The 57,118-nt window shown below is 71.8% G+C and carries 45 protein-coding genes and 7 pseudogenes (2 of these 52 running past the window's edge); 27 read left to right on the top strand and 25 right to left on the bottom strand.

Annotated elements, in window-relative coordinates; translation table 11 throughout:
- Positions 1-318: the 5' portion of a ThuA domain-containing protein gene (locus ACQEV8_RS04930; RefSeq protein WP_432957641.1), read on the bottom strand. Its footprint begins 393 nt before the window's first position; only the first 318 of its 711 coding nucleotides appear in the window; its start codon is at positions 316-318; the stop codon falls past the left edge of the window.
- 51 nt (positions 319-369) lie between these two features.
- On the bottom strand, positions 370-1,230 hold the full coding sequence (locus ACQEV8_RS04925; protein ID WP_432957638.1) for a class I SAM-dependent methyltransferase: 861 nt from the start codon (positions 1,228-1,230) through the stop codon (positions 370-372).
- Positions 1,231-1,333: 103 nt separating this feature from the next.
- On the opposite strand from ACQEV8_RS04925, the gene ACQEV8_RS04920 reads away from it, so the two are divergent.
- Positions 1,334-1,768 (top strand): helix-turn-helix domain-containing protein, encoded by a 435-nt coding sequence (locus ACQEV8_RS04920; RefSeq protein ID WP_432957636.1) that lies wholly within the window; start codon positions 1,334-1,336, stop codon positions 1,766-1,768.
- A gap of 76 nt (positions 1,769-1,844) precedes the next feature.
- Here ACQEV8_RS04920 and ACQEV8_RS04915 read toward each other — a convergent pair whose 3' ends face one another.
- The 3 genes from ACQEV8_RS04915 to ACQEV8_RS04905 form a co-directional block, all read right to left on the bottom strand.
- Positions 1,845-2,663: a DeoR/GlpR family DNA-binding transcription regulator gene (locus ACQEV8_RS04915; protein ID WP_432957634.1), complete on the bottom strand. Its 819-nt coding sequence runs from the start codon at positions 2,661-2,663 to the stop codon at positions 1,845-1,847.
- A gap of 67 nt (positions 2,664-2,730) precedes the next feature.
- The gene (gene pdxA / locus ACQEV8_RS04910) at positions 2,731-3,786 is read right to left on the bottom strand and encodes a 4-hydroxythreonine-4-phosphate dehydrogenase PdxA (protein ID WP_432957632.1); all 1,056 of its coding nucleotides are present in this window, start codon (positions 3,784-3,786) and stop codon (positions 2,731-2,733) included.
- Positions 3,783-5,030 carry a four-carbon acid sugar kinase family protein gene (locus ACQEV8_RS04905; protein ID WP_432957631.1) on the bottom strand — a complete coding sequence of 416 codons (1,248 nt, stop codon included), beginning with the start codon at positions 5,028-5,030 and terminating at the stop codon, positions 3,783-3,785. Before ACQEV8_RS04905 ends, pdxA begins: the two co-directional genes overlap by 4 nt.
- 220 nt (positions 5,031-5,250) lie before the next feature.
- Between ACQEV8_RS04905 and ACQEV8_RS04900 the strand changes: the two genes are divergently transcribed.
- The 11 genes from ACQEV8_RS04900 to ACQEV8_RS04850 all read left to right on the top strand — a co-directional run bounded on the left by ACQEV8_RS04900 (position 5,251) and on the right by ACQEV8_RS04850 (position 15,413).
- On the top strand, positions 5,251-5,439 hold the full coding sequence (locus tag ACQEV8_RS04900) for a hypothetical protein (protein WP_432957628.1): 189 nt from the start codon (positions 5,251-5,253) through the stop codon (positions 5,437-5,439).
- 11 nt (positions 5,440-5,450) lie between these two features.
- Positions 5,451-6,863, top strand: a complete 1,413-nt coding sequence (locus ACQEV8_RS04895; protein ID WP_432957627.1) for an ABC transporter substrate-binding protein — start codon at positions 5,451-5,453, stop codon at positions 6,861-6,863.
- 3 nt (positions 6,864-6,866) lie between these two features.
- On the top strand, positions 6,867-7,796 hold the full coding sequence (locus ACQEV8_RS04890; RefSeq protein WP_432957625.1) for an ABC transporter permease: 930 nt from the start codon (positions 6,867-6,869) through the stop codon (positions 7,794-7,796).
- Positions 7,797-7,798: 2 nt separating this feature from the next.
- Positions 7,799-8,713, top strand: coding sequence for an ABC transporter permease (locus tag ACQEV8_RS04885; protein WP_432957622.1), 915 nt, complete (start codon positions 7,799-7,801; stop codon positions 8,711-8,713).
- Positions 8,710-9,543 (top strand): ABC transporter ATP-binding protein, encoded by an 834-nt coding sequence (locus tag ACQEV8_RS04880; protein WP_432957621.1) that lies wholly within the window; start codon positions 8,710-8,712, stop codon positions 9,541-9,543. The genes ACQEV8_RS04885 and ACQEV8_RS04880 overlap by 4 nt, the downstream gene beginning before the upstream one ends.
- A complete protein-coding gene (locus ACQEV8_RS04875; RefSeq protein ID WP_432957618.1) occupies positions 9,540-10,352 on the top strand; it encodes an ATP-binding cassette domain-containing protein in 813 nt (270 codons plus the stop codon). The genes ACQEV8_RS04880 and ACQEV8_RS04875 overlap by 4 nt, the downstream gene beginning before the upstream one ends.
- The gene (locus ACQEV8_RS04870) at positions 10,349-11,329 is read left to right on the top strand and encodes an aldo/keto reductase (RefSeq protein ID WP_432957615.1); all 981 of its coding nucleotides are present in this window, start codon (positions 10,349-10,351) and stop codon (positions 11,327-11,329) included. Before ACQEV8_RS04875 ends, ACQEV8_RS04870 begins: the two co-directional genes overlap by 4 nt.
- Positions 11,330-11,363: 34 nt before the next feature.
- The gene (locus tag ACQEV8_RS04865) at positions 11,364-12,155 is read left to right on the top strand and encodes an HpcH/HpaI aldolase family protein (RefSeq protein WP_432957613.1); all 792 of its coding nucleotides are present in this window, start codon (positions 11,364-11,366) and stop codon (positions 12,153-12,155) included.
- Positions 12,152-13,330, top strand: a complete 1,179-nt coding sequence (locus ACQEV8_RS04860) for a sialidase family protein (RefSeq protein ID WP_432957610.1) — start codon at positions 12,152-12,154, stop codon at positions 13,328-13,330. Before ACQEV8_RS04865 ends, ACQEV8_RS04860 begins: the two co-directional genes overlap by 4 nt.
- Positions 13,331-13,480: 150 nt before the next feature.
- Complete coding sequence (locus ACQEV8_RS04855; protein ID WP_432957608.1) at positions 13,481-14,254, top strand: carbonic anhydrase; 774 nt, start codon at positions 13,481-13,483, stop codon at positions 14,252-14,254.
- A gap of 139 nt (positions 14,255-14,393) precedes the next feature.
- Positions 14,394-15,413, top strand: coding sequence for a LacI family DNA-binding transcriptional regulator (locus ACQEV8_RS04850; protein WP_432957605.1), 1,020 nt, complete (start codon positions 14,394-14,396; stop codon positions 15,411-15,413).
- On the opposite strand, the gene ACQEV8_RS04845 is transcribed toward ACQEV8_RS04850, so the two are convergent.
- Positions 15,410-19,381, bottom strand: a complete 3,972-nt coding sequence (locus ACQEV8_RS04845) for a glycosyl hydrolase (RefSeq protein WP_432972437.1) — start codon at positions 19,379-19,381, stop codon at positions 15,410-15,412. The genes ACQEV8_RS04850 and ACQEV8_RS04845 overlap by 4 nt on opposite strands.
- Before the next feature lie 207 nt (positions 19,382-19,588).
- Here ACQEV8_RS04845 and ACQEV8_RS04840 point away from each other — a divergent pair, with 207 nt between their 5' ends.
- The 3 genes from ACQEV8_RS04840 (at position 19,589) to ACQEV8_RS04830 (ending at position 23,852) form a co-directional block, all read left to right on the top strand.
- Positions 19,589-20,845, top strand: coding sequence for an MFS transporter (locus ACQEV8_RS04840; RefSeq protein ID WP_432957603.1), 1,257 nt, complete (start codon positions 19,589-19,591; stop codon positions 20,843-20,845).
- Positions 20,846-20,877: 32 nt separating this feature from the next.
- Positions 20,878-22,335, top strand: coding sequence for an arabinose isomerase (locus ACQEV8_RS04835; RefSeq protein WP_432957601.1), 1,458 nt, complete (start codon positions 20,878-20,880; stop codon positions 22,333-22,335).
- A 245-nt stretch (positions 22,336-22,580) separates the two neighbouring features.
- The gene (locus ACQEV8_RS04830) at positions 22,581-23,852 is read left to right on the top strand and encodes a cation:proton antiporter (RefSeq protein WP_432957598.1); all 1,272 of its coding nucleotides are present in this window, start codon (positions 22,581-22,583) and stop codon (positions 23,850-23,852) included.
- A gap of 154 nt (positions 23,853-24,006) precedes the next feature.
- Here the strand turns inward: ACQEV8_RS04830 and ACQEV8_RS04825 are convergent, their stop codons facing one another.
- Together ACQEV8_RS04825 and ACQEV8_RS04820 are read right to left on the bottom strand one after the other, a co-directional pair.
- Positions 24,007-24,663, bottom strand: a complete 657-nt coding sequence (locus ACQEV8_RS04825) for a response regulator (RefSeq protein ID WP_432957595.1) — start codon at positions 24,661-24,663, stop codon at positions 24,007-24,009.
- Entirely contained in the window at positions 24,660-25,625 is a 966-nt protein-coding gene (locus tag ACQEV8_RS04820; RefSeq protein WP_432957594.1) for a HAMP domain-containing sensor histidine kinase, read from the bottom strand. The genes ACQEV8_RS04825 and ACQEV8_RS04820 overlap by 4 nt, the downstream gene beginning before the upstream one ends.
- Positions 25,626-25,960: 335 nt before the next feature.
- On the opposite strand from ACQEV8_RS04820, the gene ACQEV8_RS04815 reads away from it, so the two are divergent.
- From ACQEV8_RS04815 to ACQEV8_RS04805, 3 genes are all read left to right on the top strand, one after another.
- A complete protein-coding gene (locus ACQEV8_RS04815) occupies positions 25,961-26,248 on the top strand; it encodes a DUF3040 domain-containing protein (RefSeq protein WP_432957591.1) in 288 nt (95 codons plus the stop codon).
- Between the two features lie 267 nt (positions 26,249-26,515).
- Positions 26,516-27,061, top strand: a complete 546-nt coding sequence (locus ACQEV8_RS04810; RefSeq protein ID WP_432957590.1) for a hypothetical protein — start codon at positions 26,516-26,518, stop codon at positions 27,059-27,061.
- 134 nt (positions 27,062-27,195) lie between these two features.
- Positions 27,196-27,897 (top strand): class F sortase, encoded by a 702-nt coding sequence (locus tag ACQEV8_RS04805; RefSeq protein WP_432957588.1) that lies wholly within the window; start codon positions 27,196-27,198, stop codon positions 27,895-27,897.
- A 105-nt stretch (positions 27,898-28,002) separates the two neighbouring features.
- Here ACQEV8_RS04805 and ACQEV8_RS04800 read toward each other — a convergent pair.
- Positions 28,003-28,217, bottom strand: a pseudogene (locus ACQEV8_RS04800) (transposase).
- Positions 28,218-28,298: 81 nt separating this feature from the next.
- On the opposite strand from ACQEV8_RS04800, the pseudogene ACQEV8_RS04795 reads away from it, so the two are divergent.
- Both ACQEV8_RS04795 and htpG read left to right on the top strand, forming a co-directional pair.
- Positions 28,299-29,328 (top strand): annotated as a pseudogene (locus tag ACQEV8_RS04795) (RNA-guided endonuclease InsQ/TnpB family protein).
- Between the two features lie 69 nt (positions 29,329-29,397).
- Positions 29,398-31,296 carry a molecular chaperone HtpG gene (gene htpG / locus ACQEV8_RS04790; RefSeq protein ID WP_432957586.1) on the top strand — a complete coding sequence of 633 codons (1,899 nt, stop codon included), beginning with the start codon at positions 29,398-29,400 and terminating at the stop codon, positions 31,294-31,296.
- Positions 31,297-31,308: 12 nt separating this feature from the next.
- On the opposite strand, the gene ACQEV8_RS04785 is transcribed toward htpG, so the two are convergent.
- The 3 genes from ACQEV8_RS04785 to ACQEV8_RS04775 all read right to left on the bottom strand — a co-directional run bounded on the left by ACQEV8_RS04785 (position 31,309) and on the right by ACQEV8_RS04775 (position 32,865).
- Positions 31,309-31,560 (bottom strand): twin-arginine translocase TatA/TatE family subunit, encoded by a 252-nt coding sequence (locus ACQEV8_RS04785; RefSeq protein WP_432957584.1) that lies wholly within the window; start codon positions 31,558-31,560, stop codon positions 31,309-31,311.
- A complete protein-coding gene (locus ACQEV8_RS04780) occupies positions 31,548-32,210 on the bottom strand; it encodes a hypothetical protein (protein WP_432957582.1) in 663 nt (220 codons plus the stop codon). Before ACQEV8_RS04780 ends, ACQEV8_RS04785 begins: the two co-directional genes overlap by 13 nt.
- Before the next feature lie 79 nt (positions 32,211-32,289).
- On the bottom strand, positions 32,290-32,865 hold the full coding sequence (locus ACQEV8_RS04775; RefSeq protein WP_432957580.1) for a TerD family protein: 576 nt from the start codon (positions 32,863-32,865) through the stop codon (positions 32,290-32,292).
- A 166-nt stretch (positions 32,866-33,031) separates the two neighbouring features.
- Between ACQEV8_RS04775 and ACQEV8_RS04770 the strand changes: the two genes are divergently transcribed.
- Together ACQEV8_RS04770 and ACQEV8_RS04765 are read left to right on the top strand one after the other, a co-directional pair.
- Positions 33,032-33,418, top strand: coding sequence for a BlaI/MecI/CopY family transcriptional regulator (locus ACQEV8_RS04770; protein ID WP_432957578.1), 387 nt, complete (start codon positions 33,032-33,034; stop codon positions 33,416-33,418).
- Between the two features lie 6 nt (positions 33,419-33,424).
- Positions 33,425-34,429, top strand: a complete 1,005-nt coding sequence (locus ACQEV8_RS04765; RefSeq protein ID WP_432957576.1) for a M56 family metallopeptidase — start codon at positions 33,425-33,427, stop codon at positions 34,427-34,429.
- Positions 34,430-35,466: 1,037 nt separating this feature from the next.
- Here the strand turns inward: ACQEV8_RS04765 and ACQEV8_RS04760 are convergent.
- From ACQEV8_RS04760 to ACQEV8_RS04715, 10 genes and pseudogenes are all read right to left on the bottom strand, one after another.
- Positions 35,467-36,467: pseudogene (locus ACQEV8_RS04760) on the bottom strand (sporulation protein).
- Between the two features lie 94 nt (positions 36,468-36,561).
- A pseudogene (locus ACQEV8_RS04755) lies at positions 36,562-39,026 on the bottom strand (carbohydrate-binding protein).
- A gap of 88 nt (positions 39,027-39,114) precedes the next feature.
- Positions 39,115-39,471: pseudogene (locus tag ACQEV8_RS04750) on the bottom strand (carbohydrate ABC transporter permease); the annotation flags it as partial.
- Positions 39,472-39,577: 106 nt separating this feature from the next.
- On the bottom strand, positions 39,578-40,615 hold the full coding sequence (locus ACQEV8_RS04745) for a LacI family DNA-binding transcriptional regulator (RefSeq protein ID WP_432957575.1): 1,038 nt from the start codon (positions 40,613-40,615) through the stop codon (positions 39,578-39,580).
- A 725-nt stretch (positions 40,616-41,340) separates the two neighbouring features.
- On the bottom strand, positions 41,341-42,492 hold the full coding sequence (locus ACQEV8_RS04740) for an acyltransferase family protein (RefSeq protein ID WP_432957574.1): 1,152 nt from the start codon (positions 42,490-42,492) through the stop codon (positions 41,341-41,343).
- Positions 42,493-42,707: 215 nt separating this feature from the next.
- The gene (locus ACQEV8_RS04735) at positions 42,708-44,339 is read right to left on the bottom strand and encodes a cellulase family glycosylhydrolase (RefSeq protein WP_432957572.1); all 1,632 of its coding nucleotides are present in this window, start codon (positions 44,337-44,339) and stop codon (positions 42,708-42,710) included.
- 50 nt (positions 44,340-44,389) lie between these two features.
- The gene (locus ACQEV8_RS04730) at positions 44,390-45,508 is read right to left on the bottom strand and encodes a GDSL-type esterase/lipase family protein (RefSeq protein WP_432957571.1); all 1,119 of its coding nucleotides are present in this window, start codon (positions 45,506-45,508) and stop codon (positions 44,390-44,392) included.
- Positions 45,509-45,645: 137 nt separating this feature from the next.
- Positions 45,646-45,849 (bottom strand): hypothetical protein, encoded by a 204-nt coding sequence (locus ACQEV8_RS04725; RefSeq protein WP_432957570.1) that lies wholly within the window; start codon positions 45,847-45,849, stop codon positions 45,646-45,648.
- Positions 45,846-46,469 (bottom strand): DUF6338 family protein, encoded by a 624-nt coding sequence (locus tag ACQEV8_RS04720; RefSeq protein WP_432957569.1) that lies wholly within the window; start codon positions 46,467-46,469, stop codon positions 45,846-45,848. Before ACQEV8_RS04720 ends, ACQEV8_RS04725 begins: the two co-directional genes overlap by 4 nt.
- A gap of 4 nt (positions 46,470-46,473) precedes the next feature.
- Complete coding sequence (locus tag ACQEV8_RS04715; RefSeq protein ID WP_432957567.1) at positions 46,474-47,625, bottom strand: CHAT domain-containing protein; 1,152 nt, start codon at positions 47,623-47,625, stop codon at positions 46,474-46,476.
- 228 nt (positions 47,626-47,853) lie between these two features.
- Here ACQEV8_RS04715 and ACQEV8_RS04710 point away from each other — a divergent pair, with 228 nt between their 5' ends.
- From ACQEV8_RS04710 to ACQEV8_RS04690, 5 genes and pseudogenes are all read left to right on the top strand, one after another.
- Entirely contained in the window at positions 47,854-48,708 is an 855-nt protein-coding gene (locus ACQEV8_RS04710; RefSeq protein WP_432957565.1) for an ABC transporter permease, read from the top strand.
- Entirely contained in the window at positions 48,705-49,592 is an 888-nt protein-coding gene (locus tag ACQEV8_RS04705; protein WP_432957563.1) for a carbohydrate ABC transporter permease, read from the top strand. Before ACQEV8_RS04710 ends, ACQEV8_RS04705 begins: the two co-directional genes overlap by 4 nt.
- A gap of 59 nt (positions 49,593-49,651) precedes the next feature.
- Complete coding sequence (locus ACQEV8_RS04700) at positions 49,652-51,301, top strand: extracellular solute-binding protein (RefSeq protein WP_432957561.1); 1,650 nt, start codon at positions 49,652-49,654, stop codon at positions 51,299-51,301.
- Positions 51,302-51,332: 31 nt separating this feature from the next.
- Positions 51,333-52,400, top strand: a complete 1,068-nt coding sequence (locus ACQEV8_RS04695) for a LacI family DNA-binding transcriptional regulator (RefSeq protein WP_432957560.1) — start codon at positions 51,333-51,335, stop codon at positions 52,398-52,400.
- A gap of 22 nt (positions 52,401-52,422) precedes the next feature.
- Positions 52,423-54,350: pseudogene (locus ACQEV8_RS04690) on the top strand (DUF2264 domain-containing protein).
- 77 nt (positions 54,351-54,427) lie between these two features.
- Here the strand turns inward: ACQEV8_RS04690 and ACQEV8_RS04685 are convergent.
- From ACQEV8_RS04685 to ACQEV8_RS04675, 3 genes and pseudogenes are all read right to left on the bottom strand, one after another.
- Positions 54,428-55,921 carry a tripartite tricarboxylate transporter permease gene (locus ACQEV8_RS04685; protein WP_432957559.1) on the bottom strand — a complete coding sequence of 498 codons (1,494 nt, stop codon included), beginning with the start codon at positions 55,919-55,921 and terminating at the stop codon, positions 54,428-54,430.
- 1 nt (position 55,922) lies between these two features.
- Positions 55,923-56,462, bottom strand: coding sequence for a tripartite tricarboxylate transporter TctB family protein (locus ACQEV8_RS04680; protein WP_382587006.1), 540 nt, complete (start codon positions 56,460-56,462; stop codon positions 55,923-55,925).
- Positions 56,459-57,118: pseudogene (locus ACQEV8_RS04675) on the bottom strand (Bug family tripartite tricarboxylate transporter substrate binding protein); it runs 323 nt beyond the window's last position. The gene ACQEV8_RS04680 and the pseudogene ACQEV8_RS04675 overlap by 4 nt, the downstream one beginning before the upstream one ends.

Here is a 57,118-nt window from a genome sequence, read left to right as displayed (position 1 = left end):
GCCGACCAGGTGGAGATAGTCGGCCGAGGCGCGGAACGAGTCGGCGATGCCGCCGTGCCAGCCGGTGAAACCGGTGCCGGCCACGACCGCCGAACTCAGTCCTGCCACTTGTTCACGCGTGATCTCCGACATCGTCACGCACTGCACGACGAGGTCGGTGCCCGCCATCTCGGCGGTGTCGGCGTAGACGTCGGTCGATTCCTCGACCCGGACGGCGTATCCGTTGTCCCGGAGGAAGGGCAGGAACAGCTCCGTCGCCTTGACCGGCTCGTGGCCTTCCCATCCGCCTCGGACAACCAGGGCTCTTTTCTGCGTCATCGTGATCTCACTATGCGCGGGGCGCCCGTGCTCCGAAAAGAGGGCCGGGCCTCACGAAAGTTTCGCGGCCGAGGCCCGGGCGCCGATGGTCCAGCAGGCCGCGGTGAAGCGGACTTCGGAGCCGTGCACGAACGGTTCGAAGGCAGAGCGGACTGTTTCGACGACCCGTGCGCGCGTCTCCTCGTCCACCTCGGGCAGGAACATGCCGACGGCGCCGAGCCGGGTGAAATAGCGGACCAGTTCCTTCTCGGGCATCGTGCAGACGATGTCGACCGGCCGGATGTCGATCTCGGCCCAGCCGCCTTCGGTGAGGACGCGACGGACCTTGTCCGGGTCCGCGAAGGCGAACTGCCCCGGCTCGTCGGGCCGCCGGACGGGCAGGTCCGGCAGCAGCGGCGCGGCGGCGCGCTGGGCCGTCGTCATGAACGGGTTCTCGGCGGGGTCCCGCCAGACGACCAACCGGAGCGCGGCGTCGTCCCGGGCGGCGCTCCGGAGATTGGCGAAGGCCCGGACAGGGTCGTCGAAGAACATGACGCCGAAACGCGAGACGACGGCGTCGAAGGTGCCGGGCTCGAAGGCGTGCTCCTGCGCGTCGCCGCGGACGAAGGAGGCCGCTGCGTCCTCCCGCTCGGCGCGTGCCCGGGCGGTGTCGATCAGCGGCCCGGAGATGTCGACGCCGACACAGTGCCCCGCCGGGCCGAGCCGTCGCGCGACGGCCAGGGTGGTGCCCCCGGTCCCACAGCCGACGTCGAGCACGTGTTCCGCGCCTTCGGCGGACACGGCGTCGACGAGCAGGTCCTCGATGGGCCCGAACATCTCGTCCAGCACCGGCTGGAGATCCACCCAGGCGTGACCGGCGCGTCCGTTCCAGCGGGCGGTCTGTTCGTCGTCGTTCCTGCGCTCGGCGTCCATGGTCGTCGGCTCTCCTTCTGCTTTCCGTCTGCTTGCCTTGTGTCTTGCCTCGGTCGGGGCGAGATGACAGCGTTCTACTTCAAGCCGACTTGAGGTCAAGGGAATGACGGACCTGGACATCGCCGAAGTGGCGCAGCGCGCCGGGGTGGCCGCCTCGACGCTGCGGTTCTACGAGGAGAAGGGGCTGATCTCCCCGACCGGACGGCGAGGGCTGCGCCGGCAGTTCGATACCGGCGTACTGGAGCGGCTGGCGCTGATCGCGCTGGGGCGGAGAGCCGGGTTCTCGCTCGACGAGATCGCGCAGATGTTCGCGCCGGACGGGCCGCCCCGGATCGACCGGGGCATGCTGGCGGACAAGGCGGAGGAGCTGGACCGCCGGATCAGCGAACTGGGCGTGCTCCGCGACTCCCTGCGACACGCCGCCGCCTGCCCCGCGCCGAGCCACATGGAGTGCCCCACCTTCCGCGGCCTGCTCGACACGGCGGCGTCAGGCGGTGTCCCCACGCCGAGGAGGCGGACGCCGCCGCCCGGCGGATAGCAGCCCGTTCGGACTTCCTGCCGGTCACGGCCCGGAGGTGTGCGCCGGACGACTGGGCCCTGCAGCCGCGCGCCGGTCAGCCGCTCCGCGCGCTGTCGCCGTGCGGGCCGTCCGTCTCCCGCTCCGGCGTCGTCGTCACGGTCGCCACCCCGCGCGCCCGCAGCTCCGCGAGGACGGCCGGGTCGGCGGTGTCGTCCGTGACCAGGGTCCAGCCCTCGCACAGGGCCGTCCAGGCGTGGAAGGGGCGGCGGCCCAGCTTGGCCGCATGGGCGAGGACGTAGACGTGGTCGGCGCGGCGGGCCATCAGCTCCTTGAGGCGGGTCTGACGCAGATCCGCCTCGCAGATGCCGAGTTCGGGGGAGATGCCGTCCGTGCCGAGGAAGACCCGGTCGAACGTCAGGCGCTCCAGGGCGGCCTCCGTGAGCGGCCCGACGAAGCCCTGGCTGAGCGGGCGCAGGGTGCCGCCGAGGCACTCGACGTGCACCGTCTCGACATCGGACAGCGCCTGGAGGGCGGTGAGCCCGGTCGTCGCCACGGTGAGGTCCTCGGCCGTGCGCAGCTCGTGGGCGAGCGCGCCGACCGTGGACCCGGCGTCGAGCAACAGCGTCTCCCCGGGCCGTACCTGGGCCGCCGCCCAGCGGGCGATGGCCTGCTTGGCCTCGAAGGCCTCGCCCACGCGCTGCCGCAGGGACGCCTCGGGGTGCGCGGCCAGCGCCATGGCTCCGCCGTAGGTGCGGGCCAGGCGGCCGTCGGTGGTGAGCTTGGCCAGGTCGCGGCGGATGGTCGAGGCCGTCACACCGAACAGCTGCGAGAGTTCCTCCACGCTCGCCAGGCCGGTGGTGGTGGCGAGGTGGACGATGCGGTCGCGCCGCGCCTTGGATCCGGTCACAGACATAGGTTCTTCAGATCCTCAATAGTCCTGGGCCGTCCTGGGCCGCAGACGTGCCTGCCGCGTACCGCGGTCAGCGGGCGGCCGGAGCGGTCGACATCTCGGCGGCCTGGCGCAGAGCCTCGACCATGCTACCGGGCTCGGCCCGGCCGGTTCCGGCGATGTCGAAGGCCGTGCCGTGGTCGACGGAGGTGCGGATCACCGGCAGCCCGACGGTGAGGTTGACCCCGGCCTCGATGCCGAGGACCTTGACGGGGCCGTGCCCCTGGTCGTGGTACATCGCGACGATGAGGTCGTAGTCGCCGCGCGAGGCCAGGTAGAACGCCGTGTCCGCGGGCAGCGGGCCGCGCGCGTCGATGCCGTCGGCGCGTACCGTCTCCAGCGCCGGGACGATCTTCGTCTCCTCCTCGCCGTAGCCGAACAGGCCGTTCTCGCCCGCGTGCGGGTTGATGCCGCAGACACCGATCACCGGGTCCGGGGTCCCGGCGCGCACCATCGCCTCGTGGCCGCGGCGCACCGTGCGCTCCACCAGGCCGGGCTCGATGCGGTTCACGGCGTCGATCAGCCCGATGTGGGTGGTGACGTGGATGACCTTCACCCGGGGGGTCGACAGCATCATCGACACCTCCTCGACGCCCGTGAGGTGGGCGAGGAGTTCGGTGTGGCCGGGGTAGAGGTGGCCGGCGGCGTGCAGGGCGCCCTTGTTGAGCGGGGCGGTGCAGATGCCGTCCACCTCGCCACGCAGCGCGAGTTCGGCGGCGACACGGACGTAGTGGTAGGCGGCGTCGCCCGCGACGGCGGACAGCTCGCCCCAGGGCAGGTCGGCGGGGAGCAGCCCGAGGTCGATCACGTTGATCCGGCCGGGCGTGAACTCCGCCTGGGCCGGACCGTCGACGGGCACGATCTCGCAGGAGATGCCGAGGATGCCGGCGGCCTGCCGCAGGCGCTCGGCGTCGCCCACGACGACGGGGCGGCAGTCGCGCAGGGTATCGGGGTGCAGCAGCGCCGGCACGATGACCTCGGGCCCGATGCCCGCGCCGTCGCCCATGGTCACCGCGATGACCGGGAGCGGCCGGGAGGCCGCGGCGGTCTGGCCGGCGGTGGCGGCGGAGGAGGGGGCTGCGTTCACGGGGCTACTCCTGTGGGGTCGGTCGGAACGTGACGTACGGGTGCGGGGCGCAGGGCTTGGACGATGCGCCGCAGGGAGTCGGCCCCGCCGTAGCTGCCGGGCCGGGTGACGACCGAGCGGCCGTCGGGTGTGCGGGAGAGGACCGCGCCGTGGTGGATCTGGCCCACCGGGCGCAGGTCGGTGACGCTCAGGACGTCCAGGACGCGGCGGGCGGTCTCGCCGCCGGTGAGGACCAGGTCGCAGTCGCGCGCCGCGTCGGCGACGGTGTCGGCGAGCGCGGCGACGAGACGGCGCGCGAGGGAGGGGCCGGCCGCTCCGGTGATGCGGACGACCGTGACGGCGGCGACGGGAGGTGCGAGCCGCCGAGGGGAGTCCAGCAGATCGCGGGTGCTGAGGGAGACCTCGCGTACTCCGTCCGCGAGGAGGTGCGCGACCTGTTCGCGGGCTGTCGGTTCGGCCGTGCCTACGACGATCAGCAGCGGCCGGACGACGTCCCCGGGGGTGAGGGCGCTCGTCCCGGTAGCCCCGGCCGTACTCAGGCGCCGCCCCAGGGCGCCCGCGAGACCGCCGGTGCCCAACAGCCCTATCCCGGGACCCAGTTCGAGGGCGGCAGCGGCGATCGCGTCGAGGTCGGCCTCGGTCTCCGCGTCGCACACCGGATGCCGTCCCTGCGCGAAACACGCACGCAGTGCCTCTTGGAGCGCGCCGGGTGCGCCGCGTACGTCCATGAGTGGCACCGGAGCTGACGGCAGGTCACCGAGCGCGACGGCGACCGAGGCCGGGGCGGGCCGCGCCTCGGCACGCCAGGCGTCCGTCTTGTGCAGCGGCACCCCGTCGAGGTGGACGACCCCACCCCGGACCGTGCGCCGGGCCGCCGGCAGCGCGGTCGCGATCACCACGCCCCGGCCGTCCCCCGCGTAGGCGGCCGCCTCGGCGGAGAGGTTGCCCCTGAGCAGCGAGTCGACCTTCTTGAAGAGCACCGTTCCGGCGGGCACCGCGTGCGTGACGTCCCGGACCGCCCGCGCCGCCTCGGTGCCGGGCAGCTGCCGCGAGTCGAGATCGAGGACGAGCGACTCCCCGGGCGCGGCGGCGACCGGTCCGGGGACCGGCCCCAGCAGGATCCGGGCGGGCGAGCGCAGCGCCACCGCGGTCTCGGCGGCACCGGACAGATCGTCGGCGAGAGCGAGTACGGGCAGGTGGGCGGCCTGGACGTGGCCGCCGGGGCCGGCTGCGGAGAGGGACACGGGTACCTCCTCGGGCGGCCCGGTCGGGCTGCCTCGGGAACCGATGATGACATGAGTTGCGCGAAATGCGCGAGACCCCTTGCGCACTTCGCGCAGTCGTGCCACCTTTTCCGGCGCGACACCTGTTCGTATCCCGCCCGGCCGGGCCCCCGACCGGGCCGCGGCGAGAGCCGCACGAACACCACGAGCCGGTCGCCCCCGGAACGCGAGAAGGTCGACGATGACCCCAAGCCCCTATGACGCACCCCCGGACCACCGCCCCCAGTGGGAGCCCCTCGGCCGCCCCGTCCGCCGCCGCACCCTGCTGCGCCTCGGCGCGCTCGGCGGCACGGGTCTCGCCCTCGGCCCCTCTCCGCCTGCGCCGGACCCACCGGAGCCCCCGGCCCGGGCACCCTCACCCTCGGCCTGAACCGCTCCCTGGTGAGCCTCGACAACAAGCTGAACCAGTTCGACGCCGCAGTCACCGTGCAGCGCGCCGTCCGCCAGGCCCTCACGGGCATCGGCCCCGGCATGCGCGTCCAGCCGGTCCTCGCCGACCGGTTCGCGATGACCGGGCCGACCGCCTGGAGCGTGCGGCTGCGCGAGGGCGTGCGCTACTCCGACGGCAGCCCCGTCACCGTCGAGGACGTCGCCACCGCCCTGGAGATGTACGGCAAGGTCAACGGCTCCTTCCTCCTCGGCCTCTTCCCGGAGCTGCCCACCGTCGAGAAGACCGGCGAGCGCACCTTCGAGCTGCGCACCGAGCGCCCGGTGCCCGTGCTCGACCGCCTCATGGCCAACATCCACATCACCCCGGCCGCCGCCAACCGCCCCGAGGAACTCCAGAGCGGCGTCGGCTCCGGCCCGTACAAGGTGATCGAGGCCAACAGCGGCGCGGGTGAGTACACCCTGGCCCGCAACCCCCGCTACTGGGGCCGCCCGGCCCACGTCGACACCGTCCGGGTGCGCTTCGTGCCCGAGGAGTCCAGCCGGGTCATCGCCCTGCGCAGCGGCGAGCTGGACGTCGTCGACACCCTCACCCCGGACTCGGCCGAGCAGCTCACCGGCCTGCCGGGCGTCACCGTCGAGGAGACCGCCGGCGTCCGCATCTCCCAGCTCTTCTACAACTTCCGCAAGCCCGACGACCACCCCCTGGCCGACGCCCGCGTGCGCCGCGCCCTCACCTACGCCATCGACGGCGAGGCGCTGGTGAAGGACGTCCTCACCGGCTCCGCCGAAGCCGCCGAGGGAGTCGTCCCGCTCGCCCTCGAAGGCGCGGTACGCACCGGCGCCTACACCTACGACCCGCGCAAGGCCAGGGCCCAGCTGAAGCAGCTGGGCGCCGAGGGCCTGCGGATCCGCGTCATCTGGGAGTCGGGCGAGTTCGCCGCCGACAACTCCGTCATGGAAGCCGTCGCCGACATGTTCCGCGACATCGGCGTCCGCGCCTCCCTGCTCCAGTTCGAACCGGGCGGCGACATCCTGAAGTGGCGGCAGGGCCGCGGCGGCGACTGGGACATCATCGGCAACGGCTTCCCCGGCACCACCGGCCAGGCCCTCACCTCCCTCCAGGGCATGTACGGCGGCACCCCCGAGCGGGAACGCACCCGCGACACCTACATGGGCTATGTCATCCCGGACATCCAGCGCCGCCTGGAGGACGCCGCCACCGAGACCGACGCCGCCGCCCGCGACCGCAAACTGGCCGCCGCGCAGCACGCCGTCTGGAACACCTGGCCCAGCCTGTGGGCCTTCGCCCCCAAGACGCTGCTCGCCCGCCGCGAGCGCGTGCACGACCTGGGCCTGCTCCAGCTCAACTCCTACGATCTGTCCGCCGTACGGCTGGAGGGCTGAGCCGTGGCCACCTACCTCGCCCGCCGCGTCGGCCAGAGCCTGCTGGCCGTCTTCCTCACCCTCACCACGGTCTTCCTGCTGCTGCGCCTGGCCCCCGGGGACCCGGCCGCCGCCTACGCCGCGCCCAGCGCCACAGCAGCCGATCTCGCCCGCATCCGGGCCCAGTTCGGCCTCGACGAACCGATGATCACCCAGTACGGCATCTTCCTGCGGGACCTGTGCACCGGGAACCTCGGCACCAGCTACTCATTCCACGCCTCCGCGTTCCAGGTGGTCATGGACCGGCTGCCGTACACCATCACCCTCGCGGTCTCCGCCATCGCGGTCACCACCGTCGTCGCCGTCCCGCTCGGCGTGTGGATGGCCCGGCGCGCCGACACCAAACGGGAGCTGAGCGCCAACGTCCTGACGATCACCGGGCAGTCGATGCCGGACTTCTGGACCGGCGTGATGCTGCTGACCGTCTTCGCGGTGCTGCTCCCGGTGCTGCCCGCCTCCGGATTCACCTCCTGGAGCGGCCTGATCCTGCCCACCGTGACCGTGGCCGTCCTGCAACTCGCCCTGATCTCACGCCTGGTCCGCCGCGAGATGAGCACCGCGCTCGCCGCCCCCTACACCACGGTCGCCCGCTCCCGCGGTGTTTCCGAACGCACCCTGACCTGGCAGTACGGCCTGCGCAACTCCGCCGTGCCGCTGGTCACCGCCCTCGGCACCCGCTTCGCGGCCCTGCTCAACGGCGTCGTGGTCGTCGAGGTCGTCTTCGGCTGGCCGGGCGTCGGCTCGCTCGTCGTCCGGGCGCTGGAGACCCGGGACTACCCGCTCATCCAGGCCACCGTCCTGGTGACGGCCACCCTCGCGATCCTCGTTCAGCTCCTCGTCGACCTCGCCTACCCGCTGTTCGATCCGCGCGTACGACTCGGAAAGGCGGCCTGACCATGGCCGGTGTCATCTCCACCCCGGTCGCCGGTACCGAGCGGCCCAGCGCCGTCAGCGCCCGCGACCTCGCCCGGGCCACCGCGACCCGGCAACGGCGCGGCTCGCGCTTCAAGATCTGGGCCGGGTCCGTGTGCACGGCCCTCGTGGTCCTGCCCGTCGCCCTGGCGAGCCTGCTGCCCCTGCCGGAAGCCAACGCCCAGGACCTCTCGGAGCGCAGGCTGCCGCCGCTCAGCGCAGGGCATCTGCTCGGCACCGACCAGCTCGGCCGCGACCTGCTGTCGCGCATCCTGCACGGCGGCCAGGTCTCCCTTTCGGTCGGCGTCCTCGCGGTCCTTGTCTCCGGGCTGATCGGCATCCTCGCCGGGTCGGCCGCGGGCTTCTTCGGCGGCTGGGTCGACGCGCTCGTCTCCCGCTTCCTGGAGGCCCAGCTCGCCCTGCCCCTGCTGATGATGCTGCTGCTCGTGGTCGCCCTCTTCGGGCCCTCCGTCACCGTCATCACCTGCGTCATCGCCGTCGCGCAGTGGCCCGAGGTGGCGCGGCTGACCCGCTCCCTCGTCCTGGTCGAGCGCGAGAAACCGTACGTCGCCGCCGCACGCGTGCTGGGCCTGCGCGGCTGGCAGATCCTCACCCGGCACGTGGTGCCCAACGTCGTACGGCCCGTGAGCCTCGTCGTGCTGCTGCTGCTCGCCCAGGCCGTGCTGCTGGAGAGCGCGCTGAGCTTCCTCGGCGCCGGACCGCAGCGGCCCTTCGCCACCTGGGGCCGCATCATCTCCGACGGCCAGGCCTACATCACCACCTCGTGGTGGCTGGTCACCCTGCCCGGCCTGGTCATCGCCCTCCTCGTGGTCGGGGTCAACCTGCTGGGCGACGGACTGCGGGACCGCACCCGCCGCCGGAAGGGAGCGGGAGCATGAGCACCGAGACACCCCTGCTGGACGTCCGTGACCTCCAGATCGAACTCATCACCGCGCACGGCGTCGTCCGGGCCGTCGACGGAGTGAGCTTCACCGTCGGCCACGGCGAGACCGTCACCCTGATCGGCGAGTCCGGATCCGGCAAGTCGACCACCGCGATGGGCGTACTGCGTCTGCTGCCGGAGGGACTGGCCGTGCTGTCGGGCAGCGTCCGCGTCGGCGGCCGGGACGTCGTCGCCGACCCCGGCGCGGCCCGCGCGATACGCGGCCGGACGGTGTCCCTGATCCCGCAGGACCCGATGACCGCACTCAGCCCCGTCCACACCGTCGGCCGGCAGCTCGGCGAAGCGATCCGCCTGCGCCACCCCGAACTGTCCAGGGCCCAGGCCCGCGACAAGGGCATCGAGCTGCTCGCCCAGGTACGCATCACGCGTCCCGAGACCCGCTGGAAGTCCTACCCGCACCAGTTCTCCGGCGGCATGCTGCAACGCATCCTCATCGCCATCGCCCTGGCCGGCGATCCGGAGTTGCTCGTCGCCGACGAACCCACCTCCGCACTCGATGCGACCGTGCAGGCCAGCGTCCTGGACCTGCTGATGGAGCTCCAGGAACGCACCGGCATCGGCATGCTGATGATCACCCACGACCTGGGCGTGGCCCGGCTGGTCTCCGACCGCATCCACGTCATGAAGGACGGCCGCTTCGTCGAGTCGGGGCCCGCCGAGCAGATCGTCGACCAGCCGGCCGAGCCTTACACCCGAGCCCTCCTCGCCGCAGTGCCCCGTCTTGGCGCCTGGGACGAGTCCGTCGTACCGGGAGCCGCCACATGACTCTGTTGTCCGTAGAGGACCTGGTCGTCGAATACCCGACCTCGAACGGCCCCTTCCGCGCCGTCGACCAGGTCGGCTTCCAGCTGGACAAGGGCGGCTCGCTCGCGGTCGTCGGCGAGTCCGGCTGCGGCAAGTCGACCCTCGCCCGTGCCCTGGTCCGGCTGCTCACCCCACGCTCCGGCCGCATCGTCCTCGACGGCACGGACATCGCCACCCTCCCGGAGCGGAGGCTGCGACCGCTGCGGCGCCGCGTCCAAATGGTCTTCCAGGACCCCTACGGCTCCCTCGACCCCCATCTGACCGCCCAGCAGATCGTGGCCGAGCCGCTGCGCCTCGGCGGTGTGTCGAACCGCGCCGAACGGGCCCGCCGTGCCGCCGAGCTGCTCGACCAGGTCGGCCTGCCCCCGTCCGCGCTGGAGCGCCGCCCGGCCGACTTCTCCGGCGGCCAGCGGCAGCGCATCGGCATCGCCCGCGCCCTCGCCTCCCGGCCCGACCTGCTGGTGTGCGACGAGGCGACCTCCGCGCTCGACGTTTCCGTACAGGCCCAAGTGCTGGCGCTGCTAAGGGAGTTGCAGGAGGAGACGGGCATCGCCTACCTCGTCATCGCGCACAACCTGGGCGTGGTGCGCGAGATGAGCACGGACGTCGTGGTGATGCGGGCCGGCCGCGTGGTCGAGGCCGGACGGACCGAAACCGTCCTCGCGGCTCCGGCCGACCCCTACACCCGCGCCCTGCGCCGCGCCGCACTCGACCCGATTGCCATCCACGGCGTGAAACCGCGCCGTGCACTGGAAGGAAGCTCCTCGTGACCACCGGCCTCACCCTGCCGAACACCTCCGTTCCGCTGTCGCGTCTCGTCCTGGGCACGATGACCTTCGGTGACACCGTGGACCGTACGACGGCCGCGTCGATGCTGGACGCCGCGCTGGATGCGGGCATCACGGGGGTGGACACCGCGAACGGCTATGCGGGCGGTGACAGTGAGCGGCTGCTGGGGGAGTTGCTGCCGGGTCGCCGGGAGCGGGTCGTGCTGGCGACCAAGGCTGGCATCGCGCATCCCGACCAGGGCGACCATGCGCCGCTGTCGCCGGCCGGGCTGCGGGCCGCGCTGGAGGGCAGCCTGAAGCGGCTCGGCACCGACCATGTCGACCTGTTCTATCTGCATCAGCCGGACCGTGCGACGCCGCCGGCCGAGACGCTGGCGACGGTGGCCGAGTTCGTGCGGGAAGGGAAGGTCGGTGCGCTGGGTGTGTCCAACCATGCGGCCTGGCAGATCGCCGAACTCTCCCGCACGGCTGAGGAGGTGGGGGCTCCGCGTCCGGTGATCGCGCAGCAGTTGCACAACCTCCTCGCCCGCCGCATCGAGGAGGAATATGTGGAGTACGCGGCCGTCAGCGGTTTGCGCACGGTGGTCTACAACCCGCTCGGCGGTGGCCTGCTCACCGGACGGCACACCTTCGAACAGGCCCCGGACCGTGGTCGTTTCGGTGATTCGAAGCTGGCCGCGATGTACCGGCAGCGGTACTGGGACGAGGACCTGTTCCGCGCCGTCACCGACCTCACCCGCATCGCCTCCGACGCCGGGCTGGCGCTGACCGACCTCGCCCTGCGCTGGCTGCTGGAGCGCCCCTCCACCGACGCACTGCTCCTGGGCGGCTCGAAGGCCGAGCACCTGCTCGCCAACATCACGGCAGCCGCCGCCGGGCCGCTGCCCGCCGATGTCACCGCGGCCTGCGACGAGGTCGGCGCCCGCCTGCGCGGCCCGATGCCCGCCTACAACCGTTGACCCCACACCCCGGACCGTTACGGAGACCCCCCTCATGGCAACCGGCCGCACCCCAGCCGAGTTCACCACCGCCCTGCGCGCCCGCGAACAGCTCATCGGCTACTGGTCCCTGCTCGACTCACCCATCGCCGCCGAACGCCTGGCCCGCCTGGGCTACGACTACCTCGCCTTCGACGCCCAGCACGGCCTCTTCGGCTACCAGGGCATGCTCAACAACCTCCTGGCCACCGACACCAAAGGCTCCACCGCCGTCGGCATCGTGCGCGTGGAGGCCAACGACCCCACCTACATCGGCAAAGCCCTCGACGCGGGCGCCACCGCTGTCATCGTCCCGCTGATCGACACCGCCCAGGACGCCGCCGACGCCGTCGCCGCCGTGCGTTACCCACCACTGGGCCGCCGCTCCTACGGACCCATGCGCGCCCAGCTCCGCATCGGCCCCGACCCCGCCGACACCCATGCCCAGACCGCCGTCCTCGCCATGATCGAAACCGCCGACGGCCTCGCCAACGTCGAAGAGATCTGCGCCACCGACGGCCTCGACGGCATCTACGTCGGCCCCTCCGACCTCCGCCTCGCCCTCGGCGGCGCCACCTCCACCGACCCCTCCATCCAGCAGGAGTTCGAGCAGGCCCTGGCCCGCATCAGCAAAGCAGCCGAGGCCGCGGGCATCGCCGCCGGCATCCACAACCCCGACGGCACCAGCGCCGCCCAACGCCTCGCCCAGGGCTACACCTTCGCCACCGTGGCCTGCGACCTCATCCACCTGCAACAGGCGGCCGCCGGCCACCTGACCGCCGCGCGTCAGGCGGGCGAGACCCGATGACCACCCCCGACGGCACCCTGCGCCCCCACCCCACCGAACCGGGCCGCGCCGAGACCCACTTGGCCGCTCCCGCCGTGCAGAACCACGCCGCCAACCTCACCGTCCTGCCCAGTGGAGACCTGGGCTGCGTCTGGTTCGGGGGCACCCAGGAAGGTGTCGCCGACATCTCGGTGTGGTTCTCCCGCCTCGCCCAGGGCGCCGGCACCTGGTCCCTCCCCGTGCGGCTCTCCGCAGACGACACCCGGTCCGAGCAGAACCCGCTTTTGTTCCCCGCCCCCTCGGGCGAGCTCTGGCTCCTCCACACCGCACAGCGCGCCGGCCACCAGGACACGGCGGAGGTCCGGCTGCGCGTCAGCCACGACGAGGGCGCCACCTGGGGCCCCGCCCGCGTCCTGTTCCCTGCCACCGAGCAGGGCGGCGTGTTCGTGCGCCAACCGATCGTCCAAGTGCCGTCCGGAGAGAGGCTGTTGCTCCCCGTCTTCCGCTGTGTCGCCACTCCTGGCACCTCCTGGTCGGGCGACCGGGACACCAGTTCCGTCATGATCAGCGACGACGGCGGACGCACCTGGCGCGAACGCCCCGTCCCGGGCAGCACCGGCCTCGTCCACATGAACATCAGCCCGCTGCCCGACGGTTCACTCCTGGCCCTCTTCCGCAGCCGTCGCGCGGACGCCGTGCACAGCAGCGCGTCGTACGACGACGGCGAGACCTGGACCGAACCGCGCCCCCTGGACCTGCCGAACAACAACTCCTCGATCCAGTACACCGTGCTGGCCGAAGGCAGGCTCGCCCTGGTCTACAACCACAGCAGCGCGGCGGACGCCGTCGCCCGCAGGGTCTCGCTGTACGACGAGATCGACGACGGGGGAGTGGCAGGGACGCCCGCGGAAACCGCCCCCACGGGCGACGCGTTCTGGGGCGCCCCCCGAGCCCCGCTCTCCCTCACCCTCTCCCCGGACGGCGGACGCACCTGGCCGCTGCGCCACGACCTGGAAACCGGCGACGGCCACTGCCTGACCAACAACTCCCGCGACGGCCTCAACCGCGAGCTGTCCTACCCCTCCCTCGCCCAGACACCGGACGGCACCCTCCACATCGCCTACACCCACCACCGGCGCACCATCAAGCACATCCGTCTGGACGGCGACTGGCTGAAGCGGGAGTTCCCGGCCTGATCACCGAGGGCGAGACCCTCGCCGCGTTCCGCGATTTGGATCAGCCCTTCCCCCGCGCTGCATCAGCGCTGTACGAGCGCTAACCGGCCTCCCGCGACAGTGGCATCACCGGCTCCCACCAGGGGAGCGGCGATCACAGGGGACGGCTACATGGGCACCACCGGAGCACCACAGCGCAGGGCCATACTCACCGGCGGGCTGGCTGCCACCACCGCGGCTCTGCTCACCGCCTGTTCGTCGAAGACGGACTCCGCGGCCAAGGGGACGGCAGCGGCCGCGGGCGCGAGCACGTCTCCCTCTCCCGTCGCGGCCGCGCGACCGGACTCGCCCTGGGCGGCGTTCGCGCGGCTGATGGACGGCAACAAGCGCTGGGTGGACGGCAGCCTCCAGCACCCCGACCGCGACCCGAAGCGGCGCCAGTTCGTCGCCGAGGAGCAGAAGCCCTACGGCGTGATCCTTTCGTGCATCGACTCCCGGGTGCCGCCGGAGCTGCTCTTCGACACCGGGCTCGGCGACCTCTTCGTGATGCGTACCGGCGGACAGGTCGTGGGACCGGTCGTCGTCGGTTCCGTGGAGTACGGGCCGATGACGGCCGGCACCCCGCTCATCGTGGTTCTCGGCCACCAGCGCTGCGGTGCCGTCAAGGCGGCGTACGAGGCGCTGCGCGACGGCAAGGAACTGCCCGGCAACCTGCAGTCGATCGCCGACGCACTCGAGCCGGCGTACGAGGAGACAGCCAAGGGCAAGCACGCCGACCCGGTCGACGCCATGACCCGCGTCCACATCAACCAGACCGCCGCCGACCTGCGGTCCAACAAGGACCTGGCCCCACTGGTGAAGAAGGGCGACCTGGCGGTCGTCAGCGCCTACTACTCGCTCGACACCGGCCGGGTGGAAGTCCTCAGCGGCGCGCCCTCCGCCTGATTCGGAGCCTCACTCGGATCCTGATTCGGAGACAACGGAGACCGGGCGGGAAAAACGTTCCACGCCCGGTCACGTTATACTTGCGGCCGCTCATGAAGGCCGCCGTCGTGCCTGGTCGCACGGCCGCAACAGCGAGGGGGTGGACGCCGTTCCGGCACGCCCCGCCCGCATCCAGGACGTCGCGGCCGCCGCCGGCGTCTCGGTGTCCACGGTGTCGAACGTGCTCAACCGGCCCGAGCGCGTCACCGCACGGACCGCCGAGCGCGTCCGCGTCGCGGTCGCCGAGCTCGACTACGTCCCGCACCCGGGAGCGTCGGGCCTGCGCACCGGCCACTCCTCAGCCATCGGGCTCGTGCTGCCCGACGTCACCAACTCCTTCTACGCGCGCATCGCGCGAGGCGCGGCCGACGCGGCCTACGACCACGGCTACTCCCTGGTCCTCTGCCACAGCGGCGACGCCCCGGAGCGGGAGCAGGGCTACTTCAGCATGCTCGTCGAACAGCGGGCCGTCGGCGTGGTCGTCGTGCCGCTCAGCGCCGACCCGGGACGTCTTGCCCGGCTGCGCGAGCGGGGCATCCCGCTGGTCCTGGCCGACCGTGCGATGCCCGACCGGGAGGGCTGCTCGGCCTCTGTCGACGACATCGCCGGCGGCCGCATCGCCGTACAGCACCTCCTCGACAGCGGGGCGCGCGACATCCTCGTCGTCAACGGCGAACGCGGCATACGCCAGTGCGCCGACCGAAACCAGGGCGCCCGGCAGGCCGTCCGCAGCCGGCGCGAGGCACGTCTGGACCAGGTCGTCGCCGAGCGGATGACCGTCGCGTACGGCACGCAGATCGGCCGCGAGCTCGAGCACCTGCCCGACGGGGTCTTCTGCACCAACGACTTCCTCGCGGCCGGCCTGTGCCGGGGACTGACCGAGCGGGGCGTGCGCATCCCTGAAGACGTGCAGGTGGTCGGCTACGGCGACCTCGACGTCGCGACCTTCGGGGCGACGACCCTGACCACGGTCCGGCAGCCGGTCGAGGATCTCGGCCGGGCGGCCGTGGACATGCTGCTCGACGAGATCGAGGCCCGTGCGGACCATCTCCACGAGACCCGCGTCTTCGCCCCCGGCCTCGTCCTGCGCGACTCCACCCGGCCGCTCCCCGGCGACTAGACGTCGGAGGGCACCCTCAGCGTCACCGGGCCCAGCAGCCCCGACGACAACTGGGAATCGAACGCCCAGGCGGTCGGTGTGGCCTCCGCGAGATACGGCGCCAGCGTGCCCCGGACCGTCACCTCCACCCGGACGGTACGCCCGGCGGCGCCCCACAACGGGAAGCGGTACGGCGCGCAGAACGCCTCACCGGCGGACTCCCCGTCGACCGACACCTCCACGCTGCCCCGGACCCGCCCGAGATCCAGCACGGGATCGGGCCCCGGCGGCACCTGGAGCGCACGCGCGTACGTCACGCCGCCGCTCCAACTGCCCAGCCCCAGCTCACGCCAGTCGCCGAGCGGCAGCGGCGCCGGTACGGTCCGCACGCGCACCGGCCCCCGCCAGGCGGAGCCGCCCCGCAGGACCGCCGTCGGCCCGGTGACCACCTCGACCGGGGTGGGCGCCGACAGTGGTTGGCGGAGTGTCAGCCGATGCCCCTCCAGGCGTGATTCCGGTCCGTCCCCGACGCGCACGCTCGCGGGAAGCACCAGCGGCAGGTCGAGCGACACCGTGCCCGCCGGCACCGTGAACCGGAAGCGCTGCGGGACCGCGTGGACGTCGTCCGTGGACCGCGACGGCCACACGGTGCCCGCGAGCACCGGCCGGCCGGTGAGCCACCCGGTGTCCGGCAGCGGGTGCGGCCGTACCGCGGCGTGGCAGTGCCGCAGCTCGCCCCTTCTGCGCTCGTCCTCGACGGTCCGCCCCCGCCACCCGCCCGTCCCGGCCTCCCAGCCGGCGCCGCTGACCAGAGCCGTCACTCCGTCCCCGGACCGCACCACCAGGTCGACGAACACCGCGTCCCGGGCATCGGCACTGTCGGACACCACCTCCAGGGTGTGCTCGCCCGCCCCGAGCACCGGTTCATGGCGGAAGAACTGCGGCACGGCGCCCCAGTCCGCCGCGTAGTACTCCACCTTCTCCTGCCGCGCCACGACGTCCCCGTCGAGCAGCACGGTGACCGCCGAGGCGGCACCCACCACGAGCACCGCCCGTGCGTCCTCGCCCGGGACCCGCAGCCCCGCGCGGTACGTGACCCTGCCGTCCGGCCGCACACCGTCCGGCGGGCGCATGAACCGCGGACGCGGCCCGAGCCCACCCGCCGCGGACAGGCAGAAGAAGCTGCCCAGCGGTGTGCCGTCCTCGGCCGAGATCGTCGAGGGACGGCCCTGGGCGTCGGACAGTTCGTATTCGAGCACGTTCCGCGCGCGGGCCACCGTGATCCGGGCGGACGCCACGTACCCGTCGCCGTCCGGGCTCAGCAGCTCGCCGTTCCACCACACCCGCTTGCGGGCCTCCGCGCCGACGTGCAGCTCGGCGGCCCCCCGGTGATCGGTCTCCACGATCGTCCGGACCCGGGCCGCCGTCGCGCCGGCCGGCACGGGCACGCGGACGAACTCCTCGTTCACCAGCCCCTTGAGGCCCAGCAGCCCGCCCGGCTCCGGGATGCCCCGGCTCGACGAGTACACGGCGACGTCCCAGCCCGCGTCCGGCGGTACGAGGGGCAGCTCGCCCGCCAGGACTCGTTCGGCCCGTTCGGCGTCCAGCGGCTCGGGCACCTGGCCGACGGGCACCGGGGGCAGGACACGGACCCGGTTGCCGTACGTGGCCCGGGCCCGCTCCCACACCGCGCCCTTGCCCTCGGACCACTCCATGGTCCAGAGCTGCGGCTCGTCCACGGAGGAGCCCGGGGGCAGGGCCAGATCGCCCCAGGTGTTGTCCAGGGTGGGGATCAGCCGGCCGTGCCAGCCGGCCGAGAGGTCGAGCACCCGGTCGGGTGAGTCTTGTTCCGGCGGCGTCGGTGCCGGGCGGCCCTCACGCCAGACGACCAGGGCCGCCGGGGCGCCGTCCAGCGGCACCTCGACGGTCGAGACGGCGCCGTCGGCGGTATCGGACACGGTGACGCGCGCGGAACGGCGGGAGCCGGTCGCCGGGTTCCAGACCTCGGCCTCGGCCACCTCGGCCCGCACGGTGACGGACGACGTGCCGACGGCGAGGCCCGGCGGGGAGGCGCCGGGCCGCAACGGATGCGCGCCGATCTCCGGAAAGGCCGCCGTGACCAGCGCCACCGCCTCGTTCCCCTGCCGCCTGACGAGCAGCGGCACCTCACCGGTGGCGTACCCGGCGGCGCCTGCCACCGCCGCCGCACCGGCCTCCGGGCCGGGCACCCGCTCCAGCCGTGGATGGGCCAGCAGGGCCGCCACCACCGCGTCGTCACCGGACCGGCCCGCGGCCGTCCCGGGCGGACGCCCCACGACCACGACCCGCCCTCCCGCGTCGAGGAGTTCGGCCAGCCGCCGCGCGGTCTCAGCCTCCAGCACACTCGCCGAGGGCAGCAGCACCGCGCTGTACGCCAGGTCTCTGACGCGCAGGGCGCCGTCGGTGGCGTTGGCACGCTGGACCGAGTCGTCGTCGACGACGTCGAAGGAGATCCCGTGCCGGTCCAGGCTGCCGACGTGCGGGGCGAGCCAGTTGTTCGTGCCGCACAGGTCCAGGTAATGGCGCTGCGTCTCGTCGGCATCGGCATGGCCGTCGCCCAGCCGGCCGTCGCCGAAGTGCTGGACCGGCACGTCCAGCGGGATGAGCGCCTGCATGGTCGCGGTCGGATGCAGGACCGCCACGTCGGCCGAACAGCTGCCCCAGGACATGATCGAGCAGATCCGGGCCACGGCCCGGGAGAACGCCGGGTACTGCTTCCAGTAGGGCTGGCGCCAGTCGGTGGACGGCGGCGCCCACTCGAACCAGCCGCCCGCCGTGCCGAAGTAACTGGCGTGCGGGTTGTACAGATTCGCGCCGCTGCGCAGGAACGGCAGCAGCCAGTGGTACGTGTCCTCCAGTGTGCCGCCCCAGCCCGAGGAGTGGAACGCCTCGATCCACACTCGCTCGTGGCCGTAGAGGTGAGCCATGGAGGAGTGCACCTTGGCGTCACCGTGATGGTCGCTGCCGGCGGCGCTGTACCAACGGTGGGTCCGGAAGTAGTCGGTGTAGATCTGCGTCGACTGCGCCGGAAAGCCCGCGCGGGCCGGGTGGCTCTGGTCGCTGCCGAGCAGCAGGCCGCGCTCGCGGTGCCAGTCGGCGAGCGGCCGGAACAGGGCCTCCTCGGTGAGCTCCGCGCGCACCGCGTAGTAGTCGGCGCGGATCTCTCCCTCCGGCACGGTGGCGTTCGTCCCGAACAGGGCCGGCAGGTGGTCGAGCAGGTCGTAGCCGCGCCGGGCGCGGAACTCGTCGGCGAAGCGGTGGCTCCACGCGTTCGTGCCCGGCAGTTCGTCCTGGAAGCTGCCCGCGATGACGGTGCCCAGGTACTCGGGCACCCGGCGGTCGTACTCGTGGTGGACGGTGTCCATCAGCAGGCCCACGGCGTGCGGGTCGAGGTAGTCGAACGCCGTGGGGACGGTGGTGACGAGCCGTACCTCGGTCCCGTCGGCGGCCGCGACACACACCTGGCCCGCGCCGTCCGTGGCCAGATCGAGGCGCCGGCCCTGCGGGGTACAGGCGGCCAGCGGGGTCTCGGCATCACCGACGGCGACCGTGCCCCTGGCGACGGTGACGTCGTGACAGCGCAGCGCACGGCCGGCCGCCTCGGGATGACGCCGTGTCACACCGCCCTGCACATTGGCGCCGGAGAACCCGATCTGGTCGTAGAACCACAGGCGCGTGCCCAGTTCGGCGGCGATCTCGCAGGCGTCGGTGAAGCGCGCCCACCACTCCTCGCCGAACCAGGCCGGATCGTCGGCCCGCGCACCGAACGTCGGGCCGGCCGGGGCCAGGTTGATCACGACGAGGTTGTGGACACCGCCCCGCGCGAACGCCCGCAACTGCCACGCCAGGCGCTCCCGGGTGACCTTGGCACCCGACCACCACCACAGGGGAGTGGGGCCGAAGTCGCGGGGCGGGTCGTCGAACAGGCGTCGGAGCGCGGGGGAGAGCACGGACACGGTCCTTCCCCTGAAACGTTTTTAGGCCACTTTCACCGTAGGGGACCTGGCACGGTGACGCCATACCGCGCTCCGTGGCGGCAAGGCCGACGTAATGTCACGCATTCGCGCGCGACATCTTGTTGCAACGTTTTTCTCACCCTATATTCGCTGCGACCAGGCCCTCGGAACCGCGATGTCACCAGACGACGGAGTCGCATCATGGCCGGTACCCGCCCCATTCCGAAACAGCTCTGGAAGGCCGCCGCCCTGTCGGGCATGGCTTCCTATCTCGATGCCGGGCTGATCGTCAGCATCTCCGTCAACCTGGCCATCTACCGCGACAGTTACGACATGGGCGTGTGGATGGCCGGTGCGATCAGCGCGATCGTCACCGGCTGCATCGCCGTAGGGTCCCTGGTCGGCGGACGGCTCGCCGACCTGTTCGGGCGCCGCCGCGTCTACAACTGGGACATCTTCTGCTTCGCCCTCGGCGCGATCCTCATCACGCTGGCCCCGGACGACATCACGCTGCTGATCGGTGTCCTGGTCGCGGGGCTCGCGGCCGGCGCCGATCTGCCGACGTCCCTGGCCGTGGTCTCGGACGCCGCGCCCTCCTGGGCCCGGGGCAGGCTCGTCGCCTTCACCCAGGTCATGTGGATGCTGGGCATCGCCGTCGCCATCTTCCTCGGCTTCGTCCTGTCCACGACCGGCATGACCGGGGCCCGGCTCATCACCGGACAGCTGGCCGTCGCCGCGCTCGTCACCTGGGCCTACCGCTCCCGTCTGAAACTGCCCGACGAGCCGTCGGAGAGCGAAACGGACGCGGCCCCGCAAAGGGTCTCCCTGAAGAACATCTGGACGCGCGCCGCCCTGCTGCCGATGACCGCGACCTTCGTCTTCTACGTCACCTGGGGCCTCGGGGCCAACACGTTCGGCCAGTTCGGCACCTATCTGCTCGTCACCGTCAGCGACGCCTCGCAGAGCCTGGCCACCGGGATCAACCTGGCCTTCATCCCGATCGGGGTGCTGCTGACCATCGCCTTCGTCCGGGTCGCCGACACGCCGTGGCGCGACCGGCTGTTCCACGTGGCCGCGGTGGTGCAGATCCTCGCCTTCGTCATCGCGTCCCTGACCGCGGGCGCGCTCGTCGGCATGCTCGTCTTCTTCGTCCTCTACCAGCTCTCCCACCCCTTCGCCGGAGAGGCGAACTACAAGGTGTGGTCGCAGCTCACGCTGCCGGCGGACACCCGGGGCACCACCCAGGGCCTGACCTACGCCGTATCGAGGGGGGTCTTCGCGGTTGCCGCGTTCTTCACCCCCGCCCTCGCCGACCACAGCCCGACCGTCCTGCTCTGGACGATCACCGCCTGTATGACGGCGGCGGCGTTCGCGGGCGTGTTCATCATCCGCGTCCTGGTGCCGCGTTCCTCCGGTGCGGTACGCGACAGCACGGACCTGCGCGTTCCCAGCACCTGAGCCGCAGCAGACCCTGACAAGGAGTGCCAGCCATGGCAACGACCGCGGACCGAACGGCCGTAGGGACCCTGCACGACCTGCTCCCGCCGGTCACCCGGCGCCGCACCCGGATCGGGCTGGTCGCCGGGGGACTGGGCACCTACTGGCCGCAGTTCCCCGGGCTCCTCCCGCAGCTGAAGGAGTCGGCCGGCTATGTCGCGGAGCGCTTCCGGGGGATGGACGCGGAGGTGACCGACGCCGGATTCGTCTCCGACGCGCAGGAGGGCGCGCGGGCCGCCGAGCTGCTGCGCAGGGCCGACTGCGATCTGATCGTGCTGTTCCTGACGACCTATCTGACGTCGTCGATGGTGCTGCCGATCGCGCAGCGCTCGCACACGCCCGTGCTGGTCATCGATCTCCAGCCGACCGAGAGGATGAACCACGCGACGTTCGACACGGGGGACTGGCTGGCCTACTGCGCCCAGTGCTCCGTGCCCGAGGTCGGCAACGTCTTCCGGCGCGCCGGCATCCCCTTCCGGTCGGTCTCGGGATGGCTGCGCCAGGAGTCCGCCTGGCGGCGCATCGAGCAGTGGATCCGGGCCGCGCACATCCGCGCCGCGCTCCGGCACGCCCGGCACGGCCTCATGGGGCACGTGTATCCCGGCATGCTCGATGTGCAGACCGATCCGACGCTGCTGGCGACGACGTTCGGCTCGCACGTGGAGGTGCTGGAGTTCGACGACCTGCGGCACCGGGTGGAGCGCGTGACCGACGCGGAGACCCGGGAGCGCATGGCACTCGCCCGGCAGGTGTTCACCCTCGACGACAGCGTGGTGGACGAGGACTTCGCCTGGGGCGCGACCGTGTCGGTCGCCCTGGACCGGCTCGTCGAGGACTTCGAGCTCGACAGCCTCGCCTACTACCACCGCGGCCTCGACGGCGAACTGCACGAGCGGCTCGGCGCCGGCATGATCCTGGGCGCCTCCCTGCTCACCGCCCGGGGCGTCCCCGCGGCCGGGGAGTACGAACTGCGCACCAGCGTCGCCCAGCTCGCCTCCCAGAGCGTCGGCGCAGGCGGCTCCTTCACCGAGATCCAGGCCCTCGACTTCGAGGACGGCGTCGTGGAGATGGGCCACGACGGACCCGCCCACCTCGCCGTCAGCGCCCGCGACCCGCTGCTGCGCGGACTCGGCGTCTACCACGGCAAACGCGGCTGGGGCGTGAGCGTCGAGTTCGACGTCCGGCACGGGCCCGTCACCCTGCTCGGCCTCGGCCAGGACGCCGATGGCAGCCTGTCCTTCGTCACCTCCGAGGGCACTGTCGTCCCCGGACCGCTGCTGGAGATCGGCAACACCACCAGCCGCGTCGACTTCGGCCGCGATCCGGGCGAATGGGTGGACGCGTGGAGCGCCACCGGCGTCGGTCACCACTGGTCCCTCGCGGTCGGCCATCACGCGGCCGACTTCCGGGCGGCGGCGAGCCTGCTGGGCATCGAGCACCGGGGCGTATGACGGGGAGATGGGTGTCGTCCCCGCCCGGAGATGGGTGCGGGCACCGATGGTGACGCCATCGGTGTGCGTGTGAGGCTGGCAGCGTCGTCGAGGCTTTCGTACCGGTTGTCATGGCCGCGGCCTCGGTGTGCGCCGAGAGGCGGACGACGCTGCCCGCTCAGAGCCCCCCTTCGAAGGAGGAGCCCCTATCCATCCCCGCAAGGTGAAACGATCCGCCCACCGCGCTCCCACGAAGGCGGTGACCCGTGGGACACGCTGACAGCCTCCTCGCCATGGGCGGCGCGTTCCTGGCCGCCGCCTTCCTCGCCCGCCTCGGCGGCAGGATCGGACTCCCGACGATCCCGCTGTTCATGCTCGCGGGCATCCTGCTCGGCCCGCACACCCCGGGCCTGGTCATCGTCGAGGACGCACACGACTTCGAGATGCTCTCCGCGCTCGGACTGGTGCTGCTGCTGTTCTACCTGGGCCTTGAGTTCCACCTAGACGACCTCAAGAGCGGCGGCCGGCGCCTGCTGACCGCGGGCGGGATCTATCTGCTGCTCAACGTCGGCGCGGGTCTGGCCTTCGGGTTCGCCCTGGGCTGGGGCGTCCGGGAGGCGCTGGTGCTCGCCGGTGTCCTCGGGATCTCCTCGTCCGCCATCGTCACCAAGATCCTCATCGACCTGGGCCGCATCGGCCGCCCGGAGACCCGTCTCATCCTGGGCGTCATCGTGGTCGAGGACATCTTCCTCGCGCTGTACCTCGCCGCGCTCCAGCCGGTCATCAGCGGCGCCCAGGGCGTCGGGGACATGGTCCTCCAGGGCGCCAAGGCCTTCGGCTTCCTGCTGGTCCTGGCCGCCGCGGCCCGCTACGGCACCAAACTGGCCGGGCGCCTGATCGCGACCCGCGACAGCGAACTGCTCGTCATCACCTTCCTCGGCACGGCCGTCCTCGTGGCGGGAGTCGCCGAGGTCCTCGGAGTCGCCGACGCCATCGGCGCGTTCATGGCCGGGCTGATCCTGGCCGGTACGTCCTCCGGCCCGCGCATCCGGGAACTGGTGCATCCGCTGCGCGACGCCTTCGCGGCGATCTTCTTCTTCGCCTTCGGTCTCTCCATCGACCCCGGTGACATCCTGTCCGTCGTCGGCCCGGTCGCAGCGGCGGCCGCACTGACCGTCGTCATGAACATCATCGCCGGGCTCCTCGTCGCCCGCGTGTACGGCTACGGCGCCGAGCCCGCCGCCGAGATCGCCACCACCCTCGTGGCCCGCGGCGAGTTCGCGCTGATCCTGGCCGCCATGGCGGCCAGCGCCGGACTCGACAACCGCCTCGCCCCGTTCATCGCGGGGTACGTCCTCGTCCTCGCGGTCCTCGGCCCCATCGCCGCCGGACGCTCCTCCCTGCTGGCCGGCGCGCTCCGGTCCGCCCAGGGCATCCTGCCGGGCCGCACGGCCCCGTCGTACGACATCGAGCCGCAAGCCGACACAGTCGGCCCCGCACCACCCGCTCCCCAGCCCGCCGAGGCCGAGCGCCGGTGAGCGGGGTCTGGTGCGTGCAGCTGCAAGGCGGAGGAGGGCGGCGATGCGGAGTATCGGCAACCGACGACAACGCGGCAGATGCGCGTGCCGGACCCCGCGTCTGCGGCGTGATCCAAACGACAGGCCCTAGCGTTTTCGCCTCGCGGCCCGGGTCTCAGGGCTCGATCAAACCGACGCGGATGGCGTAGCGCGTCAGCTCCAGACGGTCCTTCAGGCCGAGCTTCTGGAGCAGGTTGGCGCGGTGGCGCTCCACCGTCTTGGGGCTGATGACCAGCAGTTCGGCGATCTGTTGCGAGGTGTAGCCCTCGGCGACGAGCTTGAGGATCTCCTCCTCACGGTCGGTGATGGCCCGGGAGGGCGGTGCGCCGCCCTGCCGGGCGCGGTCGAGGTAGTCGCGGACGAGCGCGTCGACGGCACCGGGATACAGGAAGGGCTCGCCCCGCATGGTGGCCCGGCACGCCTCTACCAGGTCGCGGTCCGCGACGGACTTGAGTACATAGCCCGAGGCACCGGCACCGAGCGCCTCGAAGAAGAACTGCTCGTTGTCGTACATGGTCAGGATGAGGATCCGCGTCCCGGGGCAGGTCCGGGACAGCTCCCGGGCGGCCTGGAGCCCCGTCAGCCGGGGCATGGCGATGTCGAGGACGGCCAGATCGGGCCGGTGCTCACGGGCCCGGGCGACGGCCTCGGCACCATCGTCCGCCTCGGCGACCACGGTGAGATCGCGTTCGGCGTCGAGAATCAGCCGGACACCCCGCCGCACCAGGGCGTGGTCGTCGGCGAGCAGGATGCGTGTGGGGGAGTCGGTCATGGTCGGCCGTTCCGGTCGGGGTCGCGTACGGGCACGGGGACGGTCAGGCGCACTTCGGTGCCCTGGTCCGGGCCGGGACCCAGGCTGAGGTCGGCGCCGACGAGCAGGGCACGTTCACGCATGCCCCGGATACCGGCTCCCTCCGGCGCGGCGCCGGTGCCCCGTCCGTCGTCACGGACGCAGAGCCGCACGCCCGAGGCGGTCCGCCGCAGAGCGAGCTCGGCGTGCCGGGCATCTGCGTGCCGGGCGACATTGGTGAGCCCCTCCTGCGCCACCCGGTGGAGGACGAGCTCGGCCTCCGGGCCGAGCGGCGGCAGATCCGCGTCCAGTCGGTGCCGTACGGACAGACAGGGCCCGCAGAAGTCGGTGGCGAGGGACTTCAGCGCACTCGCCAGACCGAGTTCGTCCAGCACACCGGGGCGCAGTCGGCGGGCTGTCCGACGGATCTCGTCCAGACCGGCCCGGGTGGTCTCCTGTACCTGGCGCAGCTCCTCCAGCAGGTCGGGCGGGGCATGACCGGCCACCCGCTTGAGTTCGAGCAGCACGGCCGTGAGGGTCTGGCCGACCTCGTCGTGCAGCTCCTGGGCGATACGGCGCCGCTCGGCCTCCTGGGCGGACAGGACCCGGGCGGTGCTCGTGGCCCGCTCGTCCTCCAGCCGGTCGAGCATGGTGTTGAACGTCGTGATCAGCTCGGCGACCTCCGCCTGGCCGCCGACCGCCGTACGCCGCCCAGGACGCAGCAGGTCGGTCGTCGTCATGGCCCGCGTGAGGCGCTGGAGCGGGGCGAGCCCGACCCGCAGCAGCAGGGCGTTGGCGACGAGCATCGCGGCCAGCCCCACCGCCAGTACCGCGGCCTCGGTGAGCAGCACCGGCGTGGAGACGGTCACGGGTCCCAGCAGAAGCGCGGTCGCAGTGATCAGCACGAGGGCGTTCAGCAGGAAGATCCGCCAGAACAAGGGCACCGCGTACCGCCTCCACCGACCTGTCAGCCTCCGTCATCCCTCCAGCGTGTGCGCTGCCCGGCCCCGCCGCCATCCGTGACACCACCCATCATCGAGGCGAACACCGGCCTTCCGGCGCGGCGTTCGTACCGGGCGGCCACCGGGAAGGATGAGGGTGGGGCCTGATGGCGGAGGCCGCTGGAGGGGGAGAAGCTGAAGCCCTGGTGAGACCGGCCGACCGTCCGTCGGCGGGCCGTCTCCCTCCGCACCGTCACGTGGCCCGACACCCCAGGACTTGCCATGGCCTCGGCCGTGCCCTGCCTCGAAGCGCTGTCGGGTTCCGGGAAGGAGAAGCCGTGCCCCAGTCCGGAGACGAACGTCTCGTCGACCTCGAAGCGCGACTCGAGCGGGAGGACCCCAGGTTCGCCCGGGCTCTGCGATCCGGGCGTCCGGCCCGGCCCCGGGAGTACCGGCGTACCGGAGCCTGGTGGGGACTGGCACTCGGCGTGGCCGTCCTCGGTTCCGGCATCGCCCTGGCCCAGGGGCTGCTCATCGCGGCCGGGCTGGTCGTGGTCGGGATGTCGGCCCAGCTCGTCGACCCGGACCCGAGCCGCCCGGGGCGGCAGGGCCCGAGGAGGCGGTGACACCACGGTGAGCGGCGCCGTCCTCGGACAGCCGTAGCCCGGAGGCCGCTCCCGCGGGCTCGGTCCGGACCCCACGTACACCGGGTCCTCGACGGGAACAGGCCGGCCATCACCATGAGAATGCCGCCGGAAGAGTGTGGCCCGTAACCCATGTGATCGTCCTGGATGGTGGGACCGCCCGGCATGACTGACGGTGGTTCACGTCGAGGCCGGGTCTCCCGAGCTGGCGAGACGTCAGCTGCCCGGCCCACGACGGAAGGACTACCGATGCGCTCTGCCCGCATTCTGCTCGCGACGGCAACCGCCACGGCGGCCCTCGCGATCGCCGCACCCACCGCCTGTGCCGAGGCCATGGGTGACCGGGACCACGACACCACTTCTAGCAGCAAGGAGCACCACAGAGACGGCAAGCACCACGAGCCGCGCGGCGGAGTACACACGGGTGGCGGAGCGCTTGCCGCCGTGAACGCCGACGACGACTGGGACAACCCCAAGCACGACCCGGACACCTACAAGGACGGCGAGCGCGGCGGGGACCCCTGGGGAGACAAGCACGACGACCCCTATGGCGACAAGCGCGACAAGGACTGGGACAAGCACGACGAGAACGGCAAGGACTGGGGCGACAAGCACGACGAGAACGGCAGGCACGACGAGCACGGCAAGCACGACAAGCCGCGCGGCGGCGTCCACACCGGTGGCGGCGCGCTCGCCTCGCCGGGTGTCACCGCCGGCGGTCTCGCCGTGCTGGCAGTGGCCGGCACCGGGCTGTACGCGCTGCGACGCCAGAGGGCCTCGCGGGGCACGGCATGACCGATGCCTGACCACATAGCCGCCGTGGCCGCCGCACGTGCCCCTCGCGTCGCGGCGGCCCGGCTCGTCGTCCACGCGCGTCGTGCCCGCTGCCCTGCCCGATGCGCTGCCGTGCCCGAATGAGGTGGTCCCCGATGGCAGCCAGCACTCCCGCCCCTGCCGACTCAGGCTCCGAGCCGCAGAAGTCGAAGCGGCGATTCCGCACCGCCGTGACGGCCTTCTGGGCCGTGGCCGCCCTGGTCCTGACCCTGTGCCTGGTCGGCGGCGGCGACGAGTCGTCCGACACCTCAGGCCCGCCGCACGCCCCGCCTGCTGTATCCGCGGCCGCCCCGTCCACGTCCGCGGGACCCCACCGGTCCGGGTCGTCCAAGGCCCGGCCTCATCTGCCCCGGTCCCGGCCGCTCCGCCTCCTCATCCCCAAGATCGCGGTCGACGCGCCGTTCACCGGCCTCGCCATCGACCGTTCGGGTCAGCTCGCGCCCCCGCCGCCCGACGAGACCAACCTCGTCGGCTGGTATGCCAAGGGCCACTCGCCCGGAGAGACCGGCACCGCGATCATCGCCGGGCACGTGGACACCGCGACCTCCCTGGCCGTGTTCGCCCGGCTCAGCGAGCTGCGGAAGGGGGACCGGTTCCATGTGACGCGAGCCGACGGCCGACGGGCGACCTTCGTGGTCGACGGAGCGGAGTCCTTCGAGAAGGACGGCTTCCCCAGCGAGCGCGTCTACGGCGACACGGCCGACGCCCAGGTCCGGCTCATCACCTGCGCGGGTGCCTACGACCGCAAGGCCCGGGACTACACCGAGAACCTGGTGGTGTTCGCCCACCTCGTCTGACTTCCGGGGCCACGGCCTGACTTGGTGTCTTACCGGGACTCTTGCAGAAAGCCCCGGCGTTCACGCCGGGGATGAATGCATCTCAAGACTGCTCTGACGTGCACGTCAGAGCGGGCGTTTCTGCTGCTCGATGTACTGGCGGACGATCGCCAAGGGTGCTCCGCCGCACGATGCGGAGAAGTGTGGACGTGATCGCGTTCGCCGTTGAACTCCTTCGACTCCGCCTCGAAGTCCTCGCCCGCCTTGCGCATGATCTTTTCGCAGCGCGTCAGCATCTCGTCGTTGACGACTCCGGCCAACTTGAGCGTCAACTCGAACACGCTTGCCCACTTCGTGTGCGATTTCAGTTGGATGTGATCTTCCGCCGCGAGCGGCCACGAAGCATCCCTACGGTGATCGGTATGCAGCTCCGCTACAACTACCGGGCCTACCCAGACGCCTCCCAGCGCCGTGCGCTGGCGAGTGCGTTCGGGTGCGCCCGCGTGGTGTGGAACGACTGCCTGCGCGACCGCAAGGAAGCGCACGCCGCGGGACTGCCGTTCGTGACGTCGGCCGAACTGTCCCGGCTTCGCATCACCCAGGCCAAGCGCACTGAGGAACGCGCCTGGCTCGCCGACGTGTCGGCGGTTGTCCTGCAACAGTCCCTGCGGGACCTGGACACCGCCTACAACAACTTCTTCGACAGCCTCAAGGTCAAGCGGCAGGGTTGCAGGGCCGGCCCTCCCCGCTACAAGTCGAAGAAGGACACCCGGCAGTCGATCCGCCTCAACACCAACGCCTTCTGCCTCCAGAGCGACGGCACGGTGTACGTGGCCAGGGTCGGCAACCTCAAGGTCAAGTGGTCCCGCCGGCTTCCGGCAGCCCCGACTTCTCTGACCGTCACCAAAGAACCGGGCCAAGGCCCGCATCAAGGTCGCACGCCAGCATGCCAAGGTGGCCGACCGGCGCCGGGACTTCCACCACAAGGCTTCCACACAGATCATTCGCGACAACCAAGCGGTGTACGTGGAAGACCTCGCGGTGTCCGGTCTAGGCCGTACCCGGCTCGCCAAGTCCGTGCACGACGCGGGATGGTCCGCGTTCGTGGGCATGCTGGAGTACAAGGCGGCTCTGCACGGCCGCATCTTCGCCAAGGCAGACCGGGCCTTCCCGTCCTCTCAGGTCTGCTCGGCCTGCGGATTCCGGGACGGCCCCAAGCCTCTCCACGTCCGGGAGTGGACGTGCGGGGCCTGTGGCACCGTGCACGACCGTGACCACAACGCAGCCCGCAACGTCCTCTTCGAAGGACGCCGCATCGTCGCCGCCGGACGGGCGGAGACACCAAACGCCTGTGGAGCGCCGGTAAGACGGGCACCCGTGCCCGCACAGCGCCGAGAAGCAGGAAGCCCCCGGAAGGGTCAGACGACCCAGGCCGGAATCCCTGGACTTTAGGCCAGGGAGCACGCCAAAGTTGCTGCCACGATTTCAGCGACTGTGGGACCTGTGAGGTAGACGCGAAACATGACGACCGAAACGTTTGAGTTCCAGGTAGAGGCACGTCAGCTGCTCCAGTTGATGATCCACTCGGTCTACTCGAACAAGGATGTCTTCTTGAGGGAGCTGGTCTCCAACGCCTCCGACGCGCTCGACAAGCTGCGTCTGGAGAAGCTGCGGGACGACTCGCTCGACGCCGACGTGTCGGACCTGCACATCCGGATCGACGTCGACAAGGAGGCCCGCACCCTCACGGTGCGGGACAACGGCATCGGGATGTCCTACGACGAGGTCGGGCAGCTCATCGGCACCATCGCCAACTCGGGCACCGCCACGTTCCTGCAGGAACTGAAGGAGGCCAAGGACACGGCCGGGGCCGAGGGGCTCATCGGCCAGTTCGGTGTCGGCTTCTACTCCGGCTTCATGGCGGCGGACGAGGTGACGCTGGTGAGCCGCCGGGCCGGCGAGAGCCAGGGCACCCGCTGGACGTCGCGCGGTGAGGCCACGTACACACTGGAGAAGGTCGACGACGCGCCGCAGGGCACGTCCGTCACGCTCCACCTCAAGCCCGCCGACCCCGAGAACCAGCTCCACGACTACACCTCGCCGTGGCAGATCAAGGACATCGTCAAGCGGTACTCGGACTTCATCACCTGGCCGATCCGGATGCTCCCGGAGGCGGGCGAGGGCGACAGCGCGCCCGAGCCCGAGACGCTGAACTCGATGAAGGCCCTCTGGGCGCGCTCGCGCGACGAGGTGTCCGACGACGAGTACCACGAGCTGTACAAGCACATCAGCCACGACTGGCGCGAGCCCCTGGAGACGATCCGGCTCCAGGCGGAGGGCACCTTCGAGTACCAGGCCCTGCTCTTCGTCCCCGCGCATGCCCCGCACGACCTGTTCACGCGGGACTTCAAGCGCGGCATCCAGCTCTATGTGAAGCGCGTCTTCATCATGGACGACTGCGAGGAGCTGCTCCCGCCGTACCTGCGCTTCGTCAAGGGCGTCGTCGACGCGGCGGACCTCTCGCTCAACGTCTCCCGCGAGATCCTCCAGCAGGACCGGCACATCCGGATGATGCGGCGCCGGCTGACCAAGAAGGTCCTGTCCACGGTCAAGGACTTCATGACCAAGGACGCCGACCGCTACGCCACGTTCTGGCGCGAGTTCGGCACCGTCCTCAAGGAGGGCCTGGTCACCGACTCCGAGAACCGCGACGCCATCCTCGCCGTCTCCTCGTTCGCCACCACGCACGCCGACGACGAGCCGACCACGCTGGCGCGGTACGCGGAGCGGATGAAGGACGGCCAGGACGACATCTACTACCTCACCGGCGAGTCCCGGCAGAGCATCGAGAACTCCCCGCACATGGAGGCGTTCCGCGACAAGGGCATCGAGGTCCTGCTGCTCACCGACGCCGTCGACGAGGTGTGGGTGGACGCCGTCGGCGAGTACGAGGGCAAGCGGCTGCGGTCCGTCGCCAAGGGCGAGATCGACCTGGACGCCCAGGGGGACGAGAAGGCCGACGAGGAGCGGGAGAAGCAGGCCGAGGACTTCGCCGGGCTGCTCGGCTGGATGCGGGAGCAGCTGGGCGAGGACATCAAGGAGGTGCGCCTGTCGGCGCGGCTCACTGTCTCTCCCGCCTGTGTCGTCTCGGACGCGCACGATCTGACCCCGGCCCTGGAGAACATGTACCGGGCGATGGGCCAGGAGGTGCCGCGCGCCCAGCGGATCCTCGAGCTCAACCCCGGCCACCAGCTGGTGAAGGGCCTGAACCAGGCGTACAGGGAGCGCGAGGACCGCTCGGGCCTCGTCGAGTCCGCGGAGCTGCTGCACACACTGGCGGTGCTCGCCGAGGGCGGCCAGCCCAAGGATCCCGCCCGCTTCGTCAAGCTGGTAGCGGACCGCCTGGAGCGCACGCTGTAGTCACGGGACGGATCAGGGGTGGTCCGGGGCGCCCGCGGGGCGGGCGCCGGGCGGGGTTGTGCCGGTGCCCGGCGGGACGATCTCGCCCTGGACCACCTTCGGTGCGGGGCCTGTCCCGGCCTCCTCGTCCTTCGCGGCGCGTGCCTCGGCCTTGAGGATGCGCGCCGACTTGCCGGCGGAGCGGGCGAGTTCGGGGAGCTTCTTCGCTCCGATCACGGCTATGACGACGAGGAGGATGATCGCGAGCTCGCTCAGTCCGAACATGGTGTCCTGTCCTTTCCCGCCCGGGCCGGGCACGGCGCGAGCGTATCGGGCGGGGAGCACGGCGTCATCGCCGCCTCGGGGCGCGGGGCCGGCTGCCCGCGCAGGTGGGGCAGCACGCCGAAGTCGAGCAGCGCCTGCCGCCAGGCCATCCGGGCCTGCTCCACCCGCCCGGCCGTCGGTGCCCCGCGCCGGCCCAGGGCCGTGCGCAGCAGTGCGGCCAGAGCCAGGAGGCCGGTCAGGGCCGCCACGAGCGCCAGCGTCCAGCCGGCGGCGAGCAGCGATCCCGGCAACGGCCCCGGGGCGGCGGCCACTTGGAGCAGGCCGCCGAGCAGGAGCAGCACCCCGGCGGACGTGGCCGCCACGAGCGGCGTGAGCACCGCGAGGGCGGGCAGCAGACTGCCGGTGTCGCGCGAGCCCCGCGCCTCGTGCCGGGCCGCCCGCCGGACGGCGAGACAGGCGCGGTACGGCTCACCGGCCGCCGCCGCGATGTCGTCGGCGTGGGCCAGTGTGTGGGCGCGCAGGCGCGCCGCCGCCCGGCCGGACGGGTCGGCACCGAGAGCACCACGGATGTCCGCGGCGCTCAGCGCCAGGTGCAGTACCGCTTCGAAATCCGCGCGGTCCTCGGGTCGGAGGCGGGACGATTCGGCCACAGGGTCTCCCGGTCGGTTGCTGATGCGGCCGCCGGGCCCGGCCATGTGCCGGCGGGCCCGGCGGTGCGGTCGGTCCGTGTCAGACGTTGACGCCGAAGTCGGAGGCGATACCGGCCAGCCCGGAGGCGTATCCCTGGCCGACGGCACGGAACTTCCACTCCTCGCCGTGCCGGTAGAGCTCGCCGAAGACCATCGCCGTCTCGGTGGAGGCGTCCTCGGACAGGTCGTAGCGGGCGATCTCCTGACCGCCGGCCTGGTTGACGACCCGGATGAACGCGTTACGGACCTGCCCGAAGCTCTGGCCGCGGTTCTCGGCGTCGTGGATGGACACCGGGAACACGATCTTGTCGATCCCGGCGGGCACGGCGGCGAGGTTCACCTTGACGGTCTCGTCGTCGCCCTCGCCCTCGCCGGTGAGGTTGTCGCCGGTGTGCTCGACCGAGCCGTCCGGGCTCTTCAGGTTGTTGTAGAAGACGAAGTGCTGGTCGGAGGGGACCTTGCCGGAGGTCTCGAGGAGCAGGGCGGAGGCGTCCAGGTCGTGGTCCGTGCCGGTGGTCGTGCGGACGTCCCAGCCCAGGCCGACCAGGACGGCGGTGAGGCCCGGCGCCTCCTTGCTGAGCGAGACGTTGCCGCCCTTGGACAGGGAAACTCCCACGGGTACTCCTTCTAGACGTGTGTTCTGGTTCTTGACGCGTGCGTTCCGGGTCCGGGAAGAACCCGGAAGCAAAATCTACAGCACTGTAGAAGGTGGGTGGGCCGCTCCCGCGGATCTATACGATGTCGGCACGGGCAACGCAGGGCGGTGGAAGGGAGGCAGGACGGTGACGGATCCCCGGCAGCGTCCCCGGCGGGGGCAGGGCGAGCTGGAGGCGCTGGTGCTGGAGGCGCTGCGGGCTGCGGACGGTCCGGCGACGGCCGGCTGGGTGCAGGAACGCCTCGGCGGTGATCTCGCGTACACGACGGTGATCACGATCCTGACCCGGCTGCTGGGCAAGGGCGCGGTCACCCGGGAGCGGGTGGGCCGGTCCTTCGTCTGGACGCCCGCATCGGACCAGGCGGGCCTGGCCGCGCGGAAGATGCGCAAGGTGCTGGACGGTGAGAGCGACCGCGAGGCCGTGCTGGCCAGTTTCCTCACCGGCCTCGACCCGGACGACGAGCGCCTGCTGCGCGACCTGCTGGAACAGGCGCACGGCGAGGGAGAAGACTGAAGCCTCATGGGGGTCTTCGTCTTTATGCCATTGGTGCTGCCCCTTACGGCATGGCCGGTCGCGCGCTTGGCCGAACAGCATCTGCATCCGCGCACGGCGACCCGGCTGCTGACCGTGATGGCCACGGTGCTGGCGCTGTGCAGCACCGTGTGCCTGGGCCTGGTCATGGTGGTCGGCACCGCCCAGCTCCCCGGCAACCCGCTGCCCGACGGCTGGTCGGACCCCGAGGTGCGGGCGGCGGTGCCGTACGACGAGGTCGTCGGCAAGGCCGCCATTCCCGCGCTCTGCGCGGTGCTTGTCGCCTGCGGCCGGACCCTGTGGCGGCATGCCCGGGTACGTCGCCGTGCCCACCGCGCACTGACCGGGCTGCCGGACACGGAGGTGGCCGTGCTGCCGGACGCCGTGCCGTACGCGTACGCGCTGCCGGGTGCGATGCGGGTCGGCACCGGGCGTCGGGCCGGTGGTGTCCTGCGCGGCGGTGTCGGCCGTCCTGCCCGTGGCCCGCGTGCGGGGCGTGTCGTGGTGACCACCGGTCTGCTGGACCGGCTTCGGTCGGCTGAGCGCCGGGCCCTCTTCGCCCATGAGCGGGCGCACCTCGCCGCCCGGCACGACCTGTTCCTGCTCACCGTGCAGCTCGCCGCCCGGGCCAACCCGTTCCTGCGGCCGCTGCGCACGGCCGTGGCCTATACGGCCGAGCGGTGGGCCGACGAGGAAGCGGCCCGGACGATCGGCAGCCGCCGCACGGTGGCGCGGGCCATCGGCACGGCCGCCCTCGTCTCCCGGGGCACCCCGGTACCCACGCTCGCGGGACTCGCCGCCCCGGGCCCGGTCCCACGCCGGGTGGCGGCCCTTCTCGGCCCCGCACCCGCCGTCCGCACCTGGCCCCCGGCGTTCACCTCGGTCGGCCTCGCGGCATGGGGCGCGGCGGTGGGAACGGCCGTGTCGGCGATGTCGTCCGCGAACTCGGCCGTCACGATGGTGCTCATCCTGCATGCGGCGACGCCTTTGTGAGACCCGCGAGGGCGGATCGGCCCCGGCCCGTGGCGCCGCCGGGCCGCCAGCCGCCGCCGGGGTGTGCCCTGGTCCCACGCGGGGGCTCGTGCCCTGCACCCGCCCCCCGGGGGTTGTGCCTCGGCTGTCCGGTCCGGGGTGGTGGGCTGGGCCCTGAGGGTCGGACTGCTGCCCGGGGCGCCTGCCGTGTCCCTTGGGCAGTGCCGAGGGCTTGTGCCCCGGCCCGGCTTCTCGGGGGTTGTGCCTCGGCTGCCCGGTCCGGGCCGGTGGGGCTGGTCGGGTTGCTGTCCGGGGTGCCTGCCGTGCTCCCTGGTCGGCTGCGGGGGCTTGGGGTCTGGACTCGCGCGGGGGGTGTTCTGCCCTGGATCCATGCGGGGGCTCGCGCCCCTGACCAGTGCTCCGGGGCTTGCGCTTCGGCTGTCCGGTCCGGGGTGGTGGGCTGGGGCCCTGCGGGTCGGGCTGCTGCCCGAGACGCCCGGCGCGCCCCTTGGCTGGCGCCGGGTTTTGTGACCTGGACCTTGGGTGGGGGTGTGTCTCTGGTGCCGCGCCGAAGGCTCGCGCCCCGGATCAATGCCCCGGACCTGCGCCTCTGTTGTCCAAAGCCTGGGGCAGATCGGCCGGGGGCTGCTGCCCGGGGGTGCCTGCTGTGCCCGTGGGTCGGCGCCGGGGGGCTTGCGGCCTGGACTCGCGTGGGGGCCCTGGGGGTCTTGGTACCGCGCCGAAGGCTCGCGCCCCGTAAAACGCCCCGTACAAACGCCCCGTACCAATGCCCCGGACCCGCGCCTAGGCACGCCACGGCCCGGGGCAGTCGGGTCGAAGCGCGCGGGCTGAGCCGCTGCTGCTCAGGCGCCGCCAAGTGCCCCACCCCGGGCTGCCCTCCAGGGACAGGTGCCCTGAAACCGCGCCGGGGACTCGCGCTCCGGAGCAGGCCATGGCCAGGGAGGCCTGCCCGCCGGACCCTGCCGGGAGTCAGCAGCCCGGGGCATCGCGCCCTGCGCGGGCACCGGGCCAGCCCGACCAGCCCCACCAGCCCAGCCTCAGCCCTCCTCTTCCTCCTCGTCCTCGAAGAAGTCCCCCACCTCGTCGACGACTTCGCCGGCGACCATGCCGCCGACGACCCCGGCGGCGAGTCCGGCCGCGCCCGCGGCGACGGCCGTTCCCATGCCGGGGCCCGAGCGGTGGCTGTCGTGGTGCCGGGCGTCGTGGCCGTGGCTGCCCGGGCCGAACGCGGCGGGGGAGCCGAAGCCCACGGGGAGGCGTACGACGCCCGGTGTTCGACGAGTTGCTGGACCCAGCCGTCGACGATCGCGGGCCAGTCCTGCTGCTCGACGCCCTCGTGGGAGACGTTGAAACGGGTCAGCGCGTCGTGGCCGGAGGACAGGAAGCCGCCGCGCTTGTCCGCCTCCAGTACGACCTCCATGCCGCCAGGGTTCGCCAGGAACGTCAGCTCGATCTCGTTGACCTGCTGCGCGTACCGGGGTGCCGGGACGAGCTCGATCTCCTGGTAGAACGGCAGTCGCTGGCCGGTGCCGCCGATGCGCCCGTACTCGAGGTCGGCCGACTTGAAACCGAACCCGAGCCCGCCCAGGGCTTCGAGCACGGCCTCCTGCACCGGCAGCGGCGCGACGACCAGCTGGTCCAGATCGCCCTTGTCCTTCGCCCCTGCCACCGACAGCTCGGTGCGCACGCCGAGGACGACGCCGAGGCTCTGCCCGTGCAACTGGGTGGCAGGCGTCTCCCACGGCAGGATCACGCTGAACGGCACGCTGCGCTGCTCGCCCTCGGCGAGCCGGAAGCCGCCGCCGACGGTGAAGCGGTCGAAGGCGACGACCCCCTCGCTCTCACCGCCCTCGTGCTCGGCCTCGACCCGGGCCACCAGCTCCAGGGCGATGTGCTCGATGTCGAAGTCGGCTTTGCCGCCCACGAGGTGAACCTGCCCGGTGAGCGTGCCACCGGGCAGGACGGGAGACGGGTCGAGGGCCGTGTCGACGGTCGGGCCGCCCACGCCGAGCGCGCCGAGCAGTCGTTTGAACACCATGGTGGCGTCCACTCCTTCGCATGCGTGTACTGATTTTCTACAAGCATGTAGAAGTATAGGGCTCCTCCGCAACCGCCTCCCGTCACCGTACGGCTCAGCCCACGACCCGGCCCAGCTCGATCCGGTCGATGTTCGGCGCCCAGGCGCTCGCGTTGCCGAACGTCACCTTGTTGGCACCCTTCTTCAGATCGACCGGGACACCGACCGTCCAGTAGTCGTCGAAGCTCCAGGTGTTCTTGAAGGTGACCTTCACCGGCGCCGCGGAACCGACCGTGACATCCGCCGTACGGGACATGATGTCCGTGTTGTAGGCGTGGCCGTTGTCCCTGCGGTCGTTGTGCGCGTAGTGGACGACCAGCACATAGCGGCCGGAGCGAGGGGCGTGCGCCGTGAACTCGGCGGTGCTGGAGGGGCTGTTGCCGAGCCGGCCGACGTACGAGCCGGCGGACGCGTGCGGGGAGCCGACGAGCTCGGCGCCGCCCGCGAGCGCGGCCGAGGCGCCCTCGTAGGAGAGCGTGCCGGAGGCCGAGCCGTCGCCGGAGACGTCGAGGGAGCGCACGGCGGCGTGGCCCGACGTCATCGCGATCCGGTTGTTGCCCGCGACCAGGTACAGCCGCAGCGGCCGTCCGGGCGCGGCCGTGACCGTCTCCCCGTGCAGCGCGAGCTTCACCGCCGCCGAGGCCCGTGGCACCACCGTGTAGTAGCCGTCACGCGGGGCGTAGACGTCGAACACCGCCTTGTCGCCCGAGCGCAGCACCAGCGCGCCCGTGCCCGTCCCGGCCGAGGACGAGTAGTCGTACGACGGCTTGCCGCTGTTGTCCGCCAGGGTGGCCTCGTACGACGCGGAGGGCGGCCCCGTCCGCGTGGTCAGGTCGATCCGGTCGAGGGTGACCTCGGCGTCGCCCTTGGACAGGGTCAACTGGTGCGTGCCGGCCTTCAGCTGGACTCCGACGTCCTTCTTGGCGCGGTACGTCCAGTTCTCGGTGGAGGGGTAGCGGACCGTCACCGGGTCGCCGCCGTCGACCGACAGTTTCTGCGTGGCGGGACCGCCGGACTGGTTGCCGTACAGGATCGCCAGGTCGTACGTGCCGTCCTTCGGTACCGACACCGTGAAGGCGACCTTGCTGCCGGGCTGGTTGAGCGAGCCGACGTCCTTGGTGCCGGAGGCCGCGTAGCCGTTGGCGTTCTGCACGGTGCCCTGCGTGTACACCTTGCCGTCGGTGATGGCCGCGTCCTCGGCCTCGTACGACGCAGACCAGGGACGGACGCGGCGGACGGGGTGCCCGAGCCGCCGGGGGTGAGGACGATCCGGTACGCCGACATCTTGTGCAGTCCGCGCAGCGGGACGGTCACCGAACCGTCGTCCGCCACCGTCACCTTGGTGCGCGCCAGGACCTGCGGAGCCGCGTGCTGCCCCTCGTAACCGGACCAGGCGGCCTCGGCGACCGTGGCGGTGACCGTACGGCCGAACACCGACCGCGGGACGTTCCGCACGACCACGTCCGAGTCCGCGGCGGAGCCACCGAGCAGCACCTGCGCCTGGCGGCGGGAGGTGTCGAGGGAGGCGAGGCCCTGGAGCGTGTCGATCGTGTCGGGCTGCGGCGGCGTCACCTTCACGGTGTTCCCGGTCAGGCCCGCGTACCAGCGGAACAGCCACCAGCCGCCGTTGGGGATGTTCGAGCGCACCACATGGCCGCTGAGATTGCCGGCGGCGTCCCAGTAGGCCATGTTGGCGTACACCTTGTTGCGCTCGAACATGGACACCCACTGCACGAGCTGCCCGGGCACGGACAGGTCGCGGCGGTTGGCGTACTCATCGATGTTGATCTTCAGCGGGGCGATGCCCGCCTCATGCTCCAGCGCGCGGTAGTCGTCGTAGTGCGCCTGGAAGTCGCGCAGCGAACCGGAGCCGAGCTCGTGCCAGGTCATCACCTGGGGCAGCACGTTCTCCCGCTTGGCGAAGGCGAGGAAGTCCTTCAACAGGCGCGTGTGGTAGGCCGCTTCATTGGGTCCGGCGATCCGCGCGTCCGGGTCGATCGCGCGGATCCGCTGGTACACCGTCTTCCAGTCCTTGAAGAACCGGTCACGGTTCTTCTCGTACTGGGCCTGGTCCTGGACGTCGAGCTTGTACCAGATCTGGTCGGGCTCGTTGAACGGGATGTAGACGAAGCCGTCGCTGTTCGGGTCGGCCGAGACCTCCTTGGCTATCTTGTCGACCTTGGGGAGGTAGTCGTCGATGCCGAGGTCCTCGTACGGCCACTTGGCATAGATGTCCTGCATCATCACGTTGATCTCGCCGCCGCCGTTGCGGAAGAACGACTTGGAGACGGTGAGCGCGTCGCCGTTGGGGTGCTGGGCGCCGCCCTCCGGCTTCTGCGAGACGCTGGTGATCTTCAGGGGTGCCGTCGCTGCGTCGCTGGGCACGCCGTCGTCGCTGAGCCCGTACAGCGAGCCGTTGGCGCCCAGCATCACCGGCCCCTCGGAGGCCTTGAGGTCGACGGTGAGGCGTTGGGGATCGGCAGCGGCGGCAGGGCCTGCCGCGGGGAGGGTGCCTGCCATGGCGGTTGCTCCAAGTAGTGCTGTGATCAGGGCGGTTCTGGTGCGGGATCTGGTGCGGGCGGGGGTGCTCACGCTGCTGGACCTCCAGTCACTTGACGGCTCCACTGGTGATTCCGGACACGATCTTTCGCTGGCCGACGAGGAACACGGCGACCATGGGCAGGCTCATCACCACGGCGTACGCGAAGACGAGATGCCAGTTGTTGAGACAGAGCTGGGCGCTGGCGACCTGGTAGAGGTTGAGCGGCAGGGTCGCCCGCTCTCCGCCGCCGAGGACGAAGAACGCTCCGCTGACGCACAGCGCGTACGCCGCCGAGACCAGCATCGGCTCGCGACGGGCGAAGACCCAGGCGGCGCCCGCCCCCAGGATCAGCACCAGCACCATCGAAGACACCACGACCAGCGGCGAGTTGAGGAAGCCGCGCAGTGTCTCGCCCTCCCCGACACCGACGGCCGGCGCGGCGAGCAGCTTCTCTTCATCACGAGCCTTTCCGGAGCAGGCGGTGCGGTTCGGGAAGCGGTCTCACCACTGATGGCCTGGTATGCGGTGTTCAGTGACCGGCGGACGGCGGCCCCGAGCTCTCCCGCACCACCAGTTCGGGTACGGACACGCGATGCGGGGCGACCTGCGCCGACTCCTCCAGCACCCCGTGCAGCAGGGCGAACGCGGCCCGGCCGAGGCCGGTGAAGTCCAAGCGCACGGTCGTCAGGGACGGGGTGAGGAAGGCGGAGTGCGGGGCATCGTCGAAACCGGCCACGCTGACCTCGCCCGGCACCGAACGGCCGGTCTCGTGCAGGGCGCGGAGCACGCCGAGCGCGAGATCGTCGTTGCCGCACAGGATCGCGGTGACGGCCGGGTCGCCCGCCAGCTTCAGCCCTGCCGCATGGCCGCCGGCGGGTCCCCAACTGCCCTGTACGGGACGGGGCTCCGGGGCGCCGGCCTCCTTCAGCGCCTGCCGCCAGCCGCTGGTGCGGGCGCTGGTGCGGCGGGTGCTGGACGGGATGGCGACGTAGTGCACGGTCGCGTGGCCGAGGCGGAGCAGATGCCGGGTCGCCTGGTAGGCGGCCTCGCGGTCGTCGGTCCAGACCCACGGGCGGTCGCCGCCGGGCGGGCTCGCCGGGGTCTCGACCACCCCCACGACGGGCAGTGTCGCGGGCACGGCTTCCAGCGCCCGGACACCGGCAGGGTCGTAGGCGATCACGACGATCCCGCCGCCCGAGTCCGCCGCGCGCTGCACCTCCGCGGCGACGGCCGCGTCGTCGGCGGACTCCAGGACCCCGATCCCGACCGCGTACGACGCGGCGCGGGCGGACTCCTCGATGCCCTGGAGTATCGAGGCGTAGCCGTAGTGGGTGGTGTTCGCGGTGAGCACGGTCACGGTACGGGTGCGCCCGCTGGCCAGCGCGAGGGCGGTGGCGTTGCGCCGGAAGCCCAGCTCCTCGATGGCCGCCAGCACGCGCTCCCGGGTGGCCTGCCGGACGCTGGGGTGGCCGTTGATCACCCGCGAGACCGTCTGGTACGAGACCCCCGCGGCCGTCGCGACGTCCCTGATGCTCGCCGGGCGTCTGGTGTGACCGGTCACATTCATGCAAGGATTGTGGCCAGTCGCACTGGGGTCGTCAAGAGACCATAACGATGGATTCACGCGGACCGCCGCTCCCGGAGAAGGGGTGGGCCAGGAGGGGAGCACCCTGACCGGCACGGCGGAAGCTGCGCACATGGCTTCCAACCAGCGGCAGGACGAGTCCACTTGGGGGCATGAGGGCCTCCGGGCACGGTTTTCTCCGTCGCCGCCGACGGGACTCTGCGGCTGGCCGGGCTGGCCGGGCTGGCCGGGCTGGCACGGCCCGACGACGACGGCGCCGCCGCCCCTGACTCCGCGCTCCCGCTCGTGGAGCTCACCGCCCTCGGCCACGGCAGCGGCAGGCCCGGCCCTCGCTTCACGGGCACGGCGTTCGGCGCACGCCCGGACTCCCGGGCTGCGGGTAGGCCCGGACGGCGCCCTGCTCGGGCGGGGCCGTGGTGGGCGCGGCGGCGAGGGGCGCGTAGCGCAGGTGGCCGACAGTGGGCCGCAGGCCCCCGGCGACCGCTCGGGCCTACGTCTCGCCTTGGCCCCGCCGCGGACCGGCCGAACCCCACGTCCCCCTCCGGCACCTGGGGGGTCCGGACCGTCCGCGCGGATGTCCTGGACCCGGCCTCCCCGGATGCGGGACGGACCACCTGGGAGGGGACGAACTGACGGTGTCGGTGCCGCGCACGCCCGGAGTGCCGCTGGTTCGGCTCACCCAGGACGGCTGGGCGGGACACGGCCCGTCACTCGCGTACGGCGGCCCGCTCCCGTACGGCGTTGCGTTCCCGGGCCTGCTCGCGGGCGTCCCGGCCGAACGCCCATGCCATGTCGGGCTCCATCACCCAGCGGAACAGCCGCCGTACCGGCGGGGTGCACAGCGCGGTCACGACGACCGCCGCGACGGCCGTGACGACGAGCTCGCCCAGGGGCCGGTGGATCCACGCCGGGTCGTACCAGCCCCAGAACTTGGACCCCTGGGCGACGAAACCGTGCAGCAGATAGCCGTACAGCGTGCCCGCGCCCAGCACTGTGAACCATGCCCGGCGCCCGGGCACCCAGGCGAGGAAGCAGGCCACCAGGACCAGCGAGCAGCCGAAGATCACCAGCGTCATGACGGGCCCGGACCAGGAGGGCGCGGCCAGTTCCTCCGCGCTGTCGCGGTGGTAGAACCAGGCACCGGTCATCCGCGGCACCGCCCAGTAGGCCACGGCCAGGGCGGCGGCGAAGACCGGCACCGCGAGGATGCGCACCTTGCGGCGGCGCACCAGCCGGAAGTGCTCCGGCTTCAGGCACAGGCCGAGGACGAAGTACGGCAGGAACTGCAGGGTGCGCTGCAGATCGAGGTCGTTGCCGATGTCCGGCGAGAGCGTCGCCAGCATCGCGATGACGAGGGCTACCGGCAGCGGCCACCGCACATGCCGCCACACCGGTGTGGTCAGCCTCCAGATGAACAGCGCCGCCAGGAACCAGGTCAGATAGAGCGGGTCCAGCAGGCTGATCGGCCGGTCGGGCTCCTGGTCGGTCCACCGGGTGAACAGGGTGTACGCCGTCTCGAAGACGACATACGGAACGGCCAGCCCGGTGATCAGACGCCTGATCCGCCCCGGGGCGGCGTCGAAGGAGCGCGAGAAGTAGCCGGAGATGATGATGAACGCCGGCATGTGGAAGGCGTACACGACCATGTACAGCGCGCTCGCCGCCCGGCTGCCGTCCCGCAACGGCTCCCAGGAGTGCCCCATGGCCACCAGCACGATCGCCAGGTACTTGGCGTTGTCGAAGAAGGCGTCCCGCTGCCCGGACCGCTGCGCGGGGGCGGCGGCCTCGGACGCCTCCTTCCGTCCCCGCCCGCCGTCGGCCGGCGCGACGGCGCGCATGCGCAGAGTGTCCTCGCTCATCGCGCCTCCCGCGCACGGTGAGGGGAACCGGAACGGGTGCGGGCGCATCTTGCCGGAGTTACGGCAGTGGGGTGCCGGTGAGACATCCCCGCCGCCTCACCGCTGCGGGGCGGGGTAAACCGCTTTCCGGTGCGATGTCGTATGGATCACAACCACGGCGACGGTGCCGCCACGCCTACGTCACGAAGCGCGCCGGCACCGTCGCACGCGGCGCCTCAGCTCACCGAGCAGGCGTTGCCGTTCAGCGTGAACGCCGTGGGACTGGGGTTCGCCGTAGACCGGGTCGCCGTGAAGCCGAGCGTGACCGAGCCCGCCGCGGGGATCTTCGCGGTGTACGAGGCGGCCGCAACGCTGACCGCCGAGCCGCTCTGCGTCGCCGTGCCGCCCCAGAGGTTGGTGACGCGCTGGCTGTCGGGGAAGGCCCAGCGCAGCGTCCAGCCGTCGATCGCCGACGTGCCGGTGTTGCGCAGGACGATCTCGCCCTGGAAGCCGCCGGGCCAGCTGCTCGTCACCCGGTAGCCGACGCCGCAGGCCGACGGTGAGCCGCCGGGAGAGGTCGTGACCGTCACCGTGGCTGAGCGGGGCGAACGGTTGCCCGCGGCGTCACGGGCGTAGACGGCGAAGGTGTGGGAGGTGGACGGGGCGAGGCCGGTCAGGGTGGCGGAGGTGCCCGTCGTGGTGGTGGCGGTGGTCTCGTTCGCGCCGCTGACCCGGACGACGTCATAGCCCGTGACGCCGGTGGCGTCGGTGGCGGCGGCCCAGGCCAGCTTCACGGACGACGAGGTCACCTCCGAGGCGGTCGGTGCGCCGGGAGCGGTCGGGGGAGTGGTGTCACCGCCGCCCGAGGAGTAGACGGTGGCTTCCTTCGAGGTCGCGGCGATGCCGTTGGCGCCGTTGAAGACGCGCTGGCCCCAGGAACTGAGCCGGGTGCGGTCGAACTCGATCGCCAGGTCGAGGATCGGGTCGGTGTTGCCGCTCCAGGACCAGGCCAGGTAGCCGAGCCGCAGCTGCTGGGCCACGGCCATCATGGTGTCCTCGTCAGGGTCGCCGTACTGGTCGGCCGGGCCTCCGAACTCACCGATGAGGATGGGCAGTTTGGCGTTGACGAAGGCGTTCAGATAGTCGGTGATCTCCTGGGCGGTGTCGTAGACGCTGTACATGTGGATCGAGAAGATCAGGTTGCCGGTGGGGTCGGCGCTGTAGACGGACTTGGCGTTGGCGCGCATCACGCCTTGCCAGTCCTGGCCCCAGTTGGGCGCGTCCACCATGATCGTGTGCGTGAATCCGGCGTCGCGCAGCTTCTTGACGGCGGCGATGGTGGGATCTGTCCACCCCGCGGGATCGGTGTTACCCCAGGGCTCGTTGCCGATGTTGATGATGACGTAGTCCTCTTGACCGGCGAGTACCTCTTTCAGGCCGATCCAGTAGTCGGCCGCGTGGTCGAGGGTCCCGGCCGCGGCTTCCTCTCCGTAGCCGGTGGTGTCGTGTACCTCCAGCACGCAGATGAGCCGGTTGGCCTTGCACTGGGCGATGACGCCCGCGACGTCCTGCGCGCTGTTCTTGGTCCAGCGGTGGCCGTCGGAGAGGACGACGCGGACGGTGTTGGCGCCCAGCGACTTGACGTCGGCCAGCGACTGCGTCTCACCCGGGTACCAGGTGTGGGCGTGGTTGACGCCCCGCATCACGAAGTCGTTCCCGGAGGCCTCCAGCAGTCGGCCGTTCTCGATGCGGAAACCGGTGGCGGCGGCCTGTGCCGGTGTGCTGAAGGAGAGCAAGGAGAGCAGGAGTCCCAGGAGGGCGGCGGCCACGCCGGCCACTCGGGGGACGGATGCGGTACGGGATCTCATAGCGGCTCCAGAGAAGAGGAGTTGACGGAGAGTCGGGCCCGTGCCGGGTGTCAGGCGGCCGGGGTCTTCGCCGTGCACGTGACGGTCGCCGCCGGGGTCCCGGCCGTTGCCGGGGCGGTGGCGACGAAGCCGAACGTGGCGCTGGCGCCGGGGGCCAGCGCACCGTTCCACGTCGCGTTCGTCACGGTGGACGTGCCGTCGGCGGCCGTCGTGTGCGTGCCGTTCCAGACCTGGGTGAGGCGCGCGCCGCCCGCCGGTACGACAGTCGCGGTCCAGCCGGAGGAGGCGGCGGCGGACGCGTTCGTCACCGTCACCTCGCCCTGATAGCCGCCCTGCCAGGAGGAGGCGGCACGGAAGCGCGCGGTGCAGGCCACGGGTTCCTCGCCGGGGTCACCGGGATCACCGGGATCGCCCGGGTCCTGGGGGACGCCCGCGTCGAGCACGGCCGCCAGGGCCGGGTACCAGCGGGCGGCGATCTTGCCGTCGCCGGAGGCGTTGGGGTGCACGCCGTCATAGGTGTCGCCGGCCGTGCTGAACCCCGTCCACTGGTCGACCACGGTGACCGGGGAGCGGTCGGTGCCGGTCGCCCGGGCCCAGGCGGGAATCCGGGCGTTGAAGTCGACGACGCGCTGCGCACAGGCCGCGCAGCTGCCCGGGTTCATCGGGATGAGCTGTGCGACGAGGATCCGCATGTCCGGATCGGAGGCCCTCATCTGCGTCACGAGCTTGGTGTAGGCGGCGAGGATGCGGTCGGGGGAGACGCTGCTCCACACGTCGTTCGTGCCGAAGTGCATGACAACGATGTCCGGACGGGTGGCGGCCAGCCTTCCCGGTAGCAGGTTCTGGTCGGCGACGTTCGTCACCAACTCGCCGCCGTGACCCTCGTTGTCGCCGTCGTGTGCCTGTCCGCACCCCTGGGTGGGGAGGGTGCCGACGAAGTCGATGTCTTTGTATCCGCTGTTCACGAGCCGGTTCCACAGCACCGCACGCCAGCAGCCCGGCGAGCCGGTGATCGAGTCGCCGAGCGGCATCACGCGGACGGGTTCGGCGGCCGGGGCGGCTGTCGCGCGGGGTGCGACGGTCAGGCCGAGGGGGAGAAGCAGGGTGGCCAGGAGGCCGAGAACCGTGACGATCCGTAAGTGCGGGGACGAGCGGGGGGTGCTGCGCATGGTGGTCCCTTCCCTGGGTGAGGTGGGAGCGCTCCCATGACATCAAGCCATTGTTGTCATTGACGCGTCAAGAGGTCGGGCATCCCGGGCGGCCCGCTCGGGGGGCGGGTCGCCCGGGATGCCGAGAACGTGAGCCGTCAAGCGGATGCGTCTGATGTGCCGTCGAGGTTCGGCGGGGATGTCGTCGTCGCCCCGTCGATCGTTGTCGCCGCGTCGTCCGGCTCCAGCGGTGTGTCGGGAGCGCTCGGACCGGCCGTGCCGGGCGGGGGTGTGGTGGGCTCGGCGTGTGCCGCGCGCGGCCGGTAACCGCGGGGCCGGGACCGGAAGATGCCGTCGTTCATCGCTGCTCCGGGGTGAGGAATTCGGGTACTTCGATGTCGTCGAGACGGACGTAGAGACCCTGGGTCCGGTCCACCCTCGACAGGAACCTGCCGTCAGGGGCGAGCCGCCAGGCCGACTCCAGGAACAGGTCGTACGTGGAGGCGGGGTGGGAGGCCGCGTAGGAGCCCGTCCCGTACCAGCCACCCACCCAGGAACCGCTTTTGAGGCGGGCGCGGAGGAAGCACGGCCCCAGGCCGGCGAAGACGTGGTCCCAGGCCGAGGGGGCGGCGACATATCGGGCCGGGCGGCCCCGGCGCTGCCACAGCGACACCGCACACGCGGCGGCGGCCGGGACGACGATGAGCAGCAGCAGCGCGAGCACGGCGGCCGGACGCGGTGAGGCGGAGAGCTTCTCCCACCGCGCCGCCGACAGCGGCAGCCGGTCGGTGAGCACCCTCCCGAAGACCAGGACGTAGGCGATGTCCAGGACGAGGGAGGCGGCGAGGGCGCGCAGCAGCCGCTCGCCCAGGTCGGTGTGGAGCACGGACGGGCCGCGGGCGTGTTCCCGGGTGAACTGGTATGTCACGCCCGGCAGTACGGCGGTGATCACGACGGCGAGCTGGGCGAAGGTCGTGGGCACGCGGTCACCTCCAGTCGCCGTACAACTGGAAGGGCGCCCAGTGGTAGGGGTCGTCGAAGACGAGCCGGTCCGGGGGCAGGACGTCGAGGTCGGAGAGGACCTGGTCCAGTTCTGCCCGCTCCTCCGTTTCCACGACCAGGGGCCGCTTGGACAGGCAGTACTGTCGCACCTCCTGCGCGGGGGTCCGGCGCAGGGCGAGCTGGGCCTGCCGCAGCGCGTCGGCCCGGGGCGTACCTCCGCTCAGGCGGGCGTAGAAGTCGTCCAGCAGCATGGCCGCCGACAGGTCGTCCACCTTCCACAGCGTGGCCAGCACGGACTTCGCGCCCGCCTGGAGGAAGGCGCGTACCAGTCCGAAGCGTTCCTCCGCGAGGTCGAGGGAGCCCAAGCCGCTTTCGCAGGCGCCGATCGTGACCAGTCCGACGCGCAGCCGCAGGTCCACCACGTCGTACGCGGTCAGCCTCTCGTCCCTGCCCAGGGCGACGGCGGACGTCTCGTGCCGGCCGGGCCGGAACTCTCCGTGGCAGGCCAGGTGCAGCACGTCGAACGGGCGGGCGGGCAACTGCCTGAGCAGTTCGCGCTTTCCGGACACGGTGGTGGCATCGGGGATGTGCGCCGTGACGGCGTGGGTCTCCAAAGAGGCGAAGACCAGGACGTCTTCGGAGGTGCGGTCCGCGATGAGCAGGGCGGAGGCGGGGGCGGCGGGTGGTCCGGCGTCGCCCAGGCAGAGTCGCATCAGGGAGGCGCTCGGCGAGAAGCACACAGGGTTGCGGTCGCTCAGGGCCCCGCCGTCCGGCAGTCCGACGGCGTGCAGGGGTACGTGGTGGAGGAGCCCGTCGGGCACCAGCCACACCGTCTCGCCGGGGCGGCTGTGGCGGACCGCCGCCTCCACCAACGGACGGAAGGGCGCGTCCCAGGGGGTCGGCGCGAGGTGCCGGTCGTCCGGCTCGATGCCCCTGAGGGCGTCGCGCAGTGCGGCATGGTCTGCCGGGGTGTGCGGGATGGTGACGAGTCGGGGCGCCGAGTCGTCGGCACACCTGTTCGCACCTGCGACAAACCGGGGCTCGGCGCCGGCCCGCACGAGGGTGGCGACCGGCACGGAGACGATGCTGGCCGCGATCGCGCTCTCGATGAGCCTCTGCGCGGTCCTCGCCTCCACCGTCGCCGGCCTGACGTCGGGCGTGAAGTCCCGGCTGTGTCAGAAGTGTTGACCGCGTCGTGAAAGCGTTTTAACTTCCCTTCACCGGACAGGCCGAGGTGAGGGGGAGCCGTGGCAACTGACTTACGGGAACGAGCAGGTGCGAAGGGGGTGAGTCCCTCCCGCCTTGGTTCCGGCGGAGTGCGGCGCGAACGTAAAGGTTTTCAGAGCCGGGCACTGTTCCTGCTCATGCTGCCCGGTGTCGCCTACTTCCTGCTGTTCCACTACGGCGCCCTCGCCGGCAACGTCATCGCGTTCAAGGAGTACGTGCCGTTCGACGGCCTCCTGGGCAGCCCCTGGGTGGGGCTGGGCAACTTCCAGCGCATGTTCGAGGACGGGGCGTTCTGGGACTCGGTCCTCAACACCCTCTGGATCGCCGTCCTCCAGCTCGTCTTCTACTTCCCGGTGCCGCTCGGTCTCGCCCTGCTGCTGCACACCCTCACCTGGAGCTCGGTGCGCCGGTTCGTGCAGTCGGTGGCGTATCTGCCCCACTTCATCTCGTGGGTGATCGTCGTCGCACTGTTCCAGCAGGTGCTCGGCGACACCGGCCTGCTCAACAGCGGCCTGAGCGGCGCCGGTCTGCACACCGTCGACATCATCGGCAACCCGGACGCCTTCCAGCCGCTCGTCGTCGCCCAGGTCATCTGGAAGGACGCAGGCTGGGGCACGATCATCTTCCTCGCCGCGCTCGCCCAGGTCGACGAGCAGCAGTACGAGGCGGCCGCCATCGACGGCGCCGGACCCTGGCGGCGCTTCTGGCACGTCACCCTGCCCGCCATCCGCCCGGTCGTCGTGCTGCTGCTCATCATGCGGCTCGGCGACATCCTCTCCGTCGGCTTCGAGCAGATGCTGCTGCAACGCGACGCGGTCGGTCCGGAGACCGCTGAGGTCATCGACACCTTCGTCTACTACCAGGGCATCGTCGGCGGCGACTACGGCTTCGCTGCGGCCGCCGGCCTGTTCAAGGGGCTCGTCGGCGCCCTGCTCGTCTACGCGGCCAACAAGGCAGCCCACCGCCTCGGCGAACAGGGGGTCTACCGATGAGCGCGTCCGCACGGCCCGGCTGGATGGAGAAGCCCCGGCCACTCACCCAGACCGCGAAGGCGCTCGCCCTGGCCACGGTCGTGCTGCTGGTGTGCGTGCCGTTCCTGGTGATCGTGTCGACGTCCCTGGCCTCCACCCGGGAGGTCGTCGACAACGGCGGCTGGGTGCTGTGGCCCAGCGAACCCACGCTCGACGCCTACCGCGACATCTTCGACGGCGGCATCGTCACCCACGCCCTCGGCGTCAGCGCGGGCGTCACGATCGCCGGCACCCTGCTCAGCCTCGCCTGCACGGTGACCCTGGCCTACGCGCTGTCCCGCCCGGGCGTCTTCGGCGGCAAGCCGGTGCTGCTGCTGGTGCTGTTCACGTTCCTCTTCCCGCCCGGCATGATCCCGAGCTTCCTGCTCGTCAAGGAACTCGGCCTGCTCGACTCGTACGCCTCGCTCGTGCTGCCCGTCCTGGTCAACGTGTTCAACCTGGTCGTGCTGCGCGGCTTCTTCCAGTCGATCCCGGAGGAGCTGTACGAGGCGGCCCGGCTGGACGGGGCGGGGGACTGGCGGGTGCTGGTGTCGGTGGTGCTGCCGCTGTCCAAGGCCGCGCTCGCCGTCGTCGGCCTGTTCTACGCCGTCGCCTACTGGAACTCCTGGTTCTACGCCTCGCTGTACCTGGAGAGCGACCACTGGCCGCTTCAGCAGGTGCTGCGCACCTATGTGGTGGCCGGTGCCGGACTCACCGACGCGACCACCGGTGAGGCGACCGTCACCGCTCCGCAGACCGTGCAGATGGCGGTGCTCGTGATCGCCACCGTGCCGATCCTGCTGGTCTACCCGTTCCTGCAGAAGTACTTCACCAAGGGCGTGCTCACCGGCGCCATCAAGAGCTGACTCGAGCAAGAGCTGACTCGAGCAAAAGCCGACTCAAGCCGACACGAGGTGATTCACCCATGCCCAGCATGTCCCGACGCACCCTGCTGCGTTCCGTGGCCGCCGGTGGTGCCGCCGTCTCCGTCCCCGGTCTGCTGACCGCCTGTTCCTCGGGTTCCGGCGACGGCGACGTCTCCAACGCCGGGAAGAAGCTCGCACCCTGGCCGGCCTACCGCCCCGCCACCGGACCGAAGCCGGACCTCGCCCCGACCGAGGAGGGCGTCCAGGCCGGATACACGTCCTACCCCTCCGACCTGGTCAAGTCGGTCTCCCGCACGCCGGGCGACGGTTCCACCGTCCGCGTCATGACCGTCTCGTTCGGCACGCCGCCCAAGCCCGCCTCGGCGAACCGGTTCTGGGCGGCCGTCGAGAAAGCCCTCGGCGTGAAGATCGAGTACACGATCATCTCCCAGGCCGACTACCAGAAGAAGATGGCGACGGTCATGGCGGGCGACGCCGAGGCCCTGCCCGACATCATCAACATGTTCTCCGGCTTCACCCTGCCCCGCGAGGCGCAGTTCGTGCAGCGGCGCGCCCAGGACCTCACTCCGTACCTGTCCGGCGACGCGATCACCGACTACCCGAACCTCGGCAACATCCCCACCCACGCCTGGCGAGACATGGGCCGCATCGGCGGACGCGTCTACGGCATCCCACTGGAACGCCCGCTGCCCGGGTCGACCCTCTGGACCAACCAGGACATGTTCGCGGACGCGGGCATGAAGGAGGGCTGGACGGCCGAGGACTTCACCGCCGTGGCGCGGCGGGGCACCCGCGGGAAGACGTACATGCTGGGCGCCGCCGCCCAGTCGGGGTTCGGCAACGGCTACCACTCCGCCGCCCACAACGCGCCCCAGGGCTGGGCCGTCACCGAGAACGGCACCTTCCTCCCGGCAGCGGCCGACGAACGGTTCAAGGCGTCGATCGCCTTCCGGGCGCAGCTGCGCAAGAACGGCTCGTACCACCCCGACGCCACGTCCATCTCCCAGATCGACCTGACCACCCTCTACTACAACGGCAGCGTCGGCTCCATGCAGGACGGGTTCGGTGCCTATCTGCCCAAGTACCGTGAGTCCAAGGGCAAGATGAGCCCGGCAGCCGCCCTCCCGTACAGCGTCGGGGGCGAGCCCGGCGGGATCGTCGCCGCCCGCCGCTCCTTCGGCTACACCGTCCTGAAACAGGCGAAGAAGGAGCGCATCGAACTGCTGCTGCGCATCCTCGACTACCTCGCTGCGCCCTTCGGCAGCAAGGAATGGGAACTCGTCCACTACGGTGTCGAGGGCGTCCACTTCACCCGCGGCAAGGACGGCTCACCCGAGTACACCGAGCTCGGCGAGGTGGAGAACAACACCAACCTGCCACTGAAGTACCTCGCCGAAGCCCCCCAGGTGCTGTTCGTGCCCGGCATGCCCGACGCCGTACGCGCCCTGCACGCCTGGCAGCAGAAGGTCGTACCGCACGCCGTCCGCAACGCCGCGTTCGGGCTTCAGTCCGCGACGCACAACGCCCAGGGCGCCACCCTCCAGACCCTCCTCGACGACACCGTCACCGGAATCATCGCCGGACGTCTGCCGATGTCGGAGTGGGACGCGGCGGTGAAGCGGTGGCGCAGCCGGGGCGGCGACAGAATGGCCGAGGAGTACGCGAAGGACCACAAGGCCAACACCTGAACAGCGGTGGGCGGAAGAGGAGACGCGGGGGATGGGGAACGACATGGTGTCCAAGGGGCGGGTCACGATCCGCGAGGTCGCCGAGCGGGCGGGCGTGTCCACGGCCACAGCCTCCCGCGCGCTCAGCGGCAACCACCCGGTGCCCGCCGGGACCCGCGCCCGGGTCCTGCGCGCGGCCCGTGACCTCGACTACGTGGCCAACGCGCACGCCCGCGCCCTGGTCGGCGGCGGCCGCAAGATGGCCGCTGTCGTGGTCCGCCAGGTCACCAGCCCCTTCTACGCCCAGGTCGCCGAGGGAGTGGAGGCGGAGGCCGCCGACCGGGGCTGGCTCTGCGTGGTCGGCGCCACCGGCGGGGACGCGCAGCGTGAGATGGAGTTCGTGCAGCTCATGCGGGAGGAGGGCGCCCGGCTGGTGATCCTGGTCGGCGGGGTCGTCGAGGACGACGCCTACCGCGAGCGCGTCGCCCACTACGCCCACGCCCTGGACTCCTCCGGAGCCCGGCTCGTGCTCTGCGGCCGGCCCGCGCCCGGCCCGGAGATCCCCGCGCTCGTCGTCGAGTTCGACAACGAGGCGGGGGCCCGCGCCGTCACCGCCCATCTGCTCTCGGCCGGGCACCGCCGGATCGTCTTCCTCGGCGGACTGCCCGGCAACACCGCCCTCGACGCCCGTGTCGCCGGCTACCGGGCCGCCCTCGCCGAGCACGGGCTGCCGCCCGAGGCCGCCCACGTCGTCGACTGCGGGCTGGGCCGTGCCGCCGGCCACCGCGCCATGGCCGAACTCCTCAAGCGGACACGGGAGTTCACCGCAGTCTTCGCCGGGGACGACATGGTCGCCGCCGGTGCCCTGCGGGCGATCGCCGACAGTGGGCTGAGCGTCCCCGGTGACATCTCCGTCGTCGGCTACAACGACATCCCGCTCGCCGAGGACTTCAACCCGCCGCTGACCACCGTCCGCACCCCCGCCGAGGAACTCGGCCGCGCCGCCGTGCGTATCGCGCTGCGCGACCCCGAGCACGCCGCCGGGGCCCACCATCTGCTCGGCACTCACATCGTCGTCCGCGACAGCGTCGGCGCGCCCCCGCCCGGGCGTGCCCTGTGACCAACGGAGGAACCGCACCCGCATGAGCGCGCCGCACGTGTCGCTCCCCGACCCGACGCACTTCCCCCACCTTCCCGAGCTGCCGCCCCCCGACCCGCTGACCTCGCCTGTCACCGGCTGGACCCGCGCCCACTGGGAGGCGATCGCCGACCGCCTCCTGGACGCCCTGCTGCCGTACGCCTCCCCGGGCCTGGCCCAGTACCGGCTCCCCGGCCCGCCCAGCCACTCCGGGCCCTGGTCGGACGGTCTCGAGGGATTCGCCCGCTCCTTCCTGCTGGCGGCCTTCCGTATCGCCGGCTCGGGCGGACAGCAGCCGGCACTCATCGACCGCTACGCGGCCGGGCTCGCCGCCGGCACCGACCCGCGCGGCCCCGACCGCTGGCCGCCCATCACCGACCGGGGCCAGCCCATGGTCGAGGCCGCGTCCCTCGCGATCGCCCTGCACGAGACCCGACCGTGGATCTGGGACCGGCTCGACGACCGCGTACGGCAGCGGATCGCCGACTGGCTGGGCGGCTTCGTCGGAGCGGTCGTCAACGACTCCAACTGGCGGCTGTTCCAGGTCATCACCGAGGAGTTCCTCGCCTCCGTCGGCGCCCCGCACCGCCGCCGCGAGATCGACGACGGGCTGGCACGCCTGGAGGACTGGTACCGGGGCGACGGCTGGTACACCGACGGCGACGGCCGCAAGTTCGACTACTACAACGCCTGGGCCCTGCACCTGTATCCGGTGCTCTGGGCCCGAATCGCCGGACCGCGAGCCGACCCGGGGCAGGTGGCGGCCCACCGGGCACGGCTGCGGTCGTTCCTCCACCACCACCAGCACTTCTTCGGCGCCGACGGTGCCCCCGTCCACCAGGGCCGCTCGCTCACCTACCGGTTCGCCACGACCGCGCCCCTGTGGGCTGGTGTCCTCGCCGACGCCACTCCACTGCCGCCGGGCCGCACCCGCCGCCTCGCCTCCGGCGCGCTGAAGCACTTCGCCGAGCGGGGCGTGCCCGACGAGCAGGGACTGCTCACGCTCGGCTGGTACGGGCCTTTCCTCCCTGTCACCCAGCGCTACTCGGGCCCGGCCTCCCCGTACTGGGCGAGCAAGGCCTTCCTCGGCCTGCTCCTGCCCGCCGACCACCCGGTGTGGACCGCGACCGAGGAACCCGGCCCGGTCGAATCGGCCGACCTACGCCTCGCGTTACCCGCCCCGGGCTGGCTGCTGCACTCCACCGCGACCGACGGGATCGTACGGCTCGTCAACCATGGCAGCGACCGCCTGCCGCCCTCACCGGCAACGGCCGAGGACAGTCCGCACTACGCCCGGTTCGCCTACTCCAGCGCCACGGCCCCGGAGACCCCTCCGGCACCGCACCCGGGCCCCGACAACCACATCGCCCTGCTCGCCCCCGACGGCACACCGACCCCGCGCGGCCGTATCCACCCCCTCGGCGTCGAGGGCGCTCATGCCGCCTCCTGGCACCGGGCCCTGCTCCCGGGCAGTGGCGCAGGGCACCGCATCGAGACGGTCAGCGTGGTGCACGGTCCCTGGGAGGTCCGGGTGCACCGCGTCGACGCGCCCCCGGCACGCCCGTGCGCGAGGGCGGCTGGGCCGTGGCCGACGACACCGCGCCCCCGACGCCCCGCACCGGCCCGCGCCTGGCCCTGGCCCGGCGCACGGACGGCCTGACCAGCACGCTCGTCGGCCTGCACGGCTGGAGCGACGACGAGGGAACGGTCGTAACGGCGGTGGGCGGCAACGCATACGGCCACCACTCGGCAACGCCACTCCTCACCCTGCCGTCCCACCCCGGCGGCACCCACCTCCTGGTGACGCTGGTCGTACTCAGCGCCGACCCCGCGGTGCACGCCCAAGTGGAGGGGACCCGGGTACGGGCCGGGGCCGACGGGGGAGTGGAGATCCGGTTCCCGGACGGCACGCGGGAGTCGGTCACGCCGTGAGAGCTGCTGTGAGAGACGCCTGAGAGATGCCGAGAGGGCGTGGCTCGGGTGAGCCACGCCCTCAGTCCTGATGCGCGTCAGGCCTCCACGCGCCCCCGCGTCACCGCCTTCTTCAGCAGCGGCCAGGCCAGCAGGACCAGGATCACCGCGTACACGGTCACCGCGAACGGTGTGTTGACCAGGCCCGTGACACTGCCGTCGCTGATCTGCAGGGCCCGCCGCAGCTGCTGCTCGGCGTTCGGGCCGAGGATGACGCCGATGACGGCGGGCAGCACCGGCAGGCCGTAGCGGCGCATGCCGAAGCCGATCAGGCCGATGATCAGCAGGATCACCAGGTCGATCACCTCGCCGCCGACCGCGTACGCGCCGACCGCCGCGAAGAACATGATCCCGGCGTAGAGGTACGGCCGCGGGATGCGCAGCAGCTTCGCCCACACCGGCGCCAGCGGCAGGTTGAGGGCCAGGAGCAGCACCATGCCGACGAAGAGGGAGGCGATCAGGCCCCAGACCAGGTCGGGTTCGCGTTCGAAGAGCAGCGGGCCGGGCTGGATGCCGTACTGCTGGAAGGCGGCCAGCATGACGGCCGCGACCGCCGTGGTGGGCAGGCCCAGGGTCAGCATCGACACCAGGGTGCCCGCCGCTGAGGCGGACGCCGCCGACTCCGGCCCCGCGACGCCCTCGATGGCGCCCTTGCCCCACTCGTCCTTGTGCTTGGACAGCCGCTTCTCCGTCACGTACGACAGGAAGGTGGGGATCTCGGCGCCGCCCGCCGGGATCGCGCCGAACGGGAAACCGATGAACGGGCCGCGCAGCCACGACTTCCAGGTCCGGTTCACATCCTCGCGACCCAGCCACGGCCGGCCCACCGGGATCGGCTCCGGCGCGCTGCGCCGCAGGTGGGCGGCGACCCACAGGGCCTCGCCGATCGCGAAGAGACCGACCGCGACGATCACCACGTCGATGCCGTCGGCCAGTTGGAGCGAGCCGAAGGTCAGGCGCTGCTGGCCGGTCATCTGGTCCAGGCCCACCAGGCCCAGGGTGAGGCCGATGAGCAGGGAGGCGAGGCCACGGATGCGGGACGCGCCCAGCACCGACGTCACCGCGATGAACGCCAGCACCATGATGGCGAAGTAGTCCGGCGCGCCGATGTCCACGGCCAGCTTCGCGACCGTCGGGGCGAGCACCACCAGCAGGAGCGTGCCGATCAGGCCGCCCGCGAAGTGCCCGACGGCGGCCGCCGCGAGGGCCTGGGCGCCGCGCCCGGACTTGGCCATGGGGTTGCCCTCCATGGCCGCCACGACCGCCGCGCTCTCACCGGGCGTGTTGAGCAGGATGGAGGTGGTCGAACCGCCGAACATCGCGCCGTAGTAGATGCCGGCGAACATGATGAACGCGCCGATCGGGTCGAGCCCGTACGTCACCGGCAGCAGCAGCGCGACCGCCATCGCCGGGCCGATGCCGGGCAGTACGCCGATCGCGGTGCCGAGCAGTACACCGATCACGGCCCACAGGATGTTGATCGGCGTGAGGGCCGTGCCGAAGCCGTCCAGGAGGGAGTTGAAGGCATCCATGTCACAGCACTCCCATCAGCGGACCGCCGGGCAGGGGCACTCCGAGCAGATTGTTGAACACGGTGTAGGTGACGAGGGACAGCCCGGCCGCGATGAGCGGATCGCGGTCGATCCGGCGGCTGCCGAGCGCGAACGCCGCGCCCCAGAACAGCAGCGCGCCCGCCACGGGGAAGCCGAGCGGCTCGATGAGGACGGCCGCGCCGAGGAACACCCCGGCGAGCAGCAGCACCGTGCGCCAGTCGGCGGGCTCGGACAGGTCGACGTCCTCGCCGGTCTCGGCCTGCCCGCGGCCGCCGCGCAGCACGTCCACGGCGAGCAGCGCGGCGATCACCAGCAGCCCCGCGCCGACCACGATCGGCACGGTCTTGGGGCCGACGGGGCCGCGCTGGGCGATGTCGACGTCCATGGTGAGCGCGTCGGTCAGGACGAGCACGCCCAGGGCCAGCAGCAGCACACACACGCCGAGTTCGGAGTGCTCGCGCAGCCACGAGCGGCGTTCGCCGCCGGTCTCGGCGGGGGGAATGTCGGTCTGTGTCGTCACAGTCCCAGCTCCTTCAGCACCGAAACCACGCGCTTGTCCTCGGCGTCGAGGAACGCGCCGAACTTGTCACCGGTGAGGAAGGCGTCGTCCCAGCCGTTCTGCTTCATGGACTTGCGCCACTCGTCGGAGGCGTGGAGCTCCTCGACCAGCTTCACGAGCTTGGCGCGCTCCCCGTCGTTGAGGCCGGGCGGGGCGACGATGCCGCGCCAGTTGGTGAAGTTCACGTCGTAGCCGGCCTCTTTCAGCGTCGGCCCGTCGAGCCCGTCGACCCGCTTGGGGCCGGTGACCGCGAGGAGGCGCAGCTCGCCCGCCTTGATCTGGTCCAGGTACTCGCCGACACCGGAGACACCGAAGGCGACCTTGTTGCCGAGGATGGAGGCGAGCAGCTCGCCGCCGCCGTCGAAGGGGATGTAGTTCACCTGCTTCGGCGGGATCCCGGCGGCCCGCGCCATCAGCATCGGCGCGAGATGGTCCGGCCCGCCGGGGAGGACCCGCCGCCCACCGGCAGCTTGCCGGGGTTCTTCTTCCAGGCGCCGATCAGGTCGTCGATCGTCTTGTACGGGGAGTCCTTGGCGACCACGACGACGTCCTGCTCCTCGGTGAGCCGGGCGATCGGCGTGGTGTCGCCGAGCGTCTTCGGCGCGTCGTTGGAACGG

It is taken from the genome of Streptomyces sp. CA-179760 (genome assembly GCF_050937045.1).
Classification (GTDB): Bacteria; Actinomycetota; Actinomycetes; order Streptomycetales; family Streptomycetaceae; genus Streptomyces.
The sequence above is the reverse complement of the archived record's forward strand: the minus strand, read 5'-3'. Positions and strand labels throughout refer to the sequence as shown.

What these genes read in the sequence shown, in the direction of transcription:
- ACQEV8_RS04925 (WP_432957638.1), bottom strand. Translation starts at nt 1,230, where the DNA reads ATGGACGCCGAGCGCAGGAACGACGACGAACAGACCGCCCGCTGGAAC.
- ACQEV8_RS04920 (WP_432957636.1), top strand. Translation starts at nt 1,334, where the DNA reads ATGACGGACCTGGACATCGCCGAAGTGGCGCAGCGCGCCGGGGTGGCC.
- ACQEV8_RS04915 (WP_432957634.1), bottom strand. Translation starts at nt 2,663, where the DNA reads ATGTCTGTGACCGGATCCAAGGCGCGGCGCGACCGCATCGTCCACCTC.
- ACQEV8_RS04900 (WP_432957628.1), top strand. Translation starts at nt 5,251, where the DNA reads ATGACCCCAAGCCCCTATGACGCACCCCCGGACCACCGCCCCCAGTGG.
- ACQEV8_RS04885 (WP_432957622.1), top strand. Translation starts at nt 7,799, where the DNA reads ATGGCCGGTGTCATCTCCACCCCGGTCGCCGGTACCGAGCGGCCCAGC.
- ACQEV8_RS04880 (WP_432957621.1), top strand. Translation starts at nt 8,710, where the DNA reads ATGAGCACCGAGACACCCCTGCTGGACGTCCGTGACCTCCAGATCGAA.
- ACQEV8_RS04875 (WP_432957618.1), top strand. Translation starts at nt 9,540, where the DNA reads ATGACTCTGTTGTCCGTAGAGGACCTGGTCGTCGAATACCCGACCTCG.
- ACQEV8_RS04865 (WP_432957613.1), top strand. Translation starts at nt 11,364, where the DNA reads ATGGCAACCGGCCGCACCCCAGCCGAGTTCACCACCGCCCTGCGCGCC.
- ACQEV8_RS04860 (WP_432957610.1), top strand. Translation starts at nt 12,152, where the DNA reads ATGACCACCCCCGACGGCACCCTGCGCCCCCACCCCACCGAACCGGGC.
- ACQEV8_RS04855 (WP_432957608.1), top strand. Translation starts at nt 13,481, where the DNA reads ATGGGCACCACCGGAGCACCACAGCGCAGGGCCATACTCACCGGCGGG.
- ACQEV8_RS04840 (WP_432957603.1), top strand. Translation starts at nt 19,589, where the DNA reads ATGGCCGGTACCCGCCCCATTCCGAAACAGCTCTGGAAGGCCGCCGCC.
- ACQEV8_RS04835 (WP_432957601.1), top strand. Translation starts at nt 20,878, where the DNA reads ATGGCAACGACCGCGGACCGAACGGCCGTAGGGACCCTGCACGACCTG.
- ACQEV8_RS04825 (WP_432957595.1), bottom strand. Translation starts at nt 24,663, where the DNA reads ATGACCGACTCCCCCACACGCATCCTGCTCGCCGACGACCACGCCCTG.
- ACQEV8_RS04810 (WP_432957590.1), top strand. Translation starts at nt 26,516, where the DNA reads ATGCGCTCTGCCCGCATTCTGCTCGCGACGGCAACCGCCACGGCGGCC.
- ACQEV8_RS04805 (WP_432957588.1), top strand. Translation starts at nt 27,196, where the DNA reads ATGGCAGCCAGCACTCCCGCCCCTGCCGACTCAGGCTCCGAGCCGCAG.
- htpG (WP_432957586.1), top strand. Translation starts at nt 29,398, where the DNA reads ATGACGACCGAAACGTTTGAGTTCCAGGTAGAGGCACGTCAGCTGCTC.
- ACQEV8_RS04785 (WP_432957584.1), bottom strand. Translation starts at nt 31,560, where the DNA reads ATGTTCGGACTGAGCGAGCTCGCGATCATCCTCCTCGTCGTCATAGCC.
- ACQEV8_RS04765 (WP_432957576.1), top strand. Translation starts at nt 33,425, where the DNA reads ATGGGGGTCTTCGTCTTTATGCCATTGGTGCTGCCCCTTACGGCATGG.
- ACQEV8_RS04745 (WP_432957575.1), bottom strand. Translation starts at nt 40,615, where the DNA reads ATGAATGTGACCGGTCACACCAGACGCCCGGCGAGCATCAGGGACGTC.
- ACQEV8_RS04740 (WP_432957574.1), bottom strand. Translation starts at nt 42,492, where the DNA reads ATGAGCGAGGACACTCTGCGCATGCGCGCCGTCGCGCCGGCCGACGGC.
- ACQEV8_RS04735 (WP_432957572.1), bottom strand. Translation starts at nt 44,339, where the DNA reads ATGAGATCCCGTACCGCATCCGTCCCCCGAGTGGCCGGCGTGGCCGCC.
- ACQEV8_RS04730 (WP_432957571.1), bottom strand. Translation starts at nt 45,508, where the DNA reads ATGCGCAGCACCCCCCGCTCGTCCCCGCACTTACGGATCGTCACGGTT.
- ACQEV8_RS04725 (WP_432957570.1), bottom strand. Translation starts at nt 45,849, where the DNA reads ATGAACGACGGCATCTTCCGGTCCCGGCCCCGCGGTTACCGGCCGCGC.
- ACQEV8_RS04710 (WP_432957565.1), top strand. Translation starts at nt 47,854, where the DNA reads ATGCTGCCCGGTGTCGCCTACTTCCTGCTGTTCCACTACGGCGCCCTC.
- ACQEV8_RS04705 (WP_432957563.1), top strand. Translation starts at nt 48,705, where the DNA reads ATGAGCGCGTCCGCACGGCCCGGCTGGATGGAGAAGCCCCGGCCACTC.
- ACQEV8_RS04700 (WP_432957561.1), top strand. Translation starts at nt 49,652, where the DNA reads ATGCCCAGCATGTCCCGACGCACCCTGCTGCGTTCCGTGGCCGCCGGT.
- ACQEV8_RS04695 (WP_432957560.1), top strand. Translation starts at nt 51,333, where the DNA reads ATGGGGAACGACATGGTGTCCAAGGGGCGGGTCACGATCCGCGAGGTC.
- ACQEV8_RS04685 (WP_432957559.1), bottom strand. Translation starts at nt 55,921, where the DNA reads ATGGATGCCTTCAACTCCCTCCTGGACGGCTTCGGCACGGCCCTCACG.